This is a genomic window from Pseudomonas sp. PS01270 (genome assembly GCF_029959775.1).
In the GTDB taxonomy this organism is placed as follows: Bacteria; Pseudomonadota; Gammaproteobacteria; order Pseudomonadales; family Pseudomonadaceae; genus Aquipseudomonas; species Aquipseudomonas atacamensis.
The window spans coordinates 1-57369 of sequence record NZ_JASCPT010000015.1 but is presented as its reverse complement, the minus strand read 5'-3'; the positions used below and the strand labels follow the sequence as shown (position 1 = coordinate 57369).

Here is a 57369-nt window from a genome sequence, read left to right as displayed (position 1 = left end):
CGCAAACCGGAAACGCGTTGAAACTCCCGTACGTTGTTCGTCACTACAATGAGTCCAAGTGAGCGTGCGTGGCCAGCGATCATTTGGTCGTATGGCCCGATCGGCGTTCCAGCCTTCGCGAGTTCAGATCGAACCATCCCGGCCTGTGCGGCTGCGTCGTTATCGAAAGGCAAGACATCCAGTCGCGCGACAAATCCTTCAACAATTGCCAGATTTTTCTCCGGGGCCGCCGACTTTTCAGCACCGTAAATAAGCTCCATAAGCGTGATAGCGCTGATGCACAACTGCCCGGAATGTCGATTGAAGGCTTCCCGGACAATTTGTGGTTTGTTCTTGATGGTGAAGATGCAGATATTTGTATCCAGCATGTACTTGATCATCAGAACGACTCGCGCTCCTGTTCAGTGGGTTGCTCACGGTTAGCCATGAAATCAGGGCTGACGCTGTCGCCATCAAACCAGCTATCCCAGCTTTCTCCAGCAGGCGTAATGACGCGTGTTCTGCCAATCGCGATGACTTCCACTCGTTTAACGTCGGCGGGCATCGCAACTGCCTTTGGCAGTCGGACTGCCTGACTTCTGTTGCTCATGAAAATTGTGGTCTGCTCCATATTCGAGCTCCCGGGTCTGTTCCTGTGATTAGCTCAGGATAGATCGTGCTGGGGATATGTCAATGGGATATACATCGTCACCGGACAAAGAGTAGCTAGGTCATCCAAACAAAAACGGCCGCTGTCAGGGATGACTAGCGGCCGTTTTTTGTTTCTGAGAAGGGCTTATTCGCTCTTGTCTTCCTGGGGCTCTACCGACTTGCCATAAGCATCCAGCGCCACGCCGAAATCCGTAATGAACTGCGGCTCGCTCAGCCAGGCCTGGGCCTGTTCGATGGTCATGCCGTCGGCCCACATGCGGTAGTCGATGAGCATATCGGCGGCCAGGTGGGTGGCGGCCATGCCTTCGTTGTCGGCGTTTTCCATGTCGAGCAGTTCAGGATGGTCGACGATGATGAAGGCCAGTTCGCGCAGCAGGGTCAGCAGCATTTCGTTGCGGCTGACGGCTTCGGCGTCGCGCATTTTGCTGAACATCGCCAGGGTGTATTCCGGGATCGGCTCGGCGAGGTGGCCGAGGTCTTCGTCCTGATCCAGCGGTTTGCGCCCGACCATGCGGATCTGCTTGGCTTTGGCCTTGGCGCGTTTGGCGCGTTTCTGTTGCTTGTTCAGGGATGCCATGGGAGCTCAGTTCTTCTGTTGGGTTTGTGCAGCGATCGCGTCGGATGCCGCTACATAGTCAGCCTGGAAGGCCGGGGATTCGATCCACGCCAATGCGCCAGCCTCGTCGGTTTCCTGCGACCACTGGCGATACTCGATCAGCGCGGCGAGGATGAAATCCATCGCGCCTTCCTCACCTTCCTGCTCATAGACCAGTTCCAGCAGCGGATCTTCAAGGAACGCGGTGCACATGGCCTGTTGGCTGATCTTCTCGGCGTCGATCATTTTCTTGAACAGCTCGGTCAGGTCCACCGATTCGAAATCGATGCGGTCGTCGTTCGGGTCGAGCTCGACCGGCGCTTCGGCACGCTTGGTGCGGTTCTGCTTGGCCTTGGCTTTGGCCCGGGTGGCGCGTTTTTGCTGCTTGTTGGCGGAGGCCATGATGTGTTCCGTCGTGCGTTGAGAGGGGCTCAGCTGCGTGGCACTTGTCGGCCGGGTGTATCGGCGGCCAGTGCGCCGGTCTGCAGCCAGGTCAGAGCAATGGGCCATAGTGTGGCTTGGTATGCGCTGCGAAAAAAGCCGAAATGTCCGACTTGTCGTTCGCCGATGTCCTGCGGCGCAATGCGCAGATGGGTTTTTGCCGCGTTGCTGAAGTAGCCGAGCAGGCGTTCGATCGCCGGGATCGTGCCGTAAGGATCATCGCTGAGGCTGATGGCCAGAGTCTGCGCGCGGACCTTGGCGAACGGCGGGGCGCCCGCCTTTTTCATCAGTGCGCGACCGCTTGGGCGTTGCTCGTAACGCGCGGTGGGTGTGCTCCAGTCGCAAACTACGCCGGTTGGCGTGTCCTCCAGCCAACCCAGCCGTTTGCCGGGGAAATAGCCGCAGAGCAGCGTCATCAAAGGCATGACCACATGCCACTTGCCGAACATCCGCCAGCGATGTTGAGGCGCGTAATCGCGCCAGTAAGCGAACTGCGCACCGACACTTACCAATCGTCGGATCACGTTGCCCGACTCGGCCAGGCCCGCCGCGCATCCGCCGAAACTATGGGCGACCACATCGATTGGCTGACCGGGAAACTCCTGCTGCGCGCGTTTGAGCATCGCTTCGAAATCCAGCGCGCCCCAGTCAGTCCACGAAGCGCGCAGCCCTTTGATCGATTCGCTGCGTGATTCGCCAATGCCCCGGTAATCGTATGTCATCACATCGCAGCCATGGCTGAACAGGTAGGCCGCGAACCGTGAATAGTGCCGACAGCGCACCGAGGTGGCGGCGTTGATGATGACCACCGGGCGCTGTGGATCGGGCGAACTGTGGCGCCAGGTGAAGCCGCCGAGTGCGTAGCCGTCGTCGGCAGTTTCCTTGAAGGACGTGCCTTCAGCTGCATTCAAAACTGGTTGGCTCAACTCTGCGTCTTCCAACTCGAATGGGGGCTTGCTGCCTATGGCGCTTGACCTCGGCGGTTAGGTGCCAACCATAGTCGCCGCGCTGATCAAGAACAATCCGGCCGGTTCATTCACTGGATTGAATGAGCATGCGTTCTTCGATCAACGCCTGTTCGCGGTTGAGTTCAGCACGTAACTCTTCTTCGCTCGGCAGTATCGTCTTGTAGCTGCTGGCGAACAGTTGCTCATTGCCTTTGAGCATGGAATAGCGCGCCACCGAGTCATTGCTTTCCGCGCTCAGAATGATACCGACGGTTGGCTTGTCACCTTCGCTGCGCTTGAGCTCGTCGTACATGCGCACATACATGTCCATCTGCCCGACATCGCGGGCGCTGAGCTTGCCGCGTTTCAGGTCGATGATCACGAAGCACTTGAGCAGGTAGTTGTAGAACACCAGATCGATATAGAGGTCGACGCCGTCAGTGCTGATGCGTTGTTGGCGGGCGACAAAGGAAAAGCCTTTGCCAAGTTCAAGCAGAAAGCTTTGCAAGTGATCGATGAGGGCTTGTTCGAGTCCGCTTTCCCTGACTTTGCCTGCCGAGGGCAGGCCGAGGAATTCGAGCATGACCGGATCGCGAATGAATTCCCGCGGATTGCATTTCATCGCGTCGATGTTGGTCGTGGCTTCCTCGACCACCTCGGCTTTGTCCGGGCTCATCAGCAGGCGCTCGTAGTAGAGCGTCAGGATCTGACGATCAAGGGCGCGGCTTGACCAGTTGAGGTCGGCGCATTCGTTCATGTACCACAGGCGCGCTTTCTCGCTTTCGACCCGCAGTAGCCGGCGGTAGTGGGTCCAGCTCAATTCGGGACGCAGTGCGTCTCGAATTGGAAATTTTTGATAAAACAGGCGCATCTTCCACAAATTGGTTTCATCAAACCCTTTCCCGAATTGCCCGGTCAGATCCTTAGCCAGTAGGCCAATCAATTTTTTCCCATATCCCGCACGTTGGGCTCCCTGTTGTTCAAACTCGACGATATGCCGGCCGATTTGCCAACAGGTCTGCACCTGGATCGTATCGACCGCGCGTAGCACTTTTTGCCGCGCCTGGCGAATCAGCTCGCCCAGTTCGCCCAGCAGTGAATCGATTTTATGGTCTTGCGTATCAGCAGGTTTGAGCTGGCTCATCGGTTCTTCCGCATTCTGGAAACAGAGACGCAAGCATGCCGGGGAAGGCGGCGCAGGTATGTCGGGCGAACCTGCGAGTTCGGAAGGAAGGGCGGGACAGGCGTTGCAGGACTTTGCCACCGGAAGGCGCGGAACAGGCTAAATGTCCGTAGTCCATTTCGTACTTTTGCCCAGTCAATCGCCGCAGAGTTGGCGGCGCTGCAGTGAGCGATCTGGTGTTGCGCTGGAAGGAGAGGAACCTGCAGGTAAGAGGCTGCTTCAAAAAAGCACCTCAGTTGCATCATCGCGAGCGCTTGCCCTTCGGCCTCTGCTTACGCATCCGTCCTTTGCGATAAATCCACAGCCCGAACACACCGATGGCCAACATGAACGCGGTCCAGAAGCTCTGCCAAACGAACTCGAACCAGTATCGCCGAGGTTGCAGTGCCAAGGTGTAGGTGCTGCGCGGTCCACGATTGTTGGTGGTGATGGAACCGCTGATCCAGCTTTCGATAAGCATGTAGATCGAAAGACACACGGCTAAGGCAATCAGCACGCCAGCGAGCACGGTAAGCCAAAATGTCCAGCGGCTCGGGCGATACGGCGGGGGATGCGGCAAGCGAATACGGGTTCTTTTCTGATTCATAAGCAGGGCTCGCGCAAGCCGGTCAGGAAACTGCCGGCTCTTGCAATTGTTCAGTCGGCATCTGCCGCAGGTTCGTCGGGCGTGCGGCAAGGTGGGCGCATTCAGCGATCACCTTGAGAATGCCGATCACCGCCGGCGTCAGCGCAGTGCCAAGGCAGATGCGCACGCCTGTGGAAGCCTGGCCGTCGGCGAAAAAGATGCCGCTGCCAGCCACGTGACAACCGCGCTCCGTGGCCAGTTGCTGCAGCGCCGGCATGTCGGCGTTTGCAGGCATTTCGATCCAGTGGATGAAGCCGCCGCGCGGGGGCACATAGACGGTCCCGAGCGGGAAATCCGTGCGCACCATCGTTTCTACAAAACTCGCCAGCGAGGACAGTTGCGATCTCAATCTGGCGCAGTGCTCGTCCATGTAGCCACGGCCGATAAATTCATTGAGAACATTTTGCGCCAGGCTGGAAACGGCCAGGTTGCGCGAAAACATCTGCGCGAGGATGGCATTGCGGTATTTGCCGGCCAGACACCAGCCGACGCGATAACCCGGCGCGATGGTTTTCGAAAACGACGAGCAGTAGATTGTCTGGCCGCTGCTGTCGTAGCTCTTGAGGGCGCGCGGCCGATCAGCTTCGGGCACCAGGTCGAAGAAGATGTCGTCTTCGATGATCGGCACATCCGCTTCGCGGGCGATTCTGGAAAGTCGCGCGCGCGCTTCGTCGGGCATGATGAAACCACGCGGATTCTGCAGCGTCGGGTTGAGAAAAATAACCGCGACCTTTTTTTGCTTCAGGGCTTCTTCCAGATGATCGACATCCAGGCCCGTGCGGCCGTCGGTGCGGATCGGCAGGGCGCGCATGCCCAGGCGTTCGATGGTCTGCAGGATGCCGTAATAGGTCGGGGTTTCGATGGCGACTGTAGCGCCTTTCGACGCGACGGCTTCCAGGGCCAGTTCCAGAGCGATGGTGTCGCCCGACGTCACCAGAATATCGTCCGGCCCGCAGACTACACCGCGGGTCAGCATCAGCCCGGCGATGCGCCGTCGCAGCGCTGGGAGGCCGGGTGGCGCGACCAGACCGCTCAGTGCGTTGTCAGTCCTGGCGGCCAGCACCGAGAGGCATTTGTTGAGCAACACGTTGGGCGTGAGATCGCTGTGCAGAACCGCCGAATTCAGCGATGCGGTGGTGCGCGAGGCCGCCTCGGAGAGCATCGCGACCACCGCATGATTGACGTTGACGGTGACACTGGAAAAATCGAAAGCGCCGGACGGTTTTGCCCGTCCTGACGCCGAGACGAAGTAGCCGACGCGCGGCACCGTCGTGACGTAGGCGTCGGCCTCGAGGTCGGCCAGCGCCCGCTGCACCGTGGTGATGCTGGTCTCGAAGATCCGCGCCAGAACGCGGATTGACGGCAGTTTCGCTTCGGCCGCCAGGTCACCGCTGTCGATCTGGCGAATAATCCAGTCCTTGACTATCCGCCAGCGCTTGTCCGGCAAATCAAACCTGTCCATAAGTTCTCTGTGATGATTCGAAACAATTCACAGAAAGTAGAGCAAAACGATCCCCGTTGCAGCAACTATGACGATGTTCAGCGCCACCAGACCGAAGGCGAAGCGGATCAGGCTGTTTTCTTCCTGGCGGTTGGCACCGGCAAGTCCGGTGATCAATGACAGGATCGACAGCGAGCCAAGTGCGCCATGGCCGGCGGCGCTGTTGACCATTGCCGCCAGCCACGCCCCGTGTTCGCTGCTCAGCGCGGCAATGGACGGCATCACCAGCGTGTTGCCGCCGACGTTGGAGCCGGTGACATAACCGGCAATCCCCGCCAGCAGGGCGATCGTCGGCGCCAGCGAAATACCCGACATGGATTGCAACGCGCTTTGCGCCTCGACAAGGAATCCGGCGTTGACCATCACCTGGGAGAGCAGCAGGAACAGGAAGATTGTCGTGACCGGAAACTTCGCCCGGTTGAACAGCGCTGGCCACGGGAAACCCGCGTCCGCGGTTTGCCTGAACGCCATCAGCACGGTCACGATCAGCAGCGCCAGCCCTGGAGACGCCAGCGGCTTCCATGAAACGTGTTCGCCCCTGACAACCCACAGGCCATCCCAGCCCGACAGCACGAACAGTCCGCGCGACGCCACAATCACTCCCAGCAAGGCCAGATAAGGCCATGCCGCGCTCGGCCAGCGCACCAGTTTTTTCCGTTGCGCCCAGGAGATGCCCAGGCCAACGCAAGCCACGGCCAGCCCGGCCAGCACACCGGAAACTTCCGGGCCGAGCCACAGGTTGACGCCAAACAGCACGGCAACGAACAGGGCAGTCACGACAAGCAGCCCCAGCCACGCTGTCATCTTGCGGATGCCGGCCTGCCACAAGGCCAGCGACGCCAGGCAGAGGAACACTGGCGCGCTGATCAGCGCCGAATGGCTGCCGAGGGTTTGCGCCGGCAAATGCGCCAGCAGGGCACCGATCACCGTTGCCAGACCCAGTGTGCCCCACGGCATGATGACCATGCCGGCGAGGGCAATTTTCATCCCCGATTGGCGAGTGAAAAGCCCCATCAGCAGCGGCACCGTGGCGATCAGCGAAACGCCGAAGCCGGTCATCGCTTCCAGCAGCGGCGCCAGGCCCAGCACGATGAAAATCACCTGCGCCGGGGGTGTCCAGCCGAGTTCCTTGACCCATGCGCCGATGGCCTGCGGTGCACCGCCGCGCTCGACCAGAATGACGAAGGCCAGCCCCGGGACGATGACGCATGCGGTGCTGAGAAACAGGATCGTGGTGTCCTGAAAAATCGCCGAGGAGATCGCCGCCGACACCGGCCCGGCAGCGCCCAGCGCCCACAGCACCAGCACCAGCACGACACCGGCCAGCGCCGCTTGTACCGGCGGACGCCGGAGGATCAGAATCAGCGCGATCACCAGCGCGATCGGTGACATTTGCAGCAAGAGAGAGCTCATAGCGGTTTCCTTGGCTTAATCGTGCGTCTGTCCGCTGTACTCGGTCGCCCGCATGGACGCGCGCTGGCAGAACGTCTGATACCACTGGCTCAGGCGTGCTTGCGCCGAGAAGTCCGAGAGTTGACGGAAAGCGATCCAGTCCAGCGCCGTCGCCAAGGCGATGTGGCCGACGGTGATCGGACCATTGAGGTCGACGTGCTCTTCGATGAAGCGATACGCCTCCTTGAGTTTGTACGCCTGACCCTCGGCGTACGCTGGATAGCGCAGGGCCTCGGGGCGCCGCTCGACTTCCCAGCGCAGCTTGATGCCGACGTCGCACATGCCCTGCGCCAATGCCTGCAGGCGCAGCGCCTTGTAGCGCTCGGGGCCGCTTGCCGGGATGAATTTTCCACCACCGCTCAGGTCATCGAGGTATTCGCAAATCACGATTGAATCAAACAGTGCGCTGTCGTCGGGCAGCATCAGCACCGGCACTTTACCCAAGGGGTTGGCCTGGTAAATGGTCGCGTTCGGTGAAGTCGGGCTGGTCTCGTGATGTATCACCTCAAGGCTCGATGCGATGCCAAGTTCGTGAGCCAGCACCAGTACCTTGCGGGCGTACGGCGAATGCGTCTGATAGTAGAGTTTCATGCGCGAGTTCCTGTCTCAAGGATGGCGGTGGCGACTCGATGGGCGTCCATGAACAGCCGCGAAGGTGCGCCCGCCGAGGTGACGTAGTGGTTGTAATAACAAGAGCCTTCGGCGAGCGGTCCCAGCACCCAGATGTCATGCACCGCTTCGCCGCTGTTCGACCTCGGGTTGCACGCCGCGTCGACATCGATGCCGTCGATGCCCGGCACATCGGTGCGCGGACGCACAAGGCCCAGGCGCGCGAGATCACGCACCGGCGCGCAGTCGCTGTGGGTGACGCCGCTGCTCTGGACGTAACCGGCGACGCGCTTGAAGTGTTCGATAGCCGGGCGTGAGCCCGGCTTGAGGAAGGTCAGCAAACCGGCATCACACAGCGCGAGCAGATCGGCGTGGCGCTCCTTCTGCGGGCCGGCGACCAGACGATTGATCGCCTTGTGCCAGCGGCCATAGAACTGCCGATGCGAATCTTCGGTGAGCCCGTCGAAATCGACCGCCTCACGCAGCCGGTCACGCAAGTCACGCCAGACTTCAATGGCGGCTTTGATCGGCGACGTGCCTCGCCCCAGGCGTGCTTCATGCAAGTCGGCTTCGAGGGTGTCGTAAATCCACGCGTGATAGTTGTACGGCGTCACGCTGTCGGGCAGTGCGTGGCAGATCAGCTCCAGCGGATTGATTGCCCCGGCAATCGCTTCGAACTCGCGCAGCAAAGCTTCGCAGGCGACAACACCTGCTGGGCCGGCAACGCTGACGGTTCTGAGCTGCTCAAGCAGCTGTTGTGGCGCTGAGGGTTTATGCAGAACGGCGACCGCAGCGGCACGCATCTCCAGCAGCATCAGCGGCAGAATGTCCCGTTCGAAATCCAGCCGGCGGTTGTGCGCGTTGAGCCGCAACGACTCGATACGCTCGCTCGTCAGCAGCACAGCGGTGTGGCGCCGGCAGCCAATCAAGCCGTTGGGGCGAGTACGAAAAGGCAGCCCGTCCCGCGACTGAATGAAGATCACCGGCTCCTGACCCGACGGCTGGTAAGTGTGACTGCCATCGGCCATGGGTTTGTAGATCCCGCCTCTGCCAGCCGTCAGCGCCGCCAGGGTGTCCATGGCGCCCAGGCCCAACCCTTCGATCAACACCGTTTCGCCGGGCTCGACGTTGATGAGGCTGCCCGGCAGCGGGTAAACGTTGTCGACCCGGTTCTGCCCCGCCAGGCGCAGGCGTCCGGTGTGGCCGACGGTCAGCACCAGACGATCCACCGTCACCGCAGCGCCGTCGGCGGTTAGCAGAAGGTATTGCTGGTTCTCGTTGCGCTCGACCGCCGTGACCTGATGCCGATGCAGATTGACCGTGACCCAGCCGGGTGCGGTCGTGAGGATCCGCGTGAAGGCGTCGGCCAGATAAGCGCCGAGCAGGTGCCGTGGCAGAAAATCCTCCGGCTCGACGTCGCGACCGTCGGCGGCGAGCAGGCCGCTGTCGGGGTCAACCTTGACGCGCTGTGCTCGGCACCACGCGAGAAAGTCCGGCCCTGGCCGTTCCCGGGCGTCGGTCAGATCACCGAACGCTGCTGCGTCGGGAAATACCCCGAGCTGACCGGCGACGGTGTTGAGCAACAGGTAGTCCGGTTGATCGGGCCAGTGCGCGCCGCTGCCGAGCACGTTGGGCTCGAAGATGTCGATGACCATCGGTTGTTGCGGGCGTTCCTCGGCGCGGCTCAACAGGCGCTCGAATATCGACAATCCGCGCGAACCGCAGCCGACCAGGCCGATGTGTACAGGGGCCTTCACCATCTGCGCTCCTCGCCAAAAAACGACGGGATGGCAATTGCCGTACCGGCCGCCACCGCAATGTCGTGGATCATCCGGCCAATCGCGAGATCGAGAATGCCCATGCCGAATGGCGAATAGATCAGCGGTTTGTCCTGGGCGACATGCAGGTCACCGCGAATCAGCTGCGCCACTGTGCCGGTGACAAAGTCGCGATGGCCGTATTGCTGCTCGGCCAGATGCGGTGAGGTATTGGCCTTCAGGCAATGGGTGATGTCGTCGAAGTAGTTGTAACTTTCCTCGATGATTTCGGCGCCGATATCCCGCAGCGAGATGTTCAGAACAATCTGCCCCGAGCGGAACGTGCCCTGGCTTTTTACGTACGGCTCGCCCGCGCTGGTGGCGAACACCACGATGTCGGCAGTCAGTGCTTCTTCGAGCGACAGCAGGCGTACATCCGGCAGGCCCAGTTGTTCACCAAATTCCGCGAGGGCTTGCGCCGATTCCGCGTTGAGATCGTGAATGCCCACGCTGTCGAAGGACCAGTCGTCGGCGACGAAAGTCTCGAGGATATTTCTTGAGATTACCCCGCCACCAATGATCGAAAGTGTCGCCGCGTGGCGGTTCTGGCCATTCAGCCACCAGGCACCCAATACCGCCGACGCCGCCGTGCGCACGGCACTGATCAGCGCACCTTCGAGCAGGGCGTAGGGGTAACCGGTCTCGGGATCGTTGAGAATCAGCACCGCAGATGCGCGCGGAATGCCTGACTTGATGTTGTCGGGATAACTGGCAATCCACTTGATCCCGGAGACGGATTGATCGCCCTCGCTGTCGACGATGGCCGCCGGCAGCGCAATGATCCGGTTCGCCGGTTGCGCAGGGAAACGCAGGAAATAACTGTCGGGGTTAACGGTTTCGCCACGCTCGTGGGTCAGGTAGGTCTGCGCCACCATGTCGATGGTTGCATGCCGCAGCCCGTTGAGGATGTCTTTGACGACAGCGCCGGGGATGACGTGGAACGGCTGGATCGGATTCTGTGTGGTCATGAGGATTACGCCGAGAGTGCCAGAGCGATTTCAGGGAAAAGGGGCTGCAGTGCGGTTGCGCCGATCCGCTGGGTGACCCAGTCGTCGGAATAGATGGTTTCGAGATAGCGCTCACCCATGTCCGGGGAGATCGCCACCACGACATCGTCGGGCCGGATATGCGGCGCCCACTGGCGGATGCCGGCGAGCACAGTGCCGGTGGAGCCGCCGAAGAGCAGGCCGTAGCGTTGCGCCAGCCAACGGCAGACCTTGATCGTCTGTTCCTCGGGAATCGACAGGAAGTCGTGAATGCCCGACGACTCGAATATCTCCGGCAGGCGGCTGGTGCCGAGCCCCGGGATATGGCGCGTGCCGCCCGGCAGGCCGAACGTCACCGAGCCGACGGTATCGACGGCAATGACTTTGGTCTGCGGATGATGTTCGGCGAAGTAGTTCTTGCAGCCCATCAGCGTGCCGGTGGTGCCCGCGCCGACGAACAGGTAATCCACCTGGGGAAACTTGCGCGCGATGGACCTGGCAGTCGCTTGATAGTGGGCGAGGGGGTTGGTCGGATTCTTGTACTGGTTGAGCCAGATGTAGTCGGTGTTGTCAGCGACCAGTTGTTCGATCAGGCGAATCCGCGAATTCAGATAACCGCCGTTCTCGTCACGCTGATCGACCATGAGCATTTGCGCGCCAAGGGCGTGAATCAGCTTGCGGTTCGGCGCGGAAATATTCGGGTCGATTACGCAAACGAACTGGTAGCCCTTGGCGGCGCAGACCATGGCCAGCGCAACGCCCAGATTCCCCGATGAGGATTCGATGAGGCGCGTCTTGTGGTTGATCAGTCCTCGGACTTCAAGATCAGTGATCAGCGCGTGCGCGGTCTTCAGCTTGATGGAGCCGGCGGGATTCAGTCCTTCGATTTTCAGCTGGATCGTTGCGCTGCAAAGATCGCCGATCTGCACATAACTGTTTTCATTGATGAGTTGCTTGATCATACGTCGTCCGTTTCGCTCTTTTGCCGAGCGCACGGGGGCGCCAGCATTCATCCTGGAATGTTTGAAAAGCACTAACTGCAGTTCGCCTGTGGGTTGGGTTCAGATTTTTTTGCTGGACAGGAAGTGACCTTGCGGGCGACGCCGATCGATTCAAAAAATCAGGGTTTTGCGCTCTGAGGGCTACAGGAGTCCAGAGTGTTGCGGGGCGCAAAGTAGAGCCAGTCATTGGCTCGCCAAGGCTTGCGTGAAGTATTGGCGAAACGCCATCTGCGCGGAGAGATACAGATTTCGGGTTTTTTCCAGTACAGCTGGAATCCGGGTGTATCGAAGGACGAAGAGAGGAGGGGGATCAAATCGCAGGCATAAAAAAACCCTGAATCTTGCGATTCAGGGTTTTCGGTATTTGGTGCCCAGAGACGGAATCGAACCGCCGACACGGGGATTTTCAATCCCCTGCTCTACCGACTGAGCTATCTGGGCAACGGGGCGCATTAAAAGGGTTTTTCGGATTTACGTCAACGACTTTTTGAAAATTTCTTAAATTAATTCCGTCGCTTACGAAATCTGCGGGTTATTCGGCTGGCGGCACGTAGCCTTCGGCCTTGGCGTATTCCTCGCCGGAGAAGTACTTGTCCATTTCGCCCTGCAGGTATTTGCGATCTTCGGCGTTCATCATGTTCAGGCGCTTTTCGTTGATCAGCAGGGTCTGGTGTTTCTGCCAGTCGGCCCAGGCTTTGGCCGAGACGTGGTCGAAAATGTCCTGGCCCTTGGCACCCGGGAAAGGGGCGCGTTCCAGCGCGGGCAGTTCTTCTTTGTACTTGCGGCACATTACGGTGCGGGTCATGGCGATTCTCCTGCATTCAAGACGGCGGCCGCGCGTTCGAGCAAGGTCTTGACCGGGGCAGCAAGGCCCAGGCGCGGCGGGGTGGCGAGGTTATACCAGAGCCAGTCGGCCTCGGCCACGTGATGGCTGGCCTCCTGCACCTGAACCAGCCACGGTTCGATGGACAACTGGAAATGGCTGAAGGTGTGAATCAGGGTCGGCAGCGCCTGCTGCTGGCCCATGGTCAGCGAGTGCTGATCGGCCAGATGTTGCAGATCTTCCAGATCATCCAGCTCCGGCAGGCTCCACAAACCGCCCCACAGTCCCGTCGACGGGCGGCGATAAAGCAGAATCGCACCTTCGCCGTTGGCCAGCATTGGCATCAGCGTGCGTTTCTGCGGGATGGCCTTGCGCGGCTTGGGAATCGGATAACGGGTTTCCAGGCCAAGCATGTGCGCTTCACAGCCACGCTTGAGCGGGCACAGCAGGCAGCTCGGCTTGCTGCGCGTGCAGAGTGTGGCGCCAAGATCCATCATCGCCTGGGTGTAGGCGTTGACCCGATCGTGCGGGGTGAAGCGCTCGGCGTTGGCCCACAGCTGCTTGGCGACTTTCGGTTCGCCGGGGTAGCCCTCTTGCGCGGTGAAGCGCGCCAGTACGCGTTTGACGTTGCCGTCGAGGATTGGCGCGCGCAGGCCCATGCTGATGCTGGCGATCGCCCCGGCGGTGGACAGGCCGATGCCTGGCAGCTCGGTGAGTTTTTCCACGTCACGCGGGAATTCGCCAGCGTACTGGCTGACGACGATCTTCGCGGTCTTCTGCAGATTGCGTGCGCGAGTGTAGTAACCCAACCCGGTCCACAGGTGCAGCACCTCGTCTTCCGGCGCTGCGGCCAGCGCTTGGACTGTTGGCAGCGCCGCCATGAAACGCTCGAAATAGTTGAGCACGGTGCTGACCTGAGTCTGCTGCAACATGATCTCGGACACCCAGACCCGATACGGATTGATGTCCTGCTGCCAAGGCAAGTCGTGGCGGCCATGGCGGTCGAACCACTCCAGCACCGCCGTGGAAAATTGCTCCGCTGTCATCGCTTGAACAGCCCCTTCAACGCGTCTTTCAATTCCGGGCTGACTTTGTCGCCCAGTTTCTCGTCGATCTTTTCGCTGAGTTTGTTGCCGGCCATTTTGCTGGCGACCTGACCAAGACGGTCATTGTCGACACGGCAGGCCTTGGCGCCCAGTTCCAGCGGGCCACGGCAACGCAGTGGCCACTCGATGCCGACGAACTTCTCGCCGACCTGACAGGCCGGGTCGGGCATGGCGCTGGTGTCGCCCTCGACGATGATGCCGACGCGGTAGTCCATGCCGAGCACGCGCAGGTCGATGTCGCCGTCACCGTTGACGGTCATGCCGGGGATGCGCACTTTCAGGTCGGGGTTGCTGGCGACGCCGTTGCGCACGGTCAGGTTGCCCTTGAGCTCTTCGAACGGCGTGTCCTTGCCCCGTGGCTCGCCGCTGAGGGATTTGCGATTGAGGGTGGCGATGCCTTTGCACAATTGCTGTTCAAGGTTGGCGTTGAGCAGCACGCCGTTGTTGATGACGAAACTGGCGTTGCCGTTGAGCGTGTCGATCAGCGCCTGTTGGCTGTTGCCGCTGCCGGTGAGGCTGCTGGTCAGCGTTACCAGACCTTTGACCGGCGGATTCTTGCCTTGGCTTTCGATGATTTTTTCCGCCGGCACGCGGTTGAGCCGGGTCTGCAGGTTGAGCACCGGCGCGCTTGGGCGCACGTCGAGTGTGCCGTTGGCGACGAAGCCGCCGTTGTACAGATCACCGCTCAGGTTAGTCAGCGTCAGCAAGCCGCCCTGGCCGGTGGCTTTGAGCGCGGCGTTCTGGATCGGCAGTTTGTCGAGGGTCAGTTGGCCGAAGGTCAGGTCGGTATCGACGTCGAGTTTGGCCAGGCGTTCGACCGGCAGCAGACGCTCGGTGCTCCAGGCGGTTTTGCTCGGTTTGTCCGGCAGCGGCGTGGTGCCTGCGACGGCGCCAGCCTCGGTGCTGGCGACTTCGGCCTGACGGGTTTGCGTGGCGTTGTTGGCCTGAGCCGATTTCGGTGGCAGGTAGCGGTCGACGTTGAACGTGTCGGCCTTGAGAATCGCGCGCAGCGATTGTTTGGCGAAGTCCTCGATGGCGATGCGGCCGCTGAAGCTGCTGTCATCGAGTTTCAGGTTGATGTTGTCGAACGACAGACTGGTCGGGGTAGCCGCAACGCGGCTGACCAGTTCGACCTTGCTCAGGCTGCCTTCGCCCATCGCCGGCAATGTCTGGCCGATGCTGTCGACGAATTTCGCCAGATCGAACTGGGCAATGGAGATGCCGCCGCTGATCTGTGGCGTCTTGTCGAGGTCGTTGGCTTTCAGCTCGCCCAGGGCGCGCAACTGGTTGGCGGAAATCTTGATGCCGGTCCATTCGGCGACGTTCGCTGCTTTATCCAGCAATAACTGGCCTTGCGCGGAGAAGGTCATGGTCTTGCCTTGCAGCGGATCGCCAGCGAGTTCGCCGGTCAGCTTCAGGTCTTCGAACTTGTAGCGCTGCAAGGCGCGCTCGAAGCGCAGCTCGCCGTTGAGCTCGGTGCGCACGCGCAGCACCGGTTGGTTGGTGCCAAGGAACGCGGTGGCTTTCACCGGGATATTGGTCGAATCGTGTACCGGACCGGTGCTCAGTTGAATGCTTTCGGCACTGAACTGCTTGCCGGTCAGCTCATCGGTGTATTCAACGCGGGCGTTGTTGACGGTCAGGCTGTCGATGTCGAGGCGGATCGGTTGCGCCGGTTTTTCCACGGCGACGGTCGGCTCGCTGGCGGTCGCGCCCGGTGTGGCGGGTGGAGTCGAGCCCGGCTCCACAGGCACCTTGCCGATGTCTTCCCAATTGCCGTGGCCGTTCTTGTCGCGGTTCAGGCGCAGGTTGAGGCCTTCGACGCGCACGTCGCTCATCTGCACTTCGCGGCGCAACAACGGCAGCACGCGCACGGACAGGCCGAGCATCTGCAAGTCGGCAAACGGTTCGGCAGGCTTGGCCAGGGTGGCGACGCTGGCTTCGTGCAGTTCCAGACCAAGCCACGGGAACAGGCTCCAGCCGATATCGCCATTGAGCGTCAGCTCGATGTGGGCCTTGTCGCGGGCTATCTGGCGGATCTCGTCTTTGTAGTCGTTGGGATCGAAGAGGTGGGTCAGGGCAAAACCTGCCGCCACAATGATCAGCAACAGCCCGAGAAGTACCAGACCCAGGATTTTGCCGAACGCTTTCATGGGCGAGTCCTTGTAGTTAGTCGAATTGGTCATATGGCCGGGGAGTATAGCGCTGCCGGCACCCGGTTCGGTGTGGCGTCATCTGCCGAGGGTCGGCGGCGGCACCTGCAACTTCGCCACAGGGCCTGCGCTTGAGGATGCCCGGCGGGCGCCAGTGGGTGCAATCCGGCCCCCGCTTGCGACGCCATTTTTTGCGCTTGGTTCACCCGTCGTTCAGTCACGCCCAGGCGACGTGTAACTTTTCACACGCATAAATGGGACAAGTAGCAAACGGCGTGGTGCCTTTGCAGACGCGGGGTTGGCAGCTTCCCGAGTCGTACGAGAACAGATGACTTGAAAAAAGGTGATATCAGTTTGGTTTTTCTGTCACCTGAGAATGGTAACCTTCGCCAGTTCGTCCGCCCGTCTGCGACTTAACGTCGCGCCTTCAAGGAGCTTCACCTAAAAAAACGGTCATGCCTGCGTGCATAAGGCCGAGGGTGAGCAGTGGCTGGCGAACCATACTAACAATTGGGGGATACACAATGAGCACGAGCATCACGGCGGACGGCCTCAAAGCCGACCAGCCTGCGTTCCTGTCCAAGGAACGCATCATCGCCAAGCCCGGTTTCAACCGTTGGCTGGTTCCACCGGCCGCTTTGGCCATTCACCTGTGCATCGGCATGGCCTACGGCTTCTCGGTGTTCTGGTTGCCGCTGTCCAAGGCGCTGGGCGTTACCGCGCCGGTGGCTTGCGCGCCGGACATGAGCTTCATCGCACAGGTATTTTCGTCGAACTGCGACTGGCCGATCTCCATGCTCGGCTGGATCTACACGCTGTTCTTCATCTTCCTCGGCTGCTCGGCAGCGATCTGGGGTGGCTGGCTGGAACACGCCGGGCCTCGTAAAGCGGGCGTGGTCTCGGCCTTGTGCTGGTGCGGCGGTCTGCTGATTTCCGCGCTGGGTATCTATACCCACCAGATCTGGCTGATGTGGATCGGCTCCGGCGTGATCGGCGGTATCGGTCTGGGCCTGGGCTATATCTCGCCGGTGTCGACCCTGATCAAGTGGTTCCCGGACAAGCGCGGCATGGCGACCGGCATGGCGATCATGGGCTTCGGTGGCGGCGCGATGGTCGGTGCACCGTTGGCGACTGCGCTGATGAGCCACTTCGCATCGCCAGAAGGCGTGGGCGTATGGCAGAGCTTCGTGGCCATGGCGGCCATTTACTTCGTGTTCATGATCGGTGGCGCATTGTCCTACCGCGTGCCGCCAACCGGCTGGAAACCTGAAGGCTGGACCGCTCCGGCGAAGAAAGCTTCCAACGCCATGATCACCAACCGTCACGTTCACGTGAATGTAGCGTGGAAAACTCCGCAATTCCGTCTGGTCTGGCTGGTGCTGTGCCTGAACGTGTCGGCGGGTATCGGCATCCTCGGCATGGCTTCGCCACTGTTGCAGGAAGTGTTCGGCGGCAAACTGCTGGGCGTCGATGTGCCGTTCGGTCAGCTCGACGCTGGCCAACTGGCCTCGATCGCGGCGATCGCAGCGGGCTTCACCGGTCTGCTGAGCCTGTTCAACATCGGAGGCCGGTTCTTCTGGGCTTCGTTCTCGGACTACCTGGGGCGCAAGAACACTTACTTCGTGTTCTTCGCGCTGGGTTTTGCCCTGTACGCGCTGATTCCGAACATGGGCCATCTGGGCAACGTTGCGCTGTTCGTGGCGGCGTTCTGCATCATCCTGTCGATGTACGGCGGTGGTTTTGCCACCGTTCCGGCGTATCTGGCCGACCTGTTCGGTACACAGATGGTCGGTGCGATCCACGGTCGTCTGCTGACTGCCTGGGCCGCTGCCGGGGTGCTCGGTCCGGTGCTGGTGAACTACCTGCGTGAGTATCAGTTGAGCATCGGCGTGGAACGCGCTGCCGCTTACGACATCACCCTGTACATCCTCGCCGGCCTGCTGGTGCTGGGCTTCCTGTGCAATCTGATGGTCCGTCCGGTGGCCGACAAGTACTTCATGACCGACGCCGAACTGGCTGCCGAACAGGCACTGGGCCACGACAAGGGTGCTGATGCCAGCACCGTTCTGGAGTGGAAAGCGGCGCCGGGCACCAAGCCTCTGGCGATCGCTGCCTGGCTGGTGGTGGGTATTCCGCTGGCGTGGGGTGTGTGGGTGACCCTGCAGAAGACGGCGGTACTGTTTCACTAAGGTGTTAGCTGAATAAACACCGAACCTGTGGGAGCGAGCCTGCTCGCGAAGACGGAGCACCAGTCGACATCCATGTTGGCTGGCGTGCCGCATTCGCGAGCAGGCTCGCTCCCACATTTGTTTATGGCATGCCTGTACTGGCTTGTATGGACATGTCTACCCGCGACAGCCGGGCGTTCTATCCGTCAGGCATCTCACCTCTCGTGTTTCTGTTTGCCTCCTGCGTGCCTATAATGGCTGCCTTTTTCGCCCAATGATTTTGCGGAGCTGGTGATGGCCGAACGTAAGGCGTCTGTCGAGCGCGACACTCTGGAAACCCAGATCAAAGCCTCGATCAACCTTGATGGCACCGGAAAGGCCCGATTCGATATCGGTGTACCTTTTCTTGAGCACATGCTGGATCAGATTGCCCGTCACGGGTTGATCGACCTGGATATCGAATGCAAGGGCGATCTGCATATCGACGACCACCATACGGTGGAAGACGTCGGTATCACCCTCGGCCAGGCGTTCGCCAAAGCCATCGGCGACAAAAAAGGCATCCGTCGCTACGGCCATGCCTACGTGCCGCTCGATGAAGCGCTGTCGCGCGTGGTGATCGATTTCTCCGGTCGCCCGGGCCTGCAGATGCACGTGCCGTACACCCGCGCTACCGTCGGCGGTTTCGACGTTGACCTGTTCCAGGAGTTTTTCCAGGGCTTCGTCAACCACGCGCTGGTCAGCGTGCACATCGACAATCTGCGCGGCACCAACACTCACCACCAGATCGAAACCGTGTTCAAGGCTTTCGGCCGCGCGCTGCGCATGGCTGTCGAGCTGGACGAGCGCATGGCCGGGCAAATGCCGTCGACCAAAGGCGTTCTGTAATGCAGACGGTTGCAGTTATCGACTACGGCATGGGCAATCTGCACTCGGTGGCCAAAGCGCTCGAGCACGTCGGCGCCGGCAAGGTGCTGATTACCAGCGACGCGAACGTGATTCGAGAAGCCGACCGTGTGGTATTCCCGGGTGTTGGCGCGATTCGCGATTGCATGGCGGAGATCCGTCGCCTCGGCTTCGATTCGCTGGTCCGTGAGGTCAGCCAGGATCGGCCGTTCCTCGGCATCTGTGTCGGCATGCAAGCCCTGCTCGATACCAGCGAAGAGAACGCCGGCGTCGACTGCATCGGCCTGTTTCCGGGCGCGGTGAAATTCTTCGGCAAGGATCTGCACGAAGATGGCGAGCACCTGAAGGTCCCGCACATGGGCTGGAACGAGGTGAAGCAGAACATCAGTCACCCGCTGTGGCATGACATCCCGGATCTGGCACGTTTCTACTTCGTGCACAGCTACTATATCGCCGCCGCCAATGCGCGTCAGGTGGTAGGCAGCGGTCATTACGGTGTCGATTTCGCCGCAGCGCTGGCCGACGGTTCGCGTTTCGCCGTGCAGTTCCACCCGGAGAAAAGCCATACCCACGGCCTGCAACTGCTGCAGAACTTCGCTGCGTGGGACGGTCGCTGGTAAATGGCTGTCAAGAAATCCAGACCGCCGATTCTGACCCTCACTCCCGAGCAGGAGAGCGAGGCCAATCGCAAGATTCAGCGGTTCATGGAAGACCGTTTCGAACTGGACCTGGGTTCGTTCGAGGCGGCGGAAATTCTTGAGCTGTTTACCCGCGAGATTGCTCCGCACTATTACAACAGGGCGATTTTCGATGTGCAGACCCACCTCAAGGAACGGTTTGAAAGCATCGAAAGCGACCTGTGGGCGCTCGAAAAAAGCAGCTGAAAGCTACAAGCTTCAAGCTGCAAGAGTGAAACGAACACACGCATGCTTGCAGCTTATGGCTTGCAGCTTGCCGCTCTTTTGACGAAGGAAAAAGCATGCTGATTATTCCCGCTATCGATCTCAAAGACGGTGCCTGCGTACGTCTGCGCCAGGGCCGCATGGAAGATTCCACTGTGTTCTCCGATGACCCGGTGAGCATGGCTGCCAAGTGGGTAGAGGGCGGTTGCCGCCGTCTGCATCTGGTCGACCTCAACGGCGCGTTCGAAGGCCAGCCGGTCAACGGCGAAGTGGTCACCGCGATCGCCAAGCGCTACCCGACCCTGCCGATCCAGATCGGTGGCGGCATCCGTTCCCTGGAAACCATTGAGCATTACGTCAAGGCCGGCGTCAGCTACGTGATCATCGGCACCAAAGCCGTAAAAGATCCGGCGTTCGTTGCTGAAGCCTGCCGTGCGTTTCCGGGCAAGATCATTGTCGGTCTGGATGCCAAAGACGGTTTCGTCGCCACCGACGGCTGGGCTGAGATCAGCACCGTGCAGGTCATTGACCTGGCCAAGCAGTTCGAAGCCGACGGCGTGTCCTCGATCGTTTATACCGACATCGCCAAAGACGGCATGATGCAGGGCTGCAACGTACCGTTCACCGCTGCGCTGGCCGCTGCCACCAGGATTCCGGTGATCGCTTCCGGCGGCATCCATAACCTGGGTGACATCAAGTCGCTGCTCGACGCCAAGGCACCGGGCATCATCGGCGCGATTACCGGCCGGGCGATCTACGAAGGCACTCTCGACGTCGCCGAAGCGCAAGCTTTCTGCGATTCGTACCAAGGCTGAGGACTGACCATGGCGCTGGCCAAACGCATCATCCCTTGCCTGGACGTGGACAACGGCCGGGTCGTCAAGGGTGTGAAATTCGAGAACATCCGCGACGCCGGTGACCCGGTGGAAATCGCCCGTCGCTACGACGAGCAGGGCGCCGACGAGATTACCTTTCTCGACATCACCGCCAGCGTCGATGGCCGTGACACCACGCTGCATACCGTCGAGCGCATGGCCAGCCAGGTATTCATCCCGCTGACCGTCGGCGGTGGTGTGCGTACCGTGCAGGACATCCGCAACCTGCTCAATGCAGGCGCGGACAAAGTGTCGATCAACACCGCCGCCGTGTTCAATCCGGAGTTCGTTGGCGAAGCCGCGCAGCATTTCGGCTCGCAGTGCATCGTCGTTGCCATCGACGCCAAGAAAGTCTCCGGTCCCGGCGAAACCCCGCGCTGGGAAATTTTCACCCACGGCGGGCGCAAGCCGACCGGCCTCGACGCGGTCGAGTGGGCGAAGAAAATGGAAGGCCTCGGTGCTGGCGAAATCCTCCTGACCAGCATGGATCAGGACGGCATGAAAAACGGCTTCGACCTCGGCGTGACCCGCGCCATCAGCGACGCGCTGGGCATTCCGGTGATCGCTTCCGGTGGCGTCGGCAATTTGCAGCATCTGGCCGACGGCATTCTCGAAGGCCATGCCAGTGCGGTGCTGGCGGCAAGTATTTTCCACTTCGGCGAATACACCGTGCAGGAAGCCAAGGCCTACATGTCGCATCGCGGCATCGTCATGCGCTAAAGCGTACAGGCCAGTGGACAGCATGGCGCGCCCAAGGCACTCTTGGGCACGCCATGGATTCCGGTAGCCCGACATGATCAAACGCCTGCTTGTTGTTCTCGCCAGCGCCTCGTTGTTGTTCATCAGCAATGCCCGGGCCGAAACCAGTCCCGACACCGATCTGGTGCTGCTCACCGAGAACTTCCCGCCGTACAACATGGCGAAGAACGGCAAGAATTTCGCCCAGGGCGACAACATCAACGGCATTGCCACGGACATCGTTCGCGAGATGTTCCAGCGCGCCGGCCTCACTTACAGCCTGACCCTGCGTTTCCCCTGGGAGCGTGTCTACAAACTCGCCCTGGAGAATCCCGGCTACGGGGCCTTCGTCATGGCGCGCCTGCCCGATCGCGAAAGACTGTTCAAATGGGTCGGCCCAATCGGCCCGGACGACTGGATCCTGCTGGCCAAGTCTGACAGCAAGATCACCCTCGAAACCCTCAATGATGCGCGCAAATACAAGATCGGCGCCTACAAGGGCGATGCGATTGCCGAGACACTCACCAAGCAAGGCCTCAAACCAGTGGTGGTGCTGCGCGATCAGGACAACGCTAAAAAGCTGCTCAATGGCCAGATCGATCTGTGGGCCACGGGTGATCCTGCCGGCCGTTATCTGGCACGGCAGGATGGCGTGACCGGTCTGAAGACCGTGCTGCGCTTCAACAGCGCCGAGTTGTACCTGGCGCTGAACAAGGATGTTTCCGATGAGGTCGTCGCCAGGTTGCAGACCGCGCTGGATCAGTTGCGCAAGGAAGGCGTGGTCGATGAAATCATGGCGCGCTATCTGTAACGGCTGACTCCTCGGGCTCTGGCAGGGAGGTGCTGATTTCGCCCTCGGTCGCAGGCGCAAGCACAGTCTGATCTTCGACCGCCTCTGGCTCCGAAGCGACGATGATTGCAGGCTCGGTGGGTGCGTACTGGCTGATGTGCAGGCTATTGCCATCGGTGTAGCTGAAACCTTCCGTCACTGACGTACCGTCTGCGCGCACCAGGCTGTATTCGCTCTGCGCCAGATAAGCCGCCACGGAGCGGTTTTTGTCCACCACCGCAATCACTTCGATGGTCGCTGTATTGAGCCATTCATTCGAATGCAGTTCGCATTGGGTGAAATCGTGGCCCAGCCGTGCGGAAAACATCAGCGCGCCGTGCTGACGGGTTTGCCATTGGGCGCCGAATTCGATGGATGTGGTCTGGGTGAAAGTACGCAAGCCGCCAGTACGCTGGGCACGAGGCGCGTTCCATCTGAATATCTGGCTGTCGTTGCCACTGTTGCGTGCGTGACCGACGAGGATGTAGCGATCCTTGCGTTCAAGCAGATAGAAGGGCGAGTGACGCCATTGCTCAGCGGCGGTGTAACGCGGATCGTTGACCGTGAACCAGGGGAGGCTGGCGGTGTAAGTCGCATCGTCCGTTGCCTCTACAGGTGTTGGCGTCTCGCCGCACAGCACCGGTGGCGATGGGCGTGTAGACATCTGCAGGCCGATCTGCAAGCGCAAGCAGTAGACCGGGAAACTGGCGGGTCGGGTGTAGTCACTCAGGCTGAAAAAACTGCCCGATGCCAAGTAGACTTCGCCCGGCAAAGCGGCTGGAGGAACGGCGCTCCAGGTGCTGACGCGCTGTCGGGCCTTGCTGCCCTTGTCGTCCCAGAGCAGATCGGTGGTATTCGACGCGATCACCAGGTCTTCGCGAACGCAGCGCACCGCGTTGAGCGACGGTTTTTCATGATCGTTCGAGCACACCGACCCCAGCGCTACGTAGCCTGCGGGAGCTAGCGGTCGCCAGATCGACAGATCTCTTTTCGAGCCTGATCCGGAGTCCTTCCAGACCAGCTCGTAATCATCGGGACGTCGCAGTGCCCTGCCTTTGGTGGGGTCAGTGCTGGCAATGTCTGCCTCACAAACAACAGCGACCACGCGCTCGCCGTTGATGTTGCCAACGCCTCTGGTGACGAAGTCGCCCAAGGGGAAATAACCGGGCAGCGCGTCGGGAGCCGGAGTCGGGCGCCAGAACGACGCGGGTCTGGCCGACAAACCGGTGGTATCCCAGATGCGCAGAAATTCTGTTGTGAAGTTGATCAGCAGGTTATCGATGCGGATCGGTTCAGTCCGCCCAACGGGCGGGACAATCGGGGCATTGCTTGTCATGGGCACTCCTGATAGTTGAAAGCGACTCAAAGGAGCCGCGACCTGTTGCAGGTCTCACTATCCGGAAGGGGGAGGGTCGTTCGGTGGTAACTATGTATTGCAACGTGATCGGGTTTTACCGGTAAACGCCGTCCTTGCCATGCCCGGCCATGGCGCGGTTGCTGCGCACGCTGATCATCTGCCTGATATCGATCCAGTCGATGCCTTGCGCTTTGAGTCTGGGTAATTCGCGCTCCAGCACCGCCAGGGTCTGCGGATACGGATGGCCGATCATCACCGCTGAGCCCTGTTTGTGCGCCAGGGTGATCGCGGTCTGCAACTGATTGGCAATGGCCGCTTCGGTGCGCTCATCATCGAGAAACACGTCTCTGGAAACGCTGGCCAGATCGATTTTCTGCGCCTGTTGCGCAGCGACCGTTTGAGCGCTGGTGCGGCTGTCGACGAAGAACTTGTGCCGACGCTGCAATTCGCCCATCAACCACGCCATGGCCGCAGGCTGCGCGGTCATGCGGCTGCCCATGTGATTGTTGATGCCGGCGGTGAACGGGACTTTTTCAAACGCGGCATTCAGGCGTTTCTGCAGCTCTTCGATGGGCAGTTCGGGGTGCCAGGCGTACGGCCCGGTGGCCGGATCCATGGGCATGTGCAGGATGACGATCTTGCCGGCGCGATGGGCTTCGCGGGCAAATTCGCTGGCGTGGGGGGTGTCGGGCATGATCGCCGCCGTGACCGGGCCGGGCAGGGCGAGCACGCGACGATCCCGGGGCAGGTTCTGCCCCAGGTCATCGATGATCAATGTCAGGTAGGCTTTGTGCGGCGAGGAGCTGGCGGGCTCTGCTTGGGCAAAACCCGCCAGACAGCACAACAGGACGCAGAGTGCGCGGAGCAACATCCTCAGCGGCCGGAGGTGATGCTCAGGCCTTTGAGCAGGCTCAGGGCCTGGGCCAGCTGGTAATCGTCATCCTGCGGCATCGCTTTGGCCTTGCCGCCGGAACCGCTCGGTTTGTCGGCGCCGCCGTTGCCGTTGCCCAAATGACCTTGCAGATCGGCTTCCTTGAAGTATTCGCTGTCGGCTTCGTTGGTGATCTTCGCGCGGCGCACTTCGATGTCCGGCACGATGCCCTGAGCCTGGATCGAGCGGCCGTTCGGCGTGAAATACAGCGCGGTGGTGATCTTCAGCGCGCGGTCGTTGTTCAGCGGCAGCACGGTCTGCACCGAACCCTTGCCGAAACTGGTGGTGCCCATGACCACGGCACGCTTCTGGTCCTGCAGGGCGCCGGCGACGATTTCCGAAGCCGAGGCACTGCCACCGTTGATCAGCACGACCATCGGCACCGCTTCGCTTTCGTCCTTGCCGGTGGCGGAGAAGCGCAATTCGGAGTTGGCAATGCGGCCCTTGGTGTAGACGATCAGGCCTTTGGTGATGAAGTGGTCGACCACTTCCACTGCCGATTGCAGTACGCCGCCCGGGTTGTTGCGCAGGTCGAGAATGATGCCGTTGAGCTTCTTGCCGTTGTCCTTGCGCAGTTTGGCCAGAGCCTTGGAGACTTCTTCGCCGGTCTTGACCTGGAACTGGGTGATGCGGATGTAGCCGTAGCCCGATTCCAGCAGTTGCGCCTTGACGCTTTTCACCTGAATCACTGCACGGGCCAGGGTCACATCGAACGGCGTGCCGCCATCGCGAACCAGGGTCAGGGTGATTTTCTGGCCGATCTTGCCGCGCATCTTGTCGACGGCTTCGGTCATGGTCTGGCCGCGGGTTGGCTGGCCGTTGATCTTGACGATGAAGTCGCCAGCCTGAATGCCGGCCTTCGACGCCGGGGTGTCGTCGATCGGCGAGACAACCTTGATGAAGCCGTCCTCGGCGCCGACTTCGATGCCCAGGCCGCCGAATTCACCGCTGGTGCTTTCCTGCAGCTCGGTGAAATCTTCCGGGCCAAGGTAGGCCGAATGCGGATCGAGGTTGCTGAGCATGCCCTTGATCGCGTTTTCCAGCAGAGTCTTGTCGTCCACAGGCTCGACGTACGCGGCTTTGATCCGGTCCATGACCTCGGCGAAGGTGCGCAGCTCTTCCAGCGGCAACGGCGCCTTGGCGGTCGCGGCAGTGCCTGCCGGAGCGACGGTCGGGGCCGGTTGTGCGGCGAACGCCAGAGGCGCGCCGATCACCAGGGCGATCGTCAGGGCCAGCGAGGTAAGGCGGGACAAATGCAGCATGTCGAACGAACTCCTGAATTAGATGGTGCGCTTATCCTTGCGCACGACACCATTGCGCCGGATCACTCGGGTGACCCTGCTGACGAATTGCGAAATACAGCGCTGGCGTGTCCTGACCGCCACTGTTACCGACAGTGGAAATCGACTCGCCAGCCTTGACCACATCACCCGCCGACTTGAGCAGCGTCTGGTTGTGGCCGTATAGACTCAGAAAACCGTTGCCATGATCGAGGATCACCAGCAAACCGGCACCGCGCAGCCAATCGGCGAACACCACGCGCCCGCCGTGTACGGCGTGCACCTGGCTGCCGGCGGAAGCGCTGATCATCACGCCATCCCACTTGGTGCGGGCGTCGTCGCCACGGCTTTCACCGAAGCGTGCGAGTAATCGACCATCAACCGGCCACGGAAGTTTTCCCCGGGTTGCAGCAAATGGCCCGCCAAAGGTTTCGCCGCTGCTCGATACCAGCGCGCCGGGGCTTGATCTGGCGGGTTTTCGTGGGGCGTCGCTGTTTTCAGCCTGCGCCTCACGCAAACGCTTTTTTTCCGCTTCCTGCTGGGCGATCAGCGCTTTCTGCCGCGCTTCTTCTGCCTCACGAGCCTGACGGGCCAGGGTTTCTTCAATGGTTTTAAGGACTTTAGACAGGTCTGCCTGATCCTGCTCGCGGGCGGCGAGTTTCTGGTCGCGGGCCTTGACGTCGTCATTGAGTCTGGCAAGGACCTGCTGGCGTTCCTTGCGGACTTTCTCGAGTGCTTCGCGCTGAGTGTCGAGGTCGCTTTTCTGCACCAGCAACTGCGCTTGCTGCAGGCCGATGTCTTTTTCGACATTGGCCAACTGGCGCAGGGTTTCGTTGAAGTTCTTCAACTGCTCCAGGCGTGCCTGGCTCAGGTAGTCGTAATAGGTGAGGGTGCGGGCGAACTTCTCGGGGTTCTGCTGATTGAGCAGCAGCTTGAGGTATTCCTGGCGGCCGTTCTGGTACGCCGCTCGGGCCTGAATGGCGATCAGTCGCTGCTGTTCAGTGCGCGCGCTCTGGAGTTTTTTTTTCTCTGCATCGAGCCGCTGTAGCTCGGATTCGCTTTTCTGCAGTTCTTTCTGCAGCGCGTCGACCTGCTTCTGCAGCTTGCCCATCTCGGTTTCAGTGCCCTTGAGCTCTTTCTGCACGCCGGACTTTTCTTCCTGCAGCTTGCCCAGGAGTTTTTTCAGCTCGGCGATATCCTGACGCGTGGCGTCCAACTGCTGTTGGGTTTGCGCGCGCTCGTCGGCGAAGGCCGGCTGGAGCAGACAGGTCAGAGCAAGGGCGATCAGGACGCGAAGCATAGGGGCGGGCGGCACCAGGGTAGAGGACGGCCTAGTATGCCCGCCCGAGGCTGCAAAAAAAACGCCCAATTGGGGCTGTGTGATAACTGGACAGAAAAACACTCCACACCAATGCAGGAGTGACCTGTGGCGAGGGGATTTATCCCCGTTCGGCTGCGCAGCAGTCGTAAAACCAGCACATGCGGTGTACCAGAGACACCGTGGTGTTCGATTTCAGGGCGGCTGCGTCACCCAGCGGGACGGTGCGACGGTTCGCTAAATCCCCTCGCCACAAAGTCATTTGCAACAGGTTTCGCCGTTTTCTGGATTCGCGTTACACCAGGATCGAAGTCCCGGTCATCTCCGCCGGTTTTTCCAGACCCAACAGCATCAGCATGGTCGGCGCTACGTCCGCCAGCACGCCGCCTTCGCGCACTTTCAGGTCGCGTTTGCCGACGTAGATGAACGGCACCGGCTCGGTGGTGTGCGCGGTGTGCGCCTGACCGGTGGATTCATCAGCCATTTGCTCGACGTTGCCGTGGTCAGCGGTGATCAGTGCTTCGCCGCCGACCTTTTCCAGCGCCTCGACGATGCGACCGACGCAGGTGTCGAGGCACTCGACCGCTTTCACCGCCGCGTCGAAGACACCGCTGTGGCCGACCATGTCGCCGTTGGCGTAGTTGACCACGATCACGTCGTAGCGCTGGTTTTCGATGGCGTCGACGATACGGTCAGTGACTTCCGGGGCGCTCATTTCCGGCTGCAAGTCATAAGTCGCGACTTTCGGCGACGGGATCAGGATGCGCTCTTCGCCCGGGAACGGTTCTTCACGACCGCCGGAGAAGAAGAAGGTCACGTGGGCGTATTTTTCGGTTTCAGCGATGCGCAGCTGGGTCTTGCCGTTTTTCGCCAGATAATCACCAAGAACGTTTTCCAGGCTGCCGGCAGCGAAGGCCGACGGTGCCGGAATGCTTGCGGCGTACTGGGTCAGCATGACGAAACCGGCCAGTTTTGGCTGGCGCGCGCGCGCGAAGTCCTTGAAATCGTCTTCGACGAACACGCGGGTCAGCTCGCGGGCGCGGTCGGCACGGAAGTTCATGAACACCACGGCGTCGCCGTCTTCAACTTTTACCGGCTCACCGATGGAAGTGGCTTTGACGAATTCGTCGCTTTTGCCACGGGCGTAGGCGGCTTCAAGACCTTCCTGAGCGGTGGCGGCGTTGAATTCGCCGTTGCCGTCGACGATCAGGTTGTAGGCCTGGGCGACGCGATCCCAACGGTTGTCACGGTCCATGGCGAAATAGCGGCCGATGATGCTGGCGATCCGGCCTTTGCCGAGGGCCTGGAAAGTCGCGTCGAGCAGTTCGATCGACGAAGCGGCGCTTTTCGGCGGCGTGTCGCGGCCATCGAGGAAGGCGTGCAGGTAGATTTTTTCAGCGCCGCGCTTGAAGGCCAGTTCGGCCATGGCGATCAGGTGATCCTGGTGGCTGTGCACGCCGCCATCGGACAGCAGGCCCATGAAATGCACGGCTTTGCCGGCGGCCACGGCTTTATCCACAGCGGCGCAGATGGTCGGGTTTTCGAAGAATTCGCCGTCGCGGATCGCTTTGGTCACACGGGTGAAGTCCTGATACACCACGCGCCCGGCGCCGAGGTTCATGTGGCCGACTTCGGAGTTGCCCATCTGGCCGTCCGGCAGGCCGACGTCCATGCCGCTGCCCGAAATCAAGCCGTTCGGCACCGTGGCCCACAGACGATCCAGCACAGGTTTCTTCGCCGCGAACACGGCATTGGATTCGGGGCTGTCGCTGTGACCGAAGCCGTCGAGAATCATCAGGACCAAAGGTTTGGGCGTAGTCGTCATGGAATCCACTCGTGGCTGATAAAGAAGAGGGCGATGGAAAACGGAGTTGGAGTTTAAAGCGAAGTTCCGACCGCGTCACCGCCGGACGGGGTTTGGCCGACCATAGTGGCTGTGTATACTGGCCGACATTTTAACGCCCTGGAACCTCCTTCGATGGTTGCTCACCTGATTGAATTTGCCACTAACCACTACATTCTTGTCGGTATCTTCGTCGTACTTCTGGCTCTGTTGCTGGCGCACACGATGCAGGGCGGCGGCAAAAGCCTGAGCACCGGCGAGCTGACCGCACTGGTCAATAAAGACGCAGGCGTGGTGGTGGACATCCGTCCGGCCAAGGATTATGCCGCTGGCCACATCGTCGGCGCGGTGAACATCCCGCAAGACAAACTGGCTGCCCGCGTCGGCGAGCTGGAAAAGCACAAGGCCAAGACCATCATTCTGGTCGACGCCCTCGGTCAGACCGCCGGTACTCACGCCCGCGAGCTGATGAAGTCCGGCTTCACCGCCGCCAAGCTGTCCGGCGGGATTTCCAGCTGGAAAGGCGACAACCTGCCGCTGGTGAAATGACATGAGCGAAGTCATCGTCTACTCCAGCGATTACTGCCCTTACTGCTCGCGCGCCAAGCATCTGCTCGCCAGCAAAGGCGTGGCCTTCGAAGAGATCAAGGTCGATGGCAAGCCGCAGCTGCGTGCCGAAATGACCAAAAAGGCCGGGCGCACGTCCGTGCCGCAGATCTGGATCGGCGCAAAGCACATCGGCGGTTGCGATGATTTATACGCCCTGGAGCGCGCCGGCAAACTCGACGCGCTGCTCAAGGGCTGAACGGCTGCACCCACGTACAGCACTCCCTAAAAGACCCAAGATCGATAAGGATCTGAGATGACTGACCAACAGAACACTGCAGCCAGCGAAGAAGAAACCGCACCGCAATTTTCCTTGCAGCGCATCTACGTACGCGACCTGTCCTTCGAAGCCCCGAAAAGCCCGGCGATCTTCCGCCAGCAGTGGGATCCGGCGGTCGGTCTGGATCTGAACACTCGCCAGAAAGCGCTGGAAGGCGATTTCTACGAAGTGGTGCTGACTCTTTCCGTCACCGTGAAAAACGGTGAAGAAGTGGCCTTCATCGCTGAAGTGCAACAGGCCGGTATCTTCCTGATCAAGAATCTGGACGCGGCTTCGATGAGCCACACCTTAGGTGCGTTCTGCCCGAACATCCTGTTCCCGTACGCCCGCGAAACCCTGGACAGCCTGGTTACCCGTGGCTCGTTCCCGGCGCTGATGCTGGCCCCGGTGAACTTCGATGCCCTGTACGCGCAAGAGCTGCAGCGCATGCAGGAAAGCGGCGAGACCCCGACCGTTCAGTAAGACGGTTCAGCAATACCCCATGTGGGAGCGAGCCTGCTCGCGAAAGCGGTCTGTCAGACACATCAATGTTGACTGACACTCCGTAATCGCGAGCAGGCTCGCTCCCACATTTGTTTTGCGGCGTTATTTGAAGTCGTTCTGCCGCCACGCTTCGTACACGGCGACCGCCACGGTGTTGGACAGGTTCAGGCTGCGGCAGCCTTCGCGCATCGGCAGGCGCAGGCGCTGTTCGGCGGGCAGGGCGTCGAGCACGTCCGCTGGCAGGCCACGGCTTTCCGGGCCGAACAGAAACGCATCGCCGGGCACGAACGCGGCATCATGGAACGGCCGCGAACCCTTGGTGGTGAAGGCGAACACGCGGGGGTTGCCCAGACTTTCCAGACAACTGGCCAGGTCAGCGTGACGCTGCAACGTGGCATATTCGTGGTAGTCGAGACCGGCACGGCGCAGGCGCTTGTCGTCCATCTCGAAACCCAGTGGTTCGATCAAATGCAGGTGGCAGCCGCTGTTGGCGCACAGCCTGATAACGTTGCCGGTGTTCGGCGGAATTTCTGGTTGAAAAAGGATGACGTGAAACATGCACGGCTCCGAAGGTAAAGATGAGCGGCATTCTACGCCGCCTGTGGACAACCGTTCGAAACTATTCCCGCGAGTCATCGGCTCGCTGGCGATTGTCGGCTTGATGATCGGCTTGATGATCGGCCGGCTGACCACGCCGGATCCGAGCGTGCTGGAGCAGGTCGAGGTGACCGATGGCGGCCTGGTGGTGTGGTTCAACAATGAGCCGAAGCTGCACGGCGAGATTATCGACGGCACCGTCGCGCTGCTGTTTCAGGCCGAAGGTCGGCCGCAGAAGGGCCAGCTCAGGCTCAACGGCAAGGACGTCAACTGGCGCACGCGCAAAAGCGATGGAGGGTTATTGCTGACGGTGCTGGCAGCGCGCCCGTTGCAGGGCGACTGGGTTGGCAGCGAGGTCGATGATCGTTGGCGGCTGGAGATCCGCTTGAGCGAGCCCTAGGGGCAAGTCCTCATCACTGGGGCGCGCTCCGACACTGTTTGAGGTCGTTTCCCACTGCGGCCGTCTCCCTTTCCCATCTCCAGCACGTGCTCGTGCACGCTATCGTTTGCCCCTTCAAACGGCAGGATGCCGAAACCCGTCGTCCCCTTGCAGGAATGCAGGGGGCGTCTTTTTCAAGGATGAAAATATGCCAGTCAAACCCCCTCGCGGTGGCGGTACCCACGTGGACGCCTCGGGCAGCCCGCATCGGTCTGCGGACGTGGACACTTCGCTTCCCGGCCACTTGGGTCGCACAGGCGTCGATGTGGATATTGCTCAGCACCATTTGCTGCCGCGCGCCGGATCATCCACCGACGCCACCCTGGATGCCGTGCCCCCCGCCGCGGCCGTTGTAGTTCGCGCAATCGCGGAGGGTATTGGCCCTACCGCCACCCAGCCTTCGCTGGACAATTACGTCACCAACGCCCGAGCGATACTTCCACAGGTCAACAGCGAAGGTTTGCGGGTGATCAGTCGGCGAACCTACGCAGACCTGGCCAACGGTGACCTGGTGCCTGTCGCCGTGGATCCTGCGACGGGTTTGTACCGAGCCCGGCGGCCAAGCGAGTTGCTCCCTTCCGGCCCGGTGATGCTGCGCGATGTGGACAGCGGACTTTGGTATGCGCGTGAAGTCGCGGAGCCAACTACCCGGGAACAGATCCGCACCTACCTTCCCGACGCGACCGACGAGGACGCGGATGCCTTCATCGCCCGGTTTGATGACAAGGACGTGGCAGAGCTTGAGCTCAAGCATATCCAGCTTGGGCTTGCGCTATTGGACTCGACGCGTTTTGACCTGCCGATCAGTCGAGGTTCCATTTCATCGGACAACGAGTTTCATGAGGCGCGAAATATGTGGGCGACGTTTCGCCAGTTGTACCGATGGCAAGGCCAGCCCGAGCAGCGCGTCTACCGTGATGGGCGGCTCGTGGGCTTCAAGCTGGAAATCGATCTGACGATTTGGCCAGTTGCAAAGCCGCTTTCCTTGAAGTTCGGCTCAGTGGTTTCTCTGACTTTAAGAGGCCGTGGCCGGCTGGACCCAGACGTGTTTTGCGCACAATTTCCCAACCTTGAAAGTCTGACGATTACCAGTCAGGAAATCGGAGTGCAAGGCCGGTTTCAAGGATGGGACGTGATTAATTGGGTGCATTCAAAATTCAGTCTGGATTCGCGCTTTGCCGAGCAATTGAAAAGATTCCCGCGTCTGCAAAGGCTGCACTTGCAGGACTGTGAATTGACGTCTGACTTTTCCGTACGAGGCCTTGCCAAGCTACATGAGCTATGGCTTTGCAACACATTCGAGGCCCCGGTGAACAGCCTGGACATGCAGATGCGGCATCAGGAGCAAGTCACCTTTTTGCAAGTGGCAGCTGACCTCAGAGGGATGACTGAACTGCGAGTGCTGGATCTGAGCCGCACCGGAATACACCTGCTGCCTTCCGGTCTTGAAGCCATCGACGTGGCGTCGAAGCTTGAAGTGTTGAGGCTGGGGGGCAATCCGCTTGCGAACAGCCTTTCACTCGAAAACATGACCGCACTGCAGGAGCTGGATCTTTCCAACACACGATTGCAAAGATTTCCCGAGGGCATTACCGACAGGATTCCCGCAAAAGAATTGAATCTTGCGGACAATCACATCAGGTCGATTCCCGAATCCGTGGAGCTCAGAGCGGGCTTCAATCTCATCGGCAATCCGATCACGGACCCGGCCTCGCTACGGCGGTTGATACGAGCACGTGCCGAGACAGGCACCGATATCTGGCTTGGGCAGGAAAGCAGCGATGGGTCTGCCGATCTCTGGCTACGCAACGTGCCACAGGACCAGATAGCGGAAAAACAAGCGCTGTGGGACAGGCATAACGCCGCAATGCCCCTGGCAGTGACCGGCATTCTTCGTCGGCTGAGTCGAACGCCCGAGTTTCACGTCGAACGCCCGCTGCTGCAGCGGCGCGTGTGGTGGTTTCTGGAAATGTATGACAGGGCCGACGTCACCGAGCGGGCCAGGCTCGACGCCATTCTTCATACGGAAACGAGTCCCGGGAGGATGCTGGACCGGCTGGAGAGTGAAATCCGCAGCTATGACGCAGGGCGACAGAATCAACCGCTGCACCCTCTGCCCAAGCGTCCCAAGTTCGAATAGGCGCAGAACGCATTGCGGTGTAAAAGCGGGAATCCCTGACCTGCCTGTATCAGGGTTCCCAAAAGCATGGGCTTCGCTTGCGGCGTCAGCCCGGTGTAAAGAGGGAACCCCCGGCCTGCCTGTACCAAGGATCCCAAAAGGGTAGGCTCGCCGCTTTGTGCTGTGAGCCCGGTGTAAAGAGGGGAATCCCCGGCCTGCCTGTACCAAGGTCCCCGAAACGGGTGGTGAAACGAATCACCTGAGATAGGTATTGCAGGCGGCGTGCCAGGTTTTAATTTGCTGAAACAAAAAACGCTTTGCGAACGCGAAAGCCCCGGGACTCGGGGCTTTCGCGTTTTTGAATAAAGGGTTTTTCAGTTTTTTCAGGAGTGATTGTGGCGATACGGCTGTGCGCGATCGCGGGTCATTGTGCATTGATGCGGTGCACGGTGGCCCTCACCCTGACCCTCTCCCAGAGGGAGAGGGGACTGACCGAGGTGCCCGGTCAAGTTACGCCGACCTGAGATACCGAGCCGAACTCAGGCCTCGAAACCACCCGAGATTGCTCCCTTCCCCCTCTCCCCCTTGGGGGAGAGGGCTGGGGTGAGGGGGATCGATCCTGAGTACACGACAACCCTTAAGCGTTAACCCTCTTCCCCCTCATCATCATCCCCACCATCAACCTTCATCCCCAGTTCCTTGATCTTGCGCGTCAGGGTATTGCGCCCCCAACCCAGCAGCACCGCCGCATCACGCCGACGTCCTGCGGTGTGCTTCAAAGCAGTCTCGATCATGATCCGCTCGAACGCCGGCACTGCGCTGTCGAGCAGGCTCGACTGGCCACGGGCCAGGGCCTGATCGGCCCACTGGCGCAGGGCCTGTTCCCAGTTGGTCACTGGCGCCGAATCCTGCGGCAGGTTGAGCAGTTCCGGTGGCAAGTCACTGATGTGCACTTCACGGCCGGAGGCCATGACGGTGATCCAGCGGCAGGTGTTCTCCAGCTGGCGCACGTTGCCCGGCCACGGCAGGTTTTTCAGGTATTCCTCGGTTTCGCTTTTCAGCAGCTTCGGCTCGACCGCCAGTTCCTGCGCGGCGCGGCTGAGGAAGTGCCGGGCCAGGGTCGGGATGTCTTCGCGACGATCCGACAGGCGCGGGATGTGGATGCGGATCACGTTGAGGCGGTGGAACAAGTCCTCACGGAACTTGCCGGCGTGGACGAGCGTTTCCAGGTTCTGGTGGGTCGCAGCGATGATGCGCACATCGACCTTGACCGGCACATGACCGCCGACGCGATAGAACTCGCCATCGGCCAGCACGCGCAACAGACGCGTCTGAGTGTCCGCCGGCATATCGCCGATTTCATCGAGGAACAGCGTGCCGCCGTCCGCTTGTTCAAAGCGACCGCGACGCAGGTTTGCCGCGCCGGTGAACGCGCCTTTCTCGTGGCCGAACAGTTCCGATTCCATCAGATCCTTGGGAATCGCCGCCATGTTCAGGGCAATGAACGGCGAAGCCGCGCGTGGGCTGTGGCGGTGCAGGGCGTGGGCCACCAGTTCTTTACCGGTACCGGATTCGCCATTGATCAGCACGGTGATGTTGGAGTGGCTCAGGCGGCCGATGGCGCGAAACACTTCCTGCATCGCCGGCGCTTCGCCGATGATTTCCGGGGTGCGCGTCAGCGCCGGCACCACTTCCAGGCCTTGCTGTTCCTGCGCATGTTGATTGGCGCGTTTGACCAGCGATACCGCTTCATCGACGTCGAAAGGCTTGGGCAGGTACTCGAAAGCGCCGCCCTGATAGGAGGCGACAGCGCTGTCCAGATCGGAGTGAGCGGTCATGATGATGACCGGCAGCCGTGGGTGCTGTTCGCGAATCCGCGCCAGCAGATCCAGGCCACTGGCGCCCGGCATGCGGATATCGGAGATGATCACGTCCGGCTGCTGCCGGGCCAGACGACTCATCACGCCATCGGCGCTGTCGAAGCTCTGGGTGGTCATGCCTTCCTGCTGCAAGGCCTTTTCCAGGACCCAGCGGATAGAACGGTCGTCATCGACGATCCACACGGTTTCACTACGGCTCATGTCGATGTGGCTCCTTGTTCCAGTGGCAGGAAGATCGAGAAGGTGGTGTGGCCTGGATGGCTCTCACACTCGATCAGGCCCTGGTGCTGACTGATGATGTTCTGGGTAATGGCCAGGCCCAGCCCGGTACCGTCCGGGCGGCCGCTGACCATCGGAAAGAAAATGGTTTCCTGCAGTTCCGCCGGGATGCCCGGGCCGTTGTCGATGATCTCGATCTTGGTCACCAGACGATGGCGGATGTGGCCGATGGTGAACTGGCGCATGGCGCGTGTGCGCAGGCTGATGCGGCCCAGGCGCAGCTCGTTCTGGCTGCTGATCGCCTGCATCGCGTTGCGCACGATGTTCAACACCGCCTGAATCATTTGCTCGCGGTCGATCAATACGTCGGGAATGCTCGGGTCGTAATCACGCACCAGGGTGATGCAGCCCTGGCTTTCGGCCTCGACCAGATGGCAGACGCGTTCGAGCACTTCGTGGACGTTGCACATGGCCAGCGACGGCAGTTTGTTCGAGCCGAGCATGCGATCGACCAGATTGCGCAGGCGGTCGGCCTCTTCGATGATCACATTGGTGTAATCGCGCAGGCTGTCTTCCGGTAGCTCGCGGGCGAGCAATTGCGCCGCGCCACGGATGCCGCCGAGGGGGTTCTTGATCTCGTGGGCGAGGCCGCGCACCAGCATCTTGCTGGTTTCCTGCTTGGACAGCTGGGCCTCTTCCTTGGTGATCCGCAACAGGCGATCACGCGGGTGCACTTCAAGCAAAAGCAAAGTCTCGCCGTTGCTGAGGATTGGCGTGACCGCATAATCCACGGTCAGCGTCTGGCCGGTGAGGGCGGTGAGCATCGCTTCACGCTTGGTGAAAGGGTGCGCCTGCTCCACCGCCTGACGCAGGGAATTGAGCGCCTCGGGGGATTCGGTGAACAGCTCGCTGATGAACTGGCCGTGACTGCGCTGACCGCTGACCGCCAATAGCATTTCCGCCGCCGGGTTCATGTACTCCAGGCGCAGCTCGGCGTCGAGCAGGATGGTCGCCGTGGTCAGGTTGTCGAGCAGCAAACGGTGAATAGCGTCGCTTATGGTCATCTGGACCCCTTTTGGAGCAAGGCGTGCGCGAGAACAAAGCGCTGATGTCGGGAAAATGCAAAAACCAAACCAAGGCTCCGAAAAGAAGCGTTTGAGCCCTGAAACAGGCGTTTGACGCGCGTTTGTATGGCACGAAGCCAGCTCAAACGGGAAGTTTCGAACCAAAATGGGTTGGGTTGTGGGCGAGATGCAGTTTAGTGCACCAATAGGGTGCGTGTGCCCGGCGGACGTTAAAAGAAGCGCAGGAATGGATTCTTCGGTTCTTCAGGTTTGTCCTTGAGCGGGCATTCCGGGCGCACGCCGTAATCGTCGGCGACACAGGGTTTGACCTGACGTTTCTGCGCCAGGGAAATGCGCAGCATGTGGAACGGCTGATTGGCGGTGCGTTCCACGGTACGCCCGGCGGCGTCGAGGATTTCGATCGAAAGGCTGTGGCTGCCGCGATCGATATTGCTCAGCGCAAATACCGGGCTGACGCCGGGCTCGCCAGTGGCCTTGCCATCCAGCAGCAGGCGATAACGATGGCCGCTTTGCAGGCCGGGCTCGCTGGTGACGCTGACGATCAGCTCGCCGGCGCTGTTGCGCAAAGTAGCATCGGGCTCCGGGATCAGAATGCGCAGCATGTCGTAGCGAAAGGGCGTTGGTTCGGCGGATTTTTTCGCTGTGGTGATCGGCGCTGCGGTGTTGGCAGGGACCGCCATGCGATTGCTCGTCGCGATCGGCACTCGCTTGGCGTTGGCGCGTGGCTGGTCGGTATAGACGCGGTTGCCCTGTGCGTCGATGTAGGTAAAGACCTCCGCCGAGGCGGACGTCGACATCAACACCAGGATGAGTGCCAGCCCCGCGCGAATCACGGCGTATGCACCCGTTGCACGGTGAAGACCGCTGCCGGGCTCTGTTGAACGACGGTCTGGCCGTCGATCACTTGCACGGCCAGGCGATGCTCGCCGCGATCGATGTTGATCAATTGCAGAACCGGCACGTTGCTCGGCTGGCCATAGGGCCGGTCGTCGAGTAGCAGCATTAATTGATGCGGCGGTTGCAGGCGCGGTTTGATCAGGACATTGACCGTAAAGGTGCCGTTATTGGCGCGCAGGGCCTCGTCAGTGGGCAGACCGGCGAGTTCGAGGATTTCATAGGCGTTGCGCGGTGGTTGCGGTTGTTCTGCGGTGGGTGCCTGCGGCGCACTCGGTGCTTGCGGCTCGACCCGATTGAGCGGTGGCAGCTCGACCGGTTGCGCCTGCACGCCGTCCGGCGGCTGATTGCTGTACGCCGTGTTGCCGTTGGCGTCGGTGTACTTGTAGATCTGCGCGGCGGCGGGCAGGGCGATCAGCAGCAGAATGTAGAGAAACGTGCGACCCATGAAATCGACCGGGGTTGGAAACGATGGGTAGCAGCATAGGTCAGGTGCGGCGGTTGGCCAAAACCGTTAATAACTGGAATTGAAAAGACTGGTAGCCAAAACACGGATCGTTCCCATGCTCTGCGTGGGAATGCCTCCTGGGACGCTCCGCGTCCAATGACGCGGAGCGTCACGGGCTGCATTCCCACGCGGAGCGTGGGAACGATCAATGACCCACCGCTTTCGCGAGCAGGCTCGCTCCCACATGGAAAATGCGTTGCGCCGGGCAATAAAAAAGGCCTCCCGAAGGAGGCCTCTTGTGTCACGCCACTTTACGCAGCGCTACCGGATCAGCAGCTGTAGTACAGCTCATATTCCAGTGGGTGCACGAAGGTGCGAACCTTGATTTCTTCTTCCGATTTCAGCGCGATGTAAGCATCGATGAAGTCGTCGGAGAACACGCCGCCCTTGGTCAGGAACGCGCGGCCCTTGTCCAGCTCTTCCAGGGCTTCTTTCAGGCTGCCGCAAACCTGTGGAATCTCTTTCGCCTCTTCAGGCGGCAGGTCGTACAGGTTCTTGTCGGCGGCATCGCCTGGGTGGATCTTGTTCTGGATACCGTCCAGACCGGCCATCAGCAGCGCTGCGAAAGCCAGGTACGGGTTGGCTGCCGGATCCGGGAAGCGTGCTTCGATACGGCGGGCTTTCGGGCTCGACACGTAAGGAATACGGATCGAAGCGGAACGGTTGCGCGCCGAGTAGGCAAGCATTACCGGAGCTTCGAAGCCTGGCACCAGACGCTTGTAGGAGTTGGTCGCCGGGTTGGTGAAGCCGTTCAGGGCCTTACCGTGCTTGATGATGCCGCCGATGAAGTACAGAGCGGTATCGGACAGGCCGGCATAGCCTTCACCTGCGAAGGTGTTCTTGCCGTCTTTCCAGATCGACATGTGTACGTGCATGCCCGAACCGTTGTCGCCGTACAGTGGCTTCGGCATGAAGGTCGCGGTGCGGCCGTAAGCGTCAGCAACGTTGTGCACAACGTATTTCAGGGTCTGAACTTCGTCAGCTTTCTTCACCAGGGTGTTGAACTTGACGCCGATTTCGTTCTGGCCGGCAGTTGCCACTTCGTGGTGGTGAACTTCAACCGACTGACCCATTTCTTCCAGTGCGTTGCACATGGCAGTACGGATTTCGTGGTCGTGGTCGAACGGTGGAACCGGGAAGTAGCCGCCTTTCACGCCTGGACGGTGACCCTTGTTGCCGCCTTCGATGTCCTGGTCGGACATCCACGAACCTTGTTCGGAGTAGATCTTGAACATCGAGCCGGAGATGTCCGACTTGAATTTCACCGAGTCAAAGATGAAGAACTCAGGCTCTGGACCGGCGAATACGGTGTCACCGATACCGGTAGCTTTCAGGTGCTCTTCGGCGCGCTTGGCGATCGCACGTGGGTCGCGATCGTAGCCCTGCATGCTCGAAGGCTCGATGATGTCGCACACCAGAATCAGGGTTGGGTCTTCGGTGAACGGATCGAGCACGGCAGTTTCGTCGACCGGCATCAGGATCATGTCGGAGGCTTCGATGCCTTTCCAGCCGGAGATGGAGGAACCGTCGAACATCTTGCCGACTTCGAAGAAGTCGTCATCCAGCGCATCGCGAGCCGGCATGGTCACGTGGTGCTGAGTGCCTTTGGTGTCCGTGAAGCGCAGATCAATCCACTTGACGTCATGATCTTTGATGAGTTGAACCGACTTCGACATAGTGTCCTCCGGGTGAATTAGGGCGGGTAGTGGATGCCCTTAATAATGGTGATGCCGGCGCGAATACTCTGCCAAGGCAACCTGCCTCACAAGGGAGCAAATTGCATGCCAGTGCCCCAGCATGGGTTTTTTGCCCCAAATTCACGCTTATTAAGGCTTGCGAGGTTCTGAATCGACAAATCCCGCCCCTTAATGTTGCGTTTAAATTCAGAAATGACCTGTTTTGGTGCAAGCAAAACCTTCTGCACATTAACTGGTTAAACCTTGAGCAATTTCCGCTATAATCCGCGCCCCCCTTTTTCGGCTGGCCGTTCGCGCGCTGTTTTCATGAAACTTATCGTAAAAGTCTTCCCCGAGATCACCATCAAAAGCCGACCTGTCCGGACGAAATTCATCCGCCAGTTGGCCAAGAACATCCGCACCGTGCTCCGTGACCTGGACCCGGCCGTGGTGGTGAACGGCGTGTGGGACAATCTCGAGCTGGAAACCCGCGTTACCGACCCCAAAGCCTTGAAAGAGATGGGCGAGCGCCTGACCTGCATGCCGGGTATCGCGCATTTTCTGCAGATCGACGAGTACCCGCTGGGCGACTTCGACGACATCACCGAGAAGTGTAAACAGCACTACGGCGATGCGCTGGCCGGGAAGATTTTCTCGGTACGCTGCAAGCGCGCAGGCAAGCATGCGTTCAGCTCGATGGACGTGGAAAAGTACGTCGGCAGCAAGCTGCGTCGCGAGTGCGGTGCAGCCGGAATCGACCTCAAAGCGCCGCAAATCGAAGTCCGTATCGAAGTTCGCGACAAACGGTTGTTCGTGATCCACAGCCAGCACAACGGCATCGGCGGCTACCCGCTGGGTGCGCTGGAGCAGACGCTGGTGTTGATGTCCGGCGGCTTCGATTCGACCGTGGCGGCTTACCAGATCATGCGTCGCGGCCTGATGGCGCACTTCTGCTTCTTCAATCTCGGCGGGCGTGCCCACGAATTGGGCGTGATGGAAGTCGCGCACTTCATCTGGAAGAAGTACGGCAGCTCGCAACGCGTGCTATTTGTCAGTGTGCCGTTCGAGGAAGTGCTGGGCGAAATTCTCGGCAAAGTCGATAACAGTCATATGGGCGTGGTTTTGAAGCGTATGATGTTGCGCGCCTCGTCCGAGATCGCCGAACGCCTGCACATCGATGCACTGGTGACCGGTGAAGCGATCTCCCAAGTGTCGAGCCAGACGCTGCCGAACCTGTCGGTGATCGACTGCGTGACCGACAAGCTGGTGCTGCGGCCGCTGATCGTCGCGCACAAACAGGACATCATCGACACGGCCAACGAGATCGGCACCGCCGATTTCGCCCGGCACATGCCGGAATATTGCGGCGTGATTTCGGTCAACCCCAAGACTGCCGCCAAGCGGGGCCGGGTTGAGCACGAAGAGAAAGAATTCGACATGGCGGTACTCGAGCGTGCGCTCGCCAACGCCAAACTGGTGCCGATCGATCGGGTAATCGACGAGTTGGGCCAGGATTTGCAAATTGAAGAAGTCAGCGAAGCGCTGGCCGGTCAGATCGTGATCGACATCCGCCACCCGGATGCCGCCGAGGATGACCCGCTGGAGCTCGCCGGCATAGAGGTACAGACGATGCCGTTCTATGCAGTGAACGCACGTTTCAAGGAACTGGACCCTACTCGCCAGTACCTGCTGTATTGCGACAAAGGCGTGATGAGTCGCCTGCATGCCCACCATTTGCTCAGTGAGGGGCATGCCAATGTGCGCGTTTATCGACCGAGCTAAGTGCCCGGGGCTGTTTGCCTGTGGCCTGCGTCACCGGCCCCCCGACACCGCCGTCAAGCTGTAACGGCCATGCCGGACACTACTGCTAATCGCTGCCATGACTTGTCAGCAAACCGAATCCTCTGATCGAGATACACAAGTGATCGAAAATCTACGCAACATCGCCATCATTGCCCACGTTGACCACGGTAAAACCACCCTGGTAGACAAACTCCTGCGTCAATCCGGCACCCTGGAGCGCAACGAGCTCAACGACGAGCGCGTGATGGACTCCAACGACCAGGAAAAAGAACGCGGTATTACCATTCTGGCGAAGAACACCGCCATCAACTGGAACGGCTACCACATCAACATCGTGGACACCCCGGGCCACGCCGACTTCGGCGGCGAAGTTGAACGCGTAATGTCGATGGTCGACTCCGTTCTGCTGCTGGTTGACGCTCAAGACGGCCCTATGCCGCAAACCCGTTTCGTGACCAAGAAGGCTTTCGAAGCCGGCCTGCGTCCAATCGTGGTGATCAACAAGGTTGACCGTCCAGGCGCGCGTCCGGACTGGGTTCTGGACCAGATCTTCGACCTGTTCGACAACCTCGGTGCGACCGAAGAACAACTGGACTTCCAGGTTGTTTACGCTTCGGCCCTGAACGGTATTGCCGGTCTGGACCACACCGCCATGGCGGAAGACATGACTCCGCTGTACCAGGCGGTAGTCGACCACGTTCCGCCTCCGGCCGTTGACCGTGACGGTCCGTTCCAGATGCAGATCTCCGCGCTGGACTACAACAGCTTCCTGGGTGTTATCGGTGTTGGCCGTATCGCTCGTGGTCGCGTCAAGCCGAACACCCCGGTTGTCGCTATCAGCGCCGACGGCAAGCGTCGCAACGGTCGTATCCTGAAGCTGATGGGTCACCACGGTCTGCACCGCATCGACGTTGACGAAGCAGCAGCCGGCGACATCGTCTGCATCAGCGGCTTCGACGAGCTGTTCATCTCCGACACTCTGTGCGACATCAACACCGTCGAGGCGATGAAGCCGCTGACCGTTGACGAGCCAACCGTTTCCATGACCTTCCAGGTAAACGACTCGCCATTCTGCGGTAAAGAAGGCAAGTTCGTGACCTCCCGTAACATCAAGGATCGTCTGGACAAAGAGCTGCTGTACAACGTTGCACTGCGCGTTGAAGAAGGCGACTCCGCTGACAAGTTCAAGGTTTCCGGCCGTGGTGAGCTGCACCTCTCGGTACTGATCGAAACCATGCGTCGCGAAGGCTTCGAGCTGGCCCTGGGCCGTCCTGAAGTGATCATCCGTGAAGTTGACGGCGTGAAGCAGGAACCGTTCGAAAACGTCACCATCGACATCCCTGAAGAATCCCAGGGCAAGGTCATGGAAGAGATGGGTCTGCGTAAGGGCGACCTGAGCAACATGGTGCCGGATGGCAAGGGCCGTGTTCGTCTGGAATACAACATCCCTGCTCGCGGTCTGATCGGTTTCCGTAACCAGTTCCTGACCCTGACCAACGGTGCTGGCATCCTGACCTCGATCTTCGACCGTTACGCTCCAGTGAAGTCGGGCCACATGTCCGGCCGTCAGAACGGCGTTCTGGTTTCGGTTGAAACCGGCAAGGCTCTGACCTACTCGCTGGAAACCCTGCAGGCTCGTGGCAAGCTGTTCGTAGAACACGGCCAGGAAATCTACAACGGTCAGATCGTTGGTCAGAACAGCCGCGACAACGACCTGGGTGTCAACCCAACCAAAGGCAAGAAGCTCGACAACATGCGTGCTTCGGGTAAAGACGAAACCATCGCTCTGGTCCCACCTGTTCGCTTCACCCTGGAACAGGCTCTGGAATACATCCAGGAAGACGAGCTGTGCGAAGTTACGCCTAAGTCGATCCGTCTTCGCAAGAAGATCCTCGACGAAAGCGAGCGTACCCGCGCTGCGAAGAAAGCCAAGGCGTAATTCAGCCCTGGAATAAAAAACGCCCCCGGTCGCGAGACCGGGGGCGTTTTTGTTTGTCTGGGGTTTAGGCGATCTTTGTGCTGCCTCATCGCTGGCAATCCAGCTCCCACAGGGTTTTGTGGGCGTATTGATCGTTCCTACGCTCTGCGTGGGAATGCCTCAACGGACGCTCCGCGTTCGGCTTCAGGAGTGACGCGGAGCGTCCCGGGCTGCATTCCCACGCAGAGCGTGGGAACGATCAGGCGCGATCAAAATTTGTCGATGGCCCGGAAATTCTGCACCCGCTCGACTTCTTTCGGCTTATAAGCGCAATACCCCGGCCGCGGGCCGATCTTCGGGTGGTTGCGGCAGGTGTCCGGGCGCTTGTCATAAATGGTGCACAGGCGGGTTTTACGATCCAGGTAATAGCAGTCGTTGTTGCTCATGCGCTGGAGGGTGAAGATTCCCGACTTCTGATTGAAGCGCTCGACCAGACCTTCCTTTTGCAGGCGCTTGGCGATGTTCTTTGGCGGATCGCCCAGTTCGAACTCGTCGACCACACCGATGCGCACCAGATCCTTGATCTTCACTTCGACCGGCAGCGTGCAGCAGCTGGACATGCACGAGCCGCACATCGGTGCCGAATATTTGGCCCACGTATCGAGACGATCAATCTCGGCGGCGGCGATCAGGTTGGGCTTCATCATCGGGAGTTACCAGGCGTGTATGCATCAGGGCGCGCGATCATACCGGCAGCGGTGGAATTTTGAACAACCTTTCGCCGGATATTTTCGCAGCGGCCGCATTTTGCCCGACAGGACGGCACGGCCCCTGCATTCATTGGCTCATCCGCCAGGGTTATGTCGCACTGGCGCACAGTCCGCGCAAATACTGCCGAACCAGAGCCGTTACCGCCGGTCAGACCGTCTAGGCTCAGAAAATTCCCGCTCGCTCGAGGTCCTGTTGATGACTCAAGAACCACTAGTTCGCGAAGCAGAGGTGGCCGCATTCCGCGACGCCGTCCTGACCAAACTCACCTACGCCGTGGGCAAAGACCCCGATCACGCCTTCGACCATGACTGGTTCGAAGCCATCGCCCTGGCTGCGCGTGATCACATGGTCGAACACTGGATGGACCACACCCGACAGATCTATCGCAAAGGCCAGAAGCGCGTTTATTACCTCTCGCTGGAATTTCTCATCGGCCGTTTGCTCTACGACAGCCTGAGCAACCTCGGCCTGCTCGACGTCGCCCGTGAAGCGCTGACCGAACTGGGCGTCGATCTGGAGCGCATCCGCCTGCTGGAGCCCGACGCGGCTCTCGGCAACGGCGGCCTCGGTCGTCTGGCGGCGTGCTTCATGGAAAGCATGTCGACCCTCGGCATCGCCGGCCATGGCTATGGCATTCGTTATGAGCATGGCTTGTTCCGTCAGGCGATCGTCGATGGCTGGCAACAGGAGCAGACCGAACACTGGCTGGATTTCGGCAACCCTTGGGAATTCGAACGGCCGGAAGTGGCGTACCCGATCGGCTTCGGCGGCAGCGTCGAAACCGTCACCGATGCCTCCGGCAAGACTCGTCAGGTCTGGTCGCCGGCGGAAACCGTGCGAGCCATTGCTTATGACACGCCGGTGGTCGGCTGGCGCGGAGCGAGCGTCAACACTCTGCGCCTGTGGCGTGCCCGCGCCATGGAAGACCTGCACCTGGAACGCTTCAACGCCGGTGACCACTTGGGCGCCGTGGCGGAAGTGGCCCGCGCCGAGAGTATCTCCCGCGTCCTTTATCCGGCCGACAGCACCGAAGCCGGGCAAGAACTGCGCCTGCGTCAGGAATACTTCTTTGTCGCCGCTTCGCTGCAGGATCTGCTGCGCCGTCACCGCAACATGCACACCTCGGTGCTGACCCTCGGTGATCACGCGGCGATCCAGCTAAACGACACTCACCCCTCGATTGCAGTGGCCGAGCTGATGCGCCAACTGGTCGACGTCTACGACGTCGCGTGGGACGCAGCATGGCAAGTCACTGTCGACACGCTGTCGTACACCAACCACACGCTGCTGCCGGAAGCGCTGGAAACCTGGCCGGTCGGGCTGATGGAACGCATGCTGCCACGGCACATGCAGATCATTTACCTGATCAACGCGCAGCACATCGATTCGCTGCGGGCCAAGGGCATTCATGACTTCGACGTGTTGCGCGCGGTGTCGCTGATCGAAGAAGACAACGGCCGCCGGGTGCGCATGGGCAACCTCGCGTTCCTCGGTTCGCACAGCGTCAACGGCGTGTCCGGTCTGCATACGCAGCTGATGCGCAAAACCGTATTCGCCGAACTGCACAAGCTCTACCCTGAGCGGATCAACAACAAAACCAACGGCATCACCTTCCGCCGCTGGCTGTATCAGGCCAACCCGGAACTGACTTCGATGCTGGTCGATGCCCTCGGCCCGGACCTGCTCGATCATCCTGAAGAGCGCCTGCTCGAACTCGAGCCGTTCGCCGAGAAAACCGCGTTCCGCAAAGCCTTCGCCGAGCAGCGTTTGCACAGCAAGAAGGCGCTGGCCTATCTGATTCACGAGCGCCTCGGGATCGCGGTCAACCCGGCGGCGATGTTCGACGTGCAGGTCAAACGTATCCACGAATACAAGCGTCAGTTGCTCAACCTGATGCACACCGTGGCGTTGTACCAGGCGATTCGTGCCGAGCCGGAAGTCGACTGGGTGCCACGGGTGAAGATCTTTGCCGGTAAAGCGGCGGCGAGTTATCACCAGGCCAAGCTGATCATCAAGCTGACCAATGACATCGCTCGGGTGGTGAACAATGATCCGACTGTGCGCGGCCTGCTGAAAGTGGTGTTCCTGCCCAACTACAACGTCAGCCTGGCTGAAAGCATCATCCCGGCGGCGGACTTGTCCGAGCAGATTTCCACCGCCGGTTTCGAGGCGTCGGGCACCAGTAACATGAAGTTCGGCCTCAACGGCGCGCTGACCATCGGCACCCTCGACGGTGCCAACGTGGAAATGTGCGAGCGCATCGGTGCCGAGCACATGTTCATCTTCGGTCTCAGTGCGCAACAGGTTGAAGCGCGCAAGCAGAACCACGAGTTCAGCGCCGTACCCGACATCGCCGCCTCCCATCGTTTGAACGATGTGCTGCAGGCGATTCGCAGCGGTGTGTTCTCGCCGGACGATACCTCGCGTTATACCGGCCTGATCGACTCGTTGATCGACTATGACCGCTTTCTGGTCTGCGCCGATTTCGACTCCTACTGGGAAGCGCAGAAGCGTGTCGATGCGCACTGGCACGACTCGCAGAACTGGTGGCGTTCGGCGGTGCTCAACACCTCGCGGATGGGCTGGTTCTCTTCCGACCGGACGATTCGCGAGTACGCCACGGATATCTGGAAAGCGCTGGAGTAACTTTCCCCGACAAATCTGCGCAAGGCCCAACGTTTGTTGGGCCGGATCGATATACTGAGCGCCGGTTAATAGGCATCAATCACCGCCGTACCCTGTGGGAGCGAGCCTGCTCGCGAAGCGATCGTCGACTTAAACAGAAATGTTGGCTGACAATCCGCCTTCGCGAGCAGGCTGGCTCCCACACGGTTTGTGCCTAGACTGAAGCCATCGCCGGACTCGCCCCGCCCCGGGGCTGCTTAGGGATATCGACCATGCAATGGATGTTCATGTTGATCGGGCTGGTGCTCGGTGGACTGCTCGACGAGTCGTTGAGTGGCGCGCTGTTGGGTGCGCTGCTGGGGCTGGTCATCGGCCAGGCGCTGCGCATTGCGCGCCTTGGCTCGCAGGCGGCGGAGCAACAGCGTCAACTCGAGCAGGTGCGCGAAGCCTTGCAAGGCGTGGCTCAGCGGCTGTTTGTGCTGGAGGGTTCGCCCTCGCATGCGCCCGCGCCGTCACCTGAAGCCGAGCCAGTCGCCGCACCCGTCGACGTGGCTGAGCAGGCTGCCCCGACCCCTGAACTGATCTGGGAACTGCCCCCCGAAGTCGAACCGATCTCCACCGTCGCCCGCGAAACCAGCCAGCCGTTGCCGGCGGATGTCTGGCGCGCCGAACCGGCTCCTGCGGCACCGCCACAAAAACCCGCCGAACCCCGTGGCCCGAACCTGATCGAACGCGGCATCAGCGCTGCGCGCAACTGGCTGTTTGGCGGCAATACAGTGCTGCGCGTCGGTGTGGTGCTGCTGTTTTTCGGTCTGGCGTTTTTACTGCGTTACGCCACCGAAGGCATGGTGGTGCCGATCGAGTTGCGTTACGCCGGCGTCGCGGCAGCGGCGTTGGCTCTGCTTGCGCTGGGCTGGTGGTTGCGCCGACGCAACAGCAACTATGCATTGATGCTGCAAGGCACCGGGATCGCGGTGTTGTACCTGACGGTGTTTGCGGCGATGCGTCTGCATCCGTTGCTTGATCCGTCCGCTGCACTCGGTTTGCTGGTCGCGGTGACGGTGTTCTCGGCCATTCTGGCGATTACCCAGGACGCGCTGGGGTTGGCCGCAGCGGCGGCACTCGGTGGTTTCGCCGCGCCTATTCTGACTTCTACCGGCGAAGGCAATCACGTCGCACTGTTCAGCTATTTCGCTCTCCTCAACGCGGGCATTCTTGCTATCGCCTGGTTCAAGGCCTGGCGGCTGCTCAACCTGATCGGTTTCGTCGGCACCTTCGGTATCGGATTCGCCTGGGGCCTGCGTTCCTACACGCCGGAAGTGCTGTGGAGCACCGAGCCGTTCCTGATTTTGTTTTTCCTCATGTACCTCGCCATCGGCCTGCTGTTCGCCCGGCGCAAATTGCGCGACCTGCAGGATGCTCCGGCGGAGGCTGATCGCGAGGCGCTGCTGCAATGGTCTGCACGCAAGGGTGATTATGTCGACGGCACCCTGCTGTTCGGCCCGCCGATCATTGGCTTCGGTTTGCAGTTTGCGTTGGTCCAGCACCTCGAATTCGCGGCGGCGTTCAGTGCGTTGGCGCTGGGCATGATCTATATGGCGCTGGCCAAAGTTTTGATGGGCGGGCGCGCGATGCTCCTGGGCGAAACCTGCCTGGCGCTGGGAGTGATTTTCGCCAGCCTGGCGATTCCGCTGGGGCTCGATGCGCGCTGGACTTCTGCGGCGTGGGCCGTGGAAGGCGCGGGAATTTTCTGGCTTGGCTTGCGTCAGCATCGACCGTTTGCCCGGGCCTTTGCCTTACTGCTGCAACTGGGTTCGGCACTGGCGTTTCTCAGCCAGTTGCAGCCCGGCGAGAGCAGCCTGCTCGACGGCGCACCGCTGGGCGCGCTGATGCTTGGCGCCGCGCTGCTGTTCAGTTTCTTCCAACTGCGCAAGGCTACGCCCGAGCAAACATTGCCGTGGGAAAGGCAAGGCCTGCCAGTGCTGGCGTGTCTGGGCCTGACGTTCCTGTATCTGCTGGCGCCGTTGTTCCTGTTCATCCAGGGCACGGCGATCAGTTGGGCCTTGGCCGGGTTGGCGACCTTGTTTGTTGGCTTGCGAATTCAATCGCGCACATTTCTGTTTACCGCGTTCGCCGTGCAGTTGCTGGGCGGCGCGTTATTTCTGTTGCGCCTGCAAACGGCCGGCGAAGATTCGACGGCGGTGTTCAGCGCTGGCTGGAGCGGTTTGCTCAGTGCATCGCTGATCGGTCTGGCCTTGATTGGCGGCATGCTGCTGGCGGCGCGGGACGAGAAGGTGCGCGGCGATGTGCGCCTGCTGCGCGGCTTGTCGGTGGTGCTGCTGGCCGGCTTGGTGCTTATCAATCTGGCGGTGCTGTTCGTGCTGCCGTGGCAAACCGCGAGTGCAGTGTGGGCGGCCAGCGGTTTGCTGATCATCTGGCTGAGCCTGTACCTGCAACAGCGTCTGAGTTTCGTTTTCGGGCTGCTGTTGCAGGTGGTCGGCGGCGCGGCGTTTCTGCTCGCCGGCCCCGAATGGCTCGGGCCGTTGTCTAGCGAAGGATTGCAACCATTGGCCCATGGCGGCTTCTGGACACCGCTGGTGCTGGGGCTGGCCGCGCTGATCGGTGCGTGGCGCTTGCAATTGGGCAACCATGCCACGGCTTTTGATGCCTTGAGTTTGCAGCGCTTGTCGCAAGTGCTGCTGGTCTGGGGCGCCGGTTGGTGGACGCTGGCGTGGGTCAGCGAAATCCTGCGTTTCGCCTCGCCGAACCTGCAAGGCACATTGTTGCTGCTGGTCGCTGCGATCAGTGTGGCGCTGTGGACGCTGTTGTCACTGCGCTTGAAATGGCCGGCGCTGGGGTTGCTCTGCACCTTACTGATTCCGGCGGCGGCGCTGGTTTTGCTCGGCGCTTGGCATTCGCGCTACCACCCGGCCGCCGACTTCGGCTGGCTGGCGTGGCCGGCGCTGTTCGCGGTGCACTTCTTCAGCCTGCGCCGCTTGGCGTCGATGTTGCCGGCGCGCGCATTGAGCGTGGCCCATGTGCTCGGTTGCTGGCTGCTGATTGGCGTGCTGGCGCTGGAGTTGCGTTACGGCCTGCTGCTGTTGTCCGAGCAATACAATGCCTGGCGCTGGTTGGGTTGGGCGATTCTGCCGAGCCTCTATCTGTTGCTGATGGCTGCACCCCGAACGTGGCCGTGGCCGGTGGCCGCGTTTGCCCGCGAGTACCGCTTGTATGCGGCGGCACCGCTGGCGGTGCTGATGCTGGCGTGGTTCTGGCTGGCCAATGGCGTCAGCGATGGCAATGCCGAACCGTTGCCTTACGTGCCGCTGCTCAACCCATTGGAGCTGGGGCTGCTGTTTGCGCTGTTCGGCGTTTATATCTGGTCGCGCAGCGCCGTTGCGCAGTTGTCGATCCGTCAGGATCATGCCGACCACGCCACGCAACTGATCGCCGGGGTTTCGCTGTTCGCCTTCTGCACCGCGCTGGTCACCCGCGCGGCGCATCACTGGGCCGGCATCCCGTTCGAGCTTGATCAGCTGCTCGCGTCGATGCTGGTGCAGGCCGGCCTGTCGATCGTCTGGACGTTGATGGCGCTGGGGCTGATGATCGGCGGCCATCTGCGCCATCGCCGCGAAGTGTGGCTGATCGGCGCGGCGCTGATTGCGCTGGTGGTGGCCAAACTGATTTTTGTCGAACTGAGCAACCGTGGCGGTCTCGCCCGGATCGTCTCGTTTATCGGTGTCGGCGTATTGCTGCTGGTGGTCGGCTACTTCGCGCCGCTGCCACCCAAACGCGTCGAGGCCGAACCGGCGGCGGACAAACCCGCGCCGGATACCGAAGGAGTTGCATCTTGAGTCGCATGCTGAATCTGGGGTGGTTGGCGCTGGGCGTGGTGATAGTCGCTGGCGCTCAGGAAAAACCGGCGGACTTCGCCACGCAAGTGCCGTTGACGGTGAGCGGCAATGGCCCGTGGTATCGCCTCGACCTGCCGCTGAGCGCGCAATTGCAGGCGCGCCAGACCGATCTCAGCGACCTGCGTGTGTTCAACGCCGCCGGCGAAGCGCAGGCCTACGCCTTGGCTCGCGAATCGGCGCAGACCCGCGACGACGGCAAGCTGCACGAGGTCAAATGGTTCCCGCTGTACAACGCCGCCGACGCCAGCGAGCGTGCGCCGAATGTGCGCGTCCAGTCGACCACCAACGGCACCCTGGTCGAAGTGCAACCGTCCTCGCAACTGGAGGCGGGCGAAGAAGTGCTGCGCGGCTGGTTGCTCGATGCCAGCGCGATCAAGGCGCCGCTGCAGCAGTTGATCCTCGACTGGACCAGCGAGCGCGACGGTTTTCAGCGTTTCAGCATCGAGGCCAGCGACGATCTGCAGCACTGGCAATCCTGGGGCGAGGGCCAGGTGGCGCGGCTGACCTTTTCCGATGAGCGCATCGAACAGCACGAAGTGACCCTGCCGGGGCAGACCGCGCGCTATGTGCGCCTGCTGTGGGAGTCGCCGGGCTCGGCGCCCGTCCTGACGTCGGCGCAATTGAAAAGCAGCGACCCGCGCAACCTGCCGCTGCCTTTGGTGTGGTCGCCCAGCGTGGCCGGCAACAGCAGCAAATCCGGGGAATACATCTGGCAGCTGCCGATGGGGCTGAATGTCGAGCGGGTGCAGGTTGAGCTGAAACAGCCGAACAGTCTGGCGCCAGTCACGTTGGCCGGCCGGCGCGAGAGCAACTTGCCGTGGCAGACGCTGAGCAGCGGTTTGCTGTATCGCCTGAGCCAGAACAATCAGGACGTGGTGCAGAACGAAATCCCGCTGTCCGGGCAGACCGTGCAGCAACTCAAGCTGACCGTGGATGAGCGCGGCGGCGGGTTGGGTGAGCAGGCGCCGGACCTGAAATATGCGGTGCGCGCCACGCAGGTGATCTTCCTCGCCCGGGGCGAAGGGCCGTACAGCCTGGCCTTGGGCAATGCCACGGTGAAAACGGCGAACCTGCCGCTGGCAACGTTGATTCCGGACTTCAAGCCAGAAAAGCTGGCGAGCCTGGGCAAGGCGACGGTGCAGGACGAAGCAGTGGCCACGCAAACCTCAACGGCGACGACGGCTGCGGTGGCCGGGACTAACTGGAAGAAGTTCGGCTTGTGGGCGGTGTTGCTGCTCAGTGTGGTGTTTCTCGGGGCGATGGCGTTCAGCCTGTTGCGCAAGCCGCCTGCCAATACCTGAGCATGGCGGCGCTGCGCGCCATTCGCTGGCAAGCCAGCTCCCACAGTGATCTCGGTCGTTCACATATTTTGTGTACACCACACATCCTGTAGGAGCTGGCTCGCCAGCGATGGCGGCCGGTCAAACAACAAAAATTCATCAGACTGCCGCTATCACTCAACCACCACCCGCCCCATTTCCAACTACGCTCAACCCGACACCTGAACTCTCCACCGACAATCACGTCTCATGCAGGCAAATACACCCAGGCGCACGTTAGCCGGCGTCTTCGCTCGCTAGGTTTTCAGACTCCCTGTAAACTGCGCGGGTTTTCCGCCCCCCATTCCACCGGAGCCGTCCATGTCCCGCGTTACCTTGAGTCGCTATTTGATTGAGCAGACCCGCAGCAACAACACTCCTGCCGATCTGCGCTTTTTGATCGAAGTGGTAGCGCGTGCCTGCAAGGAGATCAGCCACGCCGTGTCCAAAGGCGCCCTGGGTGGTGTTCTGGGCAGCATGGGCACCGAGAACGTGCAAGGCGAAGTGCAGAAGAAGCTCGACGTGATCTCTAACGAGATCCTGCTCGAAGCCAACGAATGGGGCGGTCACCTGGCCGGCATGGCGTCCGAAGAAATGGACAACGCCTACCAGATCCCGGGCAAATACCCGAAAGGCGCGTACCTGCTGGTGTTCGATCCACTGGACGGCTCGTCGAACATCGACATCAATGCCCCGGTCGGCACGATCTTCTCGGTACTGCGTTGCCCGAACGAGTACCTGAGCCAGAACGAGCCGCTGAACGAAAAAGCGTTCCTGCAGCCAGGCACCCAGCAAGTGGCCGCCGGCTACGCCATCTACGGGCCGCAGACCATGCTGGTGCTGACCTTGGGCGACGGCGTCAAAGGCTTCACCCTCGATCGCGAAATGGGCAGCTTCGTCCTGACTCACGAAGACATCACCATCCCGGAAACCACCCAGGAATTCGCCATCAACATGTCCAACCAGCGCCACTGGGAAGCCCCGGTACAGCGCTATGTCGGCGAGCTGCTGGCCGGTGAAGAAGGCCCGTTGAAGAAGAACTACAACATGCGTTGGGTCGCGGCGATGGTTGCCGACGTCCACCGCATCCTGACCCGTGGCGGTCTGTTCATGTACCCGCGCGACAGCCGCGAGCCGTCGAAACCGGGCAAGCTGCGCCTGATGTATGAAGCCAACCCGATGTCGTTCCTCGTCGAACAAGCCGGCGGCGCGTCCACCGACGGTCACCAGCGCATTCTCGACATTCAGCCGGAAGGCCTGCACCAGCGCGTTGCAGTGTTCCTCGGTTCGAAAGAAGAAGTCGCCCGCGCTACGGCCTACCACAAGGAATAAACCATGCACGCGCCCTGGCAGCCGTTGCTCGACTGGTGGTTCGGACACGCCGAATCAGCCAGCGAAGTAGCGGCTGAAAAGGGCAAGTTGTGGTTCGGCAAGCGAAACAGCCAGGACCTCGAAGCGCAGACGCGTTTCGGGGTCTTTGTCGATCAGGCCCTGGCCGGCGAATTGACCGAGTGGACGCAATGTCCCGAAGGTTGGCTGGCGGTGGTGCTGTTGCTTGATCAACTGCCACGCATGATCTATCGCGACACCCCCAAAGCATTTTCCGGTGATCTGCTTGCGCAGAAGCTTGTCGCGCAAGGCGTTGCGGCGGATTTTGATCGGCAGTTGAAACCGATTCAGCGGGTATTCATTTATCTGGTATTCGAACACTGCGAAAACCTCGCAGTGCAGAATGAGGCTGTTTCCAGATTTATCGAGCTGGCGGCTGAACAGCCAGAGTCGGAGCGGGCGGTGTTTGCCGATAACCTGGACTATGCCGAGCGGCATCAGAAGGTGATTGCCCGGTTTGGAAGGTTTCCGCATCGCAATGCGGTGTTGGGGCGGGAGTCTACGGCTGAGGAATTGGAGTTTCTGTCCAGGCCCGGCTCAAGATTCTGAATCTTCAGTGCGGCTTATGCCGCTTTCGCGAGCAGGCTCGCTCCCACAATTGAAATGCATTCCACTGTGGGAGCGAGCCTGCTCGCGAAGAGGCCTGAGGCTGCAGCTTAGATCCTGAAGCTGCCGACCAGATGCTTCAACCGTGCCGCCTGCTGCTCAAGATCCGAACACGCGCGCAACGTCGCCTGCAAGTTCTCCACCCCTTCCTGATTCAGCGTGTTGATCTCGTTGATATCGACATTGATCGACTCGACCACAGCAGTCTGCTCTTCAGTCGCGGTGGCCACCGACTGGTTCATGCCGTCGATTTCGCCGATGCGCTGGGTCACGCTGCCCAGGCGCTCGCCGGCCTGGTTGGCGATGCCGACGCTGCTTTCGCTCTCGCGCTGGCTCTCGGTCATGATGGTTACTGCCTGACGTGCGCCGACCTGCAGCTCTTCGATCATCTTCTGCACTTGCTGCGCCGAATCCTGGGTGCGGTGCGCGAGGTTGCGCACCTCGTCGGCGACCACGGCGAAACCGCGTCCGGCTTCACCGGCGCGCGCGGCTTCGATTGCGGCGTTGAGTGCGAGCAGGTTGGTCTGCTGGGAGATGCTGGTGATCACTTCGAGAATCTGACCGATGTTCACCGTGTTGCTGTTCAGCGTTTCGATGTTGCCGCAGGAGTCGCTGATCTTTGCCGACAGCTGTTGCATGGCGTGGATGGTTTTATCCACCACCTGCTGGCCGTCGACCGCGAGGCTGCGCGCATCGCTGGAATGCTGCGAGGCGAGGGCGGCGTTCTGGGCGATTTCCTGAGCGGCGGCGCCGAGCTGATTGATCGCGGCGGCGACACTGTTGGTGCGGCTGGCCTGCTGGTCGGAGTTGTACATCGACGAGTTCGAGGCAGCGACCACCCGCAGGGCGACTTCGTTGACCTGGCCGGTAGCCGAGGACACTTCGCGGATCGACGTATGAATGCGTTCGACGAAGCGGTTGAACGAAGTGCCCAGCGCGCCGAATTCATCATTGCCGTGAATCACCAGACGTTTGGTCAGATCGCCTTCGCCTTCAGCGATGTCATGCATCGCACGGCCCATGGTCAGCAGTGGCTGCATCAGCACGCGAATCAGCATGCCGAGCAGGCCGATGATGATCAGCACGGCGATGACCATGGCGATCAGTGCCGAGGTGCGGAATTCGCTGAGCATCGAGAACGCGGTGTCTTTGTCGAGCACCAGTGCCACGTACCAGTCAGCCGAAGGCACGCCGTTGACGCGAGTGAAGGAAATCAACTGGGTTTTGCCGTCGAACTCGACTTCTTTCAAGCCCGGACTGACTTGAGGCGCGCCGTTCGGATAGGCCTCGGCGAGGGTCTTGAGCACCAGCTTGCTGTCCGGGTGAATCAGGATCTTGCCTTCGGCGCTGACAATGAACGCATGACCGTGGCCGCCGAAGTTCAGCGAGTTGATGATCGCGCTGACGCTGGTCAGATCGATGTCGGCACCGGCGACGCCGAGCATTTGGCCCTGACGCTGCACCGGGGTGGCAACGGTGATCACCAGTTTGCCCGACGAAGCGGCGATGTACGGTTCGGTGACGATGGTTTGTTGTGCGCTGTTGGCCGCTTTGTACCAGCCGCGCGCGCGTGGATCGTAGTCCGGCGCACGGTTGCCGGCCGGCACCGAGAACATCACGCCGTCAGCGCCACCGAAATAGCTGAGCTGGAAATTGCCGGTGTAGGCGGGCAGGTCAATGATGCGCTTGAGGCTGGCGGGCGCATTGCCATCGACGGCGACTTGCTGCGACAGCGATTGCAGCAGCTGAATGCGGCTTTCCAGCCACGTCTGAATGTTGCTGGTGGTCAGGCTTCCCAGCTCCTGCATGGTCGCTTCGGTGCTGCTGCTCAAGGCCTGACGCTGGCGATAGTCGTTGAAGAAGATGAAACAGGCGAACGCAACGGCCACCACAAGGGCAGCAGCCAGCAGAATCTTGTGGCTGAATTTCATGTTTCTGGTCATCGAATGAACTACCGCGAAGGGGCTGGTCAGGAAAGGGCGGCAATTTGCCATAATCGGCAGCGTTGCGCTGCTCTTATTTCGACCGCGCCGCGCCAAAGATTAGGCGCTTGCAGGGAAATTCGACGAAATGCTCGACGGCTTCACAAAGTTTTTGATTTACCGGCAAAAGCCGGACGGGCGGGCTGATAAATAGGCGTTCGGTCACGGAACCAGATGACACTTTTCTCTTCTAAGCTTCTGGTTGGCACCATGCCATCCCCCCTCGTTCCAGGAGTTTCACCATGTCGCTGCGATCTATCGCCCTGCTGTCGTTTTGCGTGCTATTGGCCGCATGCAGCAAGGTCAATCAGGAAAACTACTCCAAGCTCTCGGCCGGCATGGCCAAGTCCGAAGTGGAAACCCTTCTCGGCAAGCCCACTGATTGCTCGGGCGCGCTCGGTATGTCCAGCTGCACCTGGGGCGACAAGAACAGCTTTATCAGCGTGCAATACGCCGGTGACAAAGTGCTGATGTTTTCCGGCCAAGGCCTGAAGTAAACCGGGGCTTCGCGCCCACGGAGAAAAAAATGAAGCGGTTATTGCTGATCCTTTTTGCTGGCCTGGTACTGGCTGGCTGCGCCACTTCCGGCGTCGACCCGTTGGCGCCCAAGACCGTCAACAGCGTCAATCTCAAGCGTTATCAGGGCACCTGGTATGAACTGGCACGCTTGCCGATGTACTTTCAGCGCCACTGCGCGCAATCCGAAGCCCATTACACCCTCAAGCCTGACGGTAATGTCGGCGTGCTCAATCGTTGCCTGACCCCGGAGTGGCAGTGGGAAGAAGCCAAGGGCACGGCTTATCCACAAGTGCCGGGCAAGACCGACAAGCTCTGGGTCGAATTCGATAACTGGTTCTCGCGCCTGGTGCCGGGTGTGGCAAAGGGCGAGTACTGGGTGTTGTACGTCAGCGACGACTACAAGACCGCCATCGTCGGCGATCCGAGTCGCAAGTACTTGTGGCTGCTGTCACGCACACCGACCGTCAACGGTGTAGTGCGCGAAGAATTGCTGAGCAAGGCGCGTCAGCAGGGTTACGACACCACACGCCTGATCTGGCGGGCGTCGGATCGGCAGATGGCCAAGACGTCCAATTAAGCCGCTATACAAATCAAATGTGGGAGCGAGCCTGCTCGCGAAGAGGGTGTATCAGTCGACATGAATATTGACTGATACACCGCGTTCGCGAGCAGGCTCGCTCCCACAGTTTGGTTTTTGGGT

The 57369-nt window shown here is 60.6% G+C and carries 50 protein-coding genes, 1 tRNA gene and 1 pseudogene (1 of these 52 only partly in view); 21 read left to right on the top strand and 31 right to left on the bottom strand.

Features of this window, described 5'->3' with window-relative positions:
• From vapC to QMX86_RS07630, 18 genes and pseudogenes are all read right to left on the bottom strand, one after another.
• On the bottom strand, window positions 1-380 hold the 5' portion of the coding sequence (gene vapC, locus QMX86_RS07715) for a tRNA(fMet)-specific endonuclease VapC (protein ID WP_016772140.1). Its footprint begins 19 nt before the window's first position; the window shows 380 of its 399 coding nt (coding positions 1-380); it begins with the start codon at window positions 378-380; its stop codon lies beyond the left edge, outside the window.
• Window positions 380-610 carry a type II toxin-antitoxin system VapB family antitoxin gene (gene vapB, locus QMX86_RS07710; protein WP_076565118.1) on the bottom strand — a complete coding sequence of 77 codons (231 nt, stop codon included), beginning with the start codon at window positions 608-610 and terminating at the stop codon, window positions 380-382. Before vapB ends, vapC begins: the two co-directional genes overlap by 1 nt.
• A 165-nt stretch (window positions 611-775) precedes the next feature.
• Window positions 776-1228: a hypothetical protein gene (locus QMX86_RS07705; RefSeq protein WP_016772138.1), complete on the bottom strand. Its 453-nt coding sequence runs from the start codon at window positions 1226-1228 to the stop codon at window positions 776-778.
• A gap of 6 nt (window positions 1229-1234) precedes the next feature.
• Window positions 1235-1648 carry a hypothetical protein gene (locus QMX86_RS07700; RefSeq protein ID WP_016772137.1) on the bottom strand — a complete coding sequence of 138 codons (414 nt, stop codon included), beginning with the start codon at window positions 1646-1648 and terminating at the stop codon, window positions 1235-1237.
• Window positions 1649-1677: 29 nt separating this feature from the next.
• Window positions 1678-2613: an alpha/beta fold hydrolase gene (locus QMX86_RS07695; protein WP_282384482.1), complete on the bottom strand. Its 936-nt coding sequence runs from the start codon at window positions 2611-2613 to the stop codon at window positions 1678-1680.
• A gap of 106 nt (window positions 2614-2719) precedes the next feature.
• Window positions 2720-3778 (bottom strand): PDDEXK nuclease domain-containing protein, encoded by a 1059-nt coding sequence (locus tag QMX86_RS07690; RefSeq protein WP_122611110.1) that lies wholly within the window; start codon window positions 3776-3778, stop codon window positions 2720-2722.
• Window positions 3779-4058: 280 nt separating this feature from the next.
• On the bottom strand, window positions 4059-4403 hold the full coding sequence (locus tag QMX86_RS07685; RefSeq protein WP_282384483.1) for a hypothetical protein: 345 nt from the start codon (window positions 4401-4403) through the stop codon (window positions 4059-4061).
• A gap of 22 nt (window positions 4404-4425) precedes the next feature.
• A complete protein-coding gene (locus QMX86_RS07680) occupies window positions 4426-5904 on the bottom strand; it encodes a PLP-dependent aminotransferase family protein (RefSeq protein ID WP_282384484.1) in 1479 nt (492 codons plus the stop codon).
• Between the two features lie 27 nt (window positions 5905-5931).
• Window positions 5932-7356, bottom strand: coding sequence for an L-lactate permease (locus QMX86_RS07675; RefSeq protein ID WP_282384485.1), 1425 nt, complete (start codon window positions 7354-7356; stop codon window positions 5932-5934).
• A 15-nt stretch (window positions 7357-7371) separates the two neighbouring features.
• Window positions 7372-7986: a glutathione S-transferase gene (locus QMX86_RS07670; protein WP_122747948.1), complete on the bottom strand. Its 615-nt coding sequence runs from the start codon at window positions 7984-7986 to the stop codon at window positions 7372-7374.
• Window positions 7983-9764, bottom strand: a complete 1782-nt coding sequence (locus QMX86_RS07665; protein ID WP_282384486.1) for an FAD/NAD(P)-binding domain-containing protein — start codon at window positions 9762-9764, stop codon at window positions 7983-7985. The genes QMX86_RS07670 and QMX86_RS07665 overlap by 4 nt, the downstream gene beginning before the upstream one ends.
• On the bottom strand, window positions 9758-10789 hold the full coding sequence (gene sbnB, locus QMX86_RS07660) for a 2,3-diaminopropionate biosynthesis protein SbnB (RefSeq protein ID WP_151551232.1): 1032 nt from the start codon (window positions 10787-10789) through the stop codon (window positions 9758-9760). Before sbnB ends, QMX86_RS07665 begins: the two co-directional genes overlap by 7 nt.
• A gap of 5 nt (window positions 10790-10794) precedes the next feature.
• Window positions 10795-11769 carry a 2,3-diaminopropionate biosynthesis protein SbnA gene (gene sbnA, locus QMX86_RS07655; RefSeq protein WP_282384487.1) on the bottom strand — a complete coding sequence of 325 codons (975 nt, stop codon included), beginning with the start codon at window positions 11767-11769 and terminating at the stop codon, window positions 10795-10797.
• A gap of 404 nt (window positions 11770-12173) precedes the next feature.
• A tRNA-Phe gene (locus QMX86_RS07650) sits at window positions 12174-12249 on the bottom strand.
• A gap of 91 nt (window positions 12250-12340) precedes the next feature.
• Window positions 12341-12613 (bottom strand): oxidative damage protection protein, encoded by a 273-nt coding sequence (locus QMX86_RS07645; RefSeq protein ID WP_016772129.1) that lies wholly within the window; start codon window positions 12611-12613, stop codon window positions 12341-12343.
• A complete protein-coding gene (mutY, locus tag QMX86_RS07640; protein ID WP_122881258.1) occupies window positions 12610-13677 on the bottom strand; it encodes an A/G-specific adenine glycosylase in 1068 nt (355 codons plus the stop codon). The genes QMX86_RS07645 and mutY overlap by 4 nt, the downstream gene beginning before the upstream one ends.
• Window positions 13674-15890 (bottom strand): AsmA family protein, encoded by a 2217-nt coding sequence (locus tag QMX86_RS07635; RefSeq protein ID WP_071174107.1) that lies wholly within the window; start codon window positions 15888-15890, stop codon window positions 13674-13676. Before QMX86_RS07635 ends, mutY begins: the two co-directional genes overlap by 4 nt.
• A 78-nt stretch (window positions 15891-15968) precedes the next feature.
• Window positions 15969-16183 (bottom strand): annotated as a pseudogene (locus QMX86_RS07630) (aspartate 1-decarboxylase autocleavage activator PanM); the annotation flags it as partial.
• 231 nt (window positions 16184-16414) lie between these two features.
• Here QMX86_RS07630 and QMX86_RS07625 point away from each other — a divergent pair.
• The 7 genes from QMX86_RS07625 (at window position 16415) to QMX86_RS07595 (ending at window position 22290) form a co-directional block, all read left to right on the top strand.
• On the top strand, window positions 16415-18079 hold the full coding sequence (locus QMX86_RS07625; protein WP_016772126.1) for an OFA family MFS transporter: 1665 nt from the start codon (window positions 16415-16417) through the stop codon (window positions 18077-18079).
• 273 nt (window positions 18080-18352) lie between these two features.
• Window positions 18353-18946 (top strand): imidazoleglycerol-phosphate dehydratase HisB, encoded by a 594-nt coding sequence (gene hisB / locus QMX86_RS07620; RefSeq protein WP_016772125.1) that lies wholly within the window; start codon window positions 18353-18355, stop codon window positions 18944-18946.
• On the top strand, window positions 18946-19584 hold the full coding sequence (gene hisH / locus QMX86_RS07615; RefSeq protein WP_016772124.1) for an imidazole glycerol phosphate synthase subunit HisH: 639 nt from the start codon (window positions 18946-18948) through the stop codon (window positions 19582-19584). The genes hisB and hisH overlap by 1 nt, the downstream gene beginning before the upstream one ends.
• Complete coding sequence (locus QMX86_RS07610) at window positions 19585-19848, top strand: DUF2164 domain-containing protein (RefSeq protein WP_071174108.1); 264 nt, start codon at window positions 19585-19587, stop codon at window positions 19846-19848. It begins immediately after the preceding gene.
• A 95-nt stretch (window positions 19849-19943) separates the two neighbouring features.
• Complete coding sequence (gene hisA / locus QMX86_RS07605) at window positions 19944-20681, top strand: 1-(5-phosphoribosyl)-5-[(5-phosphoribosylamino)methylideneamino]imidazole-4-carboxamide isomerase (protein ID WP_056787231.1); 738 nt, start codon at window positions 19944-19946, stop codon at window positions 20679-20681.
• A 9-nt stretch (window positions 20682-20690) separates the two neighbouring features.
• Window positions 20691-21461 (top strand): imidazole glycerol phosphate synthase subunit HisF, encoded by a 771-nt coding sequence (gene hisF, locus QMX86_RS07600; RefSeq protein WP_016772122.1) that lies wholly within the window; start codon window positions 20691-20693, stop codon window positions 21459-21461.
• Between the two features lie 73 nt (window positions 21462-21534).
• Complete coding sequence (locus tag QMX86_RS07595; RefSeq protein WP_282386538.1) at window positions 21535-22290, top strand: ABC transporter substrate-binding protein; 756 nt, start codon at window positions 21535-21537, stop codon at window positions 22288-22290.
• Here QMX86_RS07595 and QMX86_RS07590 read toward each other — a convergent pair.
• The 5 genes from QMX86_RS07590 to gpmI all read right to left on the bottom strand — a co-directional run bounded on the left by QMX86_RS07590 (window position 22271) and on the right by gpmI (window position 29019).
• Window positions 22271-23644 carry a Vps62-related protein gene (locus tag QMX86_RS07590; RefSeq protein WP_110644810.1) on the bottom strand — a complete coding sequence of 458 codons (1374 nt, stop codon included), beginning with the start codon at window positions 23642-23644 and terminating at the stop codon, window positions 22271-22273. The two genes, QMX86_RS07595 and QMX86_RS07590, sit on opposite strands and share 20 nt — an antisense overlap.
• 115 nt (window positions 23645-23759) lie before the next feature.
• Window positions 23760-24536: a divergent polysaccharide deacetylase family protein gene (locus QMX86_RS07585; RefSeq protein ID WP_122611099.1), complete on the bottom strand. Its 777-nt coding sequence runs from the start codon at window positions 24534-24536 to the stop codon at window positions 23760-23762.
• 2 nt (window positions 24537-24538) lie between these two features.
• Complete coding sequence (locus QMX86_RS07580) at window positions 24539-25858, bottom strand: S41 family peptidase (RefSeq protein ID WP_039756590.1); 1320 nt, start codon at window positions 25856-25858, stop codon at window positions 24539-24541.
• A gap of 31 nt (window positions 25859-25889) precedes the next feature.
• Window positions 25890-27176, bottom strand: a complete 1287-nt coding sequence (locus QMX86_RS07575) for a murein hydrolase activator EnvC (protein ID WP_056787238.1) — start codon at window positions 27174-27176, stop codon at window positions 25890-25892.
• 313 nt (window positions 27177-27489) lie between these two features.
• A complete protein-coding gene (gpmI, locus tag QMX86_RS07570) occupies window positions 27490-29019 on the bottom strand; it encodes a 2,3-bisphosphoglycerate-independent phosphoglycerate mutase (protein WP_282386540.1) in 1530 nt (509 codons plus the stop codon).
• A gap of 153 nt (window positions 29020-29172) precedes the next feature.
• On the opposite strand from gpmI, the gene QMX86_RS07565 reads away from it, so the two are divergent.
• Genes QMX86_RS07565 through secB form a run of 3 tightly spaced genes read left to right on the top strand, consistent with a single transcriptional unit; the run spans window position 29173 to window position 30385 of the window.
• Window positions 29173-29586 (top strand): rhodanese-like domain-containing protein, encoded by a 414-nt coding sequence (locus QMX86_RS07565; RefSeq protein ID WP_016772116.1) that lies wholly within the window; start codon window positions 29173-29175, stop codon window positions 29584-29586.
• Between the two features lies 1 nt (window position 29587).
• Window positions 29588-29842 carry a glutaredoxin 3 gene (grxC, locus tag QMX86_RS07560; RefSeq protein WP_016772115.1) on the top strand — a complete coding sequence of 85 codons (255 nt, stop codon included), beginning with the start codon at window positions 29588-29590 and terminating at the stop codon, window positions 29840-29842.
• Window positions 29843-29899: 57 nt separating this feature from the next.
• On the top strand, window positions 29900-30385 hold the full coding sequence (gene secB / locus QMX86_RS07555) for a protein-export chaperone SecB (protein ID WP_016772114.1): 486 nt from the start codon (window positions 29900-29902) through the stop codon (window positions 30383-30385).
• 123 nt (window positions 30386-30508) lie between these two features.
• Here the strand turns inward: secB and QMX86_RS07550 are convergent, their stop codons facing one another.
• A complete protein-coding gene (locus tag QMX86_RS07550) occupies window positions 30509-30964 on the bottom strand; it encodes a tRNA (cytidine(34)-2'-O)-methyltransferase (RefSeq protein WP_016772113.1) in 456 nt (151 codons plus the stop codon).
• Here QMX86_RS07550 and QMX86_RS07545 point away from each other — a divergent pair.
• Window positions 30963-31403, top strand: coding sequence for a hypothetical protein (locus QMX86_RS07545; RefSeq protein ID WP_071174114.1), 441 nt, complete (start codon window positions 30963-30965; stop codon window positions 31401-31403). The genes QMX86_RS07550 and QMX86_RS07545 overlap by 2 nt on opposite strands.
• Before the next feature lie 187 nt (window positions 31404-31590).
• The gene (locus QMX86_RS07540; RefSeq protein WP_282385012.1) at window positions 31591-33582 is read left to right on the top strand and encodes a leucine-rich repeat domain-containing protein; all 1992 of its coding nucleotides are present in this window, start codon (window positions 31591-31593) and stop codon (window positions 33580-33582) included.
• A 623-nt stretch (window positions 33583-34205) separates the two neighbouring features.
• On the opposite strand, the gene ntrC is transcribed toward QMX86_RS07540, so the two are convergent.
• From ntrC to glnA, 5 genes are all read right to left on the bottom strand, one after another.
• Window positions 34206-35642: a nitrogen regulation protein NR(I) gene (gene ntrC / locus QMX86_RS07535; protein ID WP_016772108.1), complete on the bottom strand. Its 1437-nt coding sequence runs from the start codon at window positions 35640-35642 to the stop codon at window positions 34206-34208.
• Window positions 35639-36724, bottom strand: a complete 1086-nt coding sequence (gene glnL, locus QMX86_RS07530; protein ID WP_016772107.1) for a nitrogen regulation protein NR(II) — start codon at window positions 36722-36724, stop codon at window positions 35639-35641. The genes ntrC and glnL overlap by 4 nt, the downstream gene beginning before the upstream one ends.
• A gap of 230 nt (window positions 36725-36954) precedes the next feature.
• Window positions 36955-37542, bottom strand: a complete 588-nt coding sequence (locus tag QMX86_RS07525; RefSeq protein WP_178117011.1) for a DUF4124 domain-containing protein — start codon at window positions 37540-37542, stop codon at window positions 36955-36957.
• 32 nt (window positions 37543-37574) lie between these two features.
• Window positions 37575-38087, bottom strand: a complete 513-nt coding sequence (locus QMX86_RS07520) for a DUF4124 domain-containing protein (RefSeq protein WP_282385017.1) — start codon at window positions 38085-38087, stop codon at window positions 37575-37577.
• Between the two features lie 329 nt (window positions 38088-38416).
• Window positions 38417-39823 (bottom strand): type I glutamate--ammonia ligase, encoded by a 1407-nt coding sequence (gene glnA / locus QMX86_RS07515; protein ID WP_016772104.1) that lies wholly within the window; start codon window positions 39821-39823, stop codon window positions 38417-38419.
• A gap of 327 nt (window positions 39824-40150) precedes the next feature.
• On the opposite strand from glnA, the gene thiI reads away from it, so the two are divergent.
• Both thiI and typA read left to right on the top strand, forming a co-directional pair.
• Window positions 40151-41605 (top strand): tRNA uracil 4-sulfurtransferase ThiI, encoded by a 1455-nt coding sequence (gene thiI / locus QMX86_RS07510; RefSeq protein ID WP_024011233.1) that lies wholly within the window; start codon window positions 40151-40153, stop codon window positions 41603-41605.
• Window positions 41606-41744: 139 nt separating this feature from the next.
• Entirely contained in the window at window positions 41745-43565 is a 1821-nt protein-coding gene (gene typA, locus QMX86_RS07505; RefSeq protein WP_016772102.1) for a translational GTPase TypA, read from the top strand.
• Between the two features lie 248 nt (window positions 43566-43813).
• Here typA and QMX86_RS07500 read toward each other — a convergent pair whose 3' ends face one another.
• On the bottom strand, window positions 43814-44251 hold the full coding sequence (locus QMX86_RS07500) for a YkgJ family cysteine cluster protein (RefSeq protein ID WP_016772101.1): 438 nt from the start codon (window positions 44249-44251) through the stop codon (window positions 43814-43816).
• Window positions 44252-44510: 259 nt separating this feature from the next.
• Between QMX86_RS07500 and QMX86_RS07495 the strand changes: the two genes are divergently transcribed.
• The 5 genes from QMX86_RS07495 to QMX86_RS07475 all read left to right on the top strand — a co-directional run bounded on the left by QMX86_RS07495 (window position 44511) and on the right by QMX86_RS07475 (window position 54111).
• The gene (locus QMX86_RS07495; protein ID WP_016772100.1) at window positions 44511-46961 is read left to right on the top strand and encodes a glycogen/starch/alpha-glucan phosphorylase; all 2451 of its coding nucleotides are present in this window, start codon (window positions 44511-44513) and stop codon (window positions 46959-46961) included.
• 251 nt (window positions 46962-47212) lie between these two features.
• Window positions 47213-50794: a DUF2339 domain-containing protein gene (locus QMX86_RS07490; protein WP_282385020.1), complete on the top strand. Its 3582-nt coding sequence runs from the start codon at window positions 47213-47215 to the stop codon at window positions 50792-50794.
• Entirely contained in the window at window positions 50791-52155 is a 1365-nt protein-coding gene (locus QMX86_RS07485; RefSeq protein WP_282385021.1) for a DUF3999 domain-containing protein, read from the top strand. Before QMX86_RS07490 ends, QMX86_RS07485 begins: the two co-directional genes overlap by 4 nt.
• 339 nt (window positions 52156-52494) lie before the next feature.
• The gene (locus QMX86_RS07480; protein WP_016772098.1) at window positions 52495-53505 is read left to right on the top strand and encodes a class 1 fructose-bisphosphatase; all 1011 of its coding nucleotides are present in this window, start codon (window positions 52495-52497) and stop codon (window positions 53503-53505) included.
• Between the two features lie 3 nt (window positions 53506-53508).
• The gene (locus tag QMX86_RS07475; protein ID WP_282385022.1) at window positions 53509-54111 is read left to right on the top strand and encodes a DUF924 family protein; all 603 of its coding nucleotides are present in this window, start codon (window positions 53509-53511) and stop codon (window positions 54109-54111) included.
• 107 nt (window positions 54112-54218) lie between these two features.
• Here the strand turns inward: QMX86_RS07475 and QMX86_RS07470 are convergent, their stop codons facing one another.
• Window positions 54219-56111 carry a methyl-accepting chemotaxis protein gene (locus tag QMX86_RS07470; RefSeq protein ID WP_197047952.1) on the bottom strand — a complete coding sequence of 631 codons (1893 nt, stop codon included), beginning with the start codon at window positions 56109-56111 and terminating at the stop codon, window positions 54219-54221.
• A 281-nt stretch (window positions 56112-56392) separates the two neighbouring features.
• Here QMX86_RS07470 and QMX86_RS07465 point away from each other — a divergent pair, with 281 nt between their 5' ends.
• Together QMX86_RS07465 and QMX86_RS07460 are read left to right on the top strand one after the other, a co-directional pair.
• Entirely contained in the window at window positions 56393-56647 is a 255-nt protein-coding gene (locus tag QMX86_RS07465) for a hypothetical protein (RefSeq protein WP_016772095.1), read from the top strand.
• A gap of 29 nt (window positions 56648-56676) precedes the next feature.
• Entirely contained in the window at window positions 56677-57246 is a 570-nt protein-coding gene (locus tag QMX86_RS07460; protein ID WP_016772094.1) for a lipocalin family protein, read from the top strand.
• Window positions 57247-57369: the final 123 nt, after the last annotated feature.

Coding starts and splice junctions, on each gene's coding strand:
- grxC (WP_016772115.1), top strand. CDS start 29,588: ATGAGCGAAGTCATCGTCTACTCCAGCGATTACTGCCCTTACTGCTCG.
- QMX86_RS07690 (WP_122611110.1), bottom strand. CDS start 3,778: ATGAGCCAGCTCAAACCTGCTGATACGCAAGACCATAAAATCGATTCA.
- QMX86_RS07550 (WP_016772113.1), bottom strand. CDS start 30,964: ATGTTTCACGTCATCCTTTTTCAACCAGAAATTCCGCCGAACACCGGC.
- ntrC (WP_016772108.1), bottom strand. CDS start 35,642: ATGAGCCGTAGTGAAACCGTGTGGATCGTCGATGACGACCGTTCTATC.
- QMX86_RS07465 (WP_016772095.1), top strand. CDS start 56,393: ATGTCGCTGCGATCTATCGCCCTGCTGTCGTTTTGCGTGCTATTGGCC.
- QMX86_RS07665 (WP_282384486.1), bottom strand. CDS start 9,764: ATGGTGAAGGCCCCTGTACACATCGGCCTGGTCGGCTGCGGTTCGCGC.
- QMX86_RS07610 (WP_071174108.1), top strand. CDS start 19,585: ATGGCTGTCAAGAAATCCAGACCGCCGATTCTGACCCTCACTCCCGAG.
- thiI (WP_024011233.1), top strand. CDS start 40,151: ATGAAACTTATCGTAAAAGTCTTCCCCGAGATCACCATCAAAAGCCGA.
- hisF (WP_016772122.1), top strand. CDS start 20,691: ATGGCGCTGGCCAAACGCATCATCCCTTGCCTGGACGTGGACAACGGC.
- QMX86_RS07625 (WP_016772126.1), top strand. CDS start 16,415: ATGAGCACGAGCATCACGGCGGACGGCCTCAAAGCCGACCAGCCTGCG.
- glnA (WP_016772104.1), bottom strand. CDS start 39,823: ATGTCGAAGTCGGTTCAACTCATCAAAGATCATGACGTCAAGTGGATT.
- QMX86_RS07680 (WP_282384484.1), bottom strand. CDS start 5,904: ATGGACAGGTTTGATTTGCCGGACAAGCGCTGGCGGATAGTCAAGGAC.
- glnL (WP_016772107.1), bottom strand. CDS start 36,724: ATGACCATAAGCGACGCTATTCACCGTTTGCTGCTCGACAACCTGACC.
- QMX86_RS07460 (WP_016772094.1), top strand. CDS start 56,677: ATGAAGCGGTTATTGCTGATCCTTTTTGCTGGCCTGGTACTGGCTGGC.
- hisB (WP_016772125.1), top strand. CDS start 18,353: ATGGCCGAACGTAAGGCGTCTGTCGAGCGCGACACTCTGGAAACCCAG.
- QMX86_RS07475 (WP_282385022.1), top strand. CDS start 53,509: ATGCACGCGCCCTGGCAGCCGTTGCTCGACTGGTGGTTCGGACACGCC.
- QMX86_RS07585 (WP_122611099.1), bottom strand. CDS start 24,536: ATGTTGCTCCGCGCACTCTGCGTCCTGTTGTGCTGTCTGGCGGGTTTT.
- QMX86_RS07470 (WP_197047952.1), bottom strand. CDS start 56,111: ATGACCAGAAACATGAAATTCAGCCACAAGATTCTGCTGGCTGCTGCC.
- QMX86_RS07480 (WP_016772098.1), top strand. CDS start 52,495: ATGTCCCGCGTTACCTTGAGTCGCTATTTGATTGAGCAGACCCGCAGC.
- QMX86_RS07575 (WP_056787238.1), bottom strand. CDS start 27,176: ATGCTTCGCGTCCTGATCGCCCTTGCTCTGACCTGTCTGCTCCAGCCG.
- QMX86_RS07545 (WP_071174114.1), top strand. CDS start 30,963: ATGCACGGCTCCGAAGGTAAAGATGAGCGGCATTCTACGCCGCCTGTG.
- gpmI (WP_282386540.1), bottom strand. CDS start 29,019: ATGACGACTACGCCCAAACCTTTGGTCCTGATGATTCTCGACGGCTTC.
- QMX86_RS07675 (WP_282384485.1), bottom strand. CDS start 7,356: ATGAGCTCTCTCTTGCTGCAAATGTCACCGATCGCGCTGGTGATCGCG.
- QMX86_RS07590 (WP_110644810.1), bottom strand. CDS start 23,644: ATGACAAGCAATGCCCCGATTGTCCCGCCCGTTGGGCGGACTGAACCG.
- QMX86_RS07635 (WP_071174107.1), bottom strand. CDS start 15,890: ATGAAAGCGTTCGGCAAAATCCTGGGTCTGGTACTTCTCGGGCTGTTG.
- sbnA (WP_282384487.1), bottom strand. CDS start 11,769: ATGATCAAGCAACTCATCAATGAAAACAGTTATGTGCAGATCGGCGAT.
- QMX86_RS07700 (WP_016772137.1), bottom strand. CDS start 1,648: ATGGCCTCCGCCAACAAGCAGCAAAAACGCGCCACCCGGGCCAAAGCC.
- QMX86_RS07500 (WP_016772101.1), bottom strand. CDS start 44,251: ATGATGAAGCCCAACCTGATCGCCGCCGCCGAGATTGATCGTCTCGAT.
- hisH (WP_016772124.1), top strand. CDS start 18,946: ATGCAGACGGTTGCAGTTATCGACTACGGCATGGGCAATCTGCACTCG.
- QMX86_RS07645 (WP_016772129.1), bottom strand. CDS start 12,613: ATGACCCGCACCGTAATGTGCCGCAAGTACAAAGAAGAACTGCCCGCG.
- QMX86_RS07565 (WP_016772116.1), top strand. CDS start 29,173: ATGGTTGCTCACCTGATTGAATTTGCCACTAACCACTACATTCTTGTC.
- QMX86_RS07495 (WP_016772100.1), top strand. CDS start 44,511: ATGACTCAAGAACCACTAGTTCGCGAAGCAGAGGTGGCCGCATTCCGC.
- QMX86_RS07540 (WP_282385012.1), top strand. CDS start 31,591: ATGCCAGTCAAACCCCCTCGCGGTGGCGGTACCCACGTGGACGCCTCG.
- QMX86_RS07595 (WP_282386538.1), top strand. CDS start 21,535: ATGATCAAACGCCTGCTTGTTGTTCTCGCCAGCGCCTCGTTGTTGTTC.
- QMX86_RS07520 (WP_282385017.1), bottom strand. CDS start 38,087: ATGGGTCGCACGTTTCTCTACATTCTGCTGCTGATCGCCCTGCCCGCC.
- QMX86_RS07525 (WP_178117011.1), bottom strand. CDS start 37,542: ATGTCGACGTCCGCCTCGGCGGAGGTCTTTACCTACATCGACGCACAG.
- QMX86_RS07685 (WP_282384483.1), bottom strand. CDS start 4,403: ATGAATCAGAAAAGAACCCGTATTCGCTTGCCGCATCCCCCGCCGTAT.
- QMX86_RS07670 (WP_122747948.1), bottom strand. CDS start 7,986: ATGAAACTCTACTATCAGACGCATTCGCCGTACGCCCGCAAGGTACTG.
- mutY (WP_122881258.1), bottom strand. CDS start 13,677: ATGACAGCGGAGCAATTTTCCACGGCGGTGCTGGAGTGGTTCGACCGC.
- QMX86_RS07705 (WP_016772138.1), bottom strand. CDS start 1,228: ATGGCATCCCTGAACAAGCAACAGAAACGCGCCAAACGCGCCAAGGCC.
- sbnB (WP_151551232.1), bottom strand. CDS start 10,789: ATGACCACACAGAATCCGATCCAGCCGTTCCACGTCATCCCCGGCGCT.
- secB (WP_016772114.1), top strand. CDS start 29,900: ATGACTGACCAACAGAACACTGCAGCCAGCGAAGAAGAAACCGCACCG.
- vapB (WP_076565118.1), bottom strand. CDS start 610: ATGGAGCAGACCACAATTTTCATGAGCAACAGAAGTCAGGCAGTCCGA.
- QMX86_RS07580 (WP_039756590.1), bottom strand. CDS start 25,858: ATGCTGCATTTGTCCCGCCTTACCTCGCTGGCCCTGACGATCGCCCTG.
- hisA (WP_056787231.1), top strand. CDS start 19,944: ATGCTGATTATTCCCGCTATCGATCTCAAAGACGGTGCCTGCGTACGT.
- QMX86_RS07490 (WP_282385020.1), top strand. CDS start 47,213: ATGCAATGGATGTTCATGTTGATCGGGCTGGTGCTCGGTGGACTGCTC.